Raw genomic sequence first — 57671 nt, 5'->3', positions numbered from 1 at the left:
GCGATGCTGACTTCAGCGGTCAGGAGCGGCCGCACCTCGTCCTCGGTGGCCTGCACGGCGACCATCGCACCGCCGGCCTCCAGCCGCTGCATGAACCGCCCCCGGGCGGAGACCAGAACGGCGGCGTTCTCCAGCGACAACACGCCGGCGACGTGCGCCGCCGTGAGCTCACCGACGGAGTGTCCCATCACGAAATCGGGCCGCACGCCCCAGGATTCCAGCAGCCGGAACAGCGCAACTTCGACCGCGAACAACGCTGGCTGAGCGAATTCGGTTGTGTTGAGCACACTTTCGTCGTGGCCCCACATCACTTCGCGCAGCGGTCGCAGCAGGTGATGGTCCAGTTCGCCGACAACGGTGTTGAACGCCTCGGCGAACACCGGGTAGGTCGCGTGCAGACCCATGCCCATGCCCAGCAGTTGGGAACCCTGGCCGGGGAAGACGAAGACGGTCTTACCGGGTTGCGTCACACCGCGGATGACGGCACCGAGATCGTCGTCGGCCAGCTCGGACAAACCGTTCAGCAACTCGGCCCGGTCGGCGCCGACGACGACGGCCCGGTGCTCGAACGACGATCGGCCTGCCAGAGTCCAGCCGACGTCGGCCGGCTCGAGTTCGTCGCGGCGGCCCAGGTATTCGGCGAGCCGGCCGGCCTGGGCGCGCAAGGCCGGGGCGGACTTGGCGGAGACCACCCACGGCAGCACCGCCGGTTTCGGGCCGGTGGTTTCGACGGCCGGTGCGGCGGGACCGGATTCGATGATCACGTGCGCGTTAGTGCCGCTGATCCCGAATGACGAGACCCCGGCCCGCCGGGCGTGTTCCGCCGGCCATGGCTGCGGCTCGGTCAGCAGCGCAACCGATCCCGTCGACCAGTCGACGTGCGGGCTGGGCGCGTCGACGTGCAGAGTGGCCGGCAACACCTGGTGGCGCATCGCCTGCACCATCTTGATCACCCCGGCCACCCCCGCCGCGGCCTGCGTGTGACCCATATTCGATTTGATCGACCCGAGCCACAGCGGCTCGCTGCGGCCCTGCCCGTAAGTGGCGAGCAACGCCTGCGCCTCGATCGGGTCGCCCAGCATGGTGCCAGTGCCGTGACCCTCGACGGCATCCACCTCGGTTGCCGACAGGCCCGCGGCGGCCAGCGCGGCCCGCACCACCCGTTGCTGGGAGGGACCGTTGGGCGCGGTCAAGCCGTTGGACGCGCCGTCCTGGTTGATGGCCGACCCGCGCACCAAGGCCAAGACCGGATGCCCCAGCCGCTGGGCGTCGGAAAGCCGTTCCACCACCAGCATTCCGCCGCCCTCGGAGAATCCGGTGCCATCGGCAGCGCCGGCGAATGCCTTGCACCTGCCGTCGGCCGACAGTCCCCGCATGCGGCTGAACTCGATGAAGATGTCGGGCGTCGCGTTGATCGTGACACCGCCGGCCAGCGCCAGGTCGCACTCCCCCGACCGCAGCGACTGCACCGCCATGTGCAACGCCACCAGCGAGGACGAGCACGCGGTGTCGACCGACACCGCCGGCCCTTCCAGGCCGAGCACGTAGGCCACCCGGCCCGAGGCGACACTGGAAGACTGCCCGGTCAACCGGAAGCCCTCCGCCGCCTGGGCGGCGCCGATGCCGTAGCCCTGGGTGTAAACGCCGGCGAACACTCCGGTCGCGCTGCCCCGCAGCGAGCCCGGCTCAATGCCCGCGCGTTCCAGTGCTTCCCAGGACAGCTCGAGGTACAGGCGTTGCTGCGGATCCATTGCCAGGGCCTCGCTGGGTGCGATCCCGAAGAAGGCGGGGTCGAAGTTGGCGACGCCGTCGACGAATCCGCCGGTGCGGGTATAGCAGGTGCCGGCGACGTCGGGATCGGAGTTGTACAGACCGGCCAGATCCCAGCCCCGGTCGGTCGGGAAATCCGAGAGCACGTCGCGGCCCTGAATCACCATGTCCCACAGGTCTTCCGGCGAATACACGCCACCGGGATAGCGGCACGACATGCCGACGATCGCGATCTGGTCCGCACCGGTCACGCGTACGGCCGGGGTTTGGGTGATCTCCTGGGGCACTCCGGCGAGTTCGGTACGGATGTAGGTGGCCAGGCCACTGGGGGTCGGGTAGTCGAAGATCAGCGTGGGCGACAGCGAGAGCCCGGTGGCCGATTTCAGCCGGTTACGCATTTCCACTGCGGTCAACGAGTCAAAACCCAAGTCCTGAAAGGCCTTATCGGGATCGATGGCTTCGGGCGCCACGTTGCCCAGCACCGTGGCGATGTGAGAGCGCACCAGGTCCAGCAGCAGGGCGTGCTGCTCGGCTTCCGGCAGGCCGTGCAACCGGTGCGCGAGCGCCGATTTCGACTTCGCCGCGGCCAGCGACTCGTCGACCTGACGACGGGTCGGTGCGTTGACCAGGTCCCGGAACATCGGCGGCACCGCGACCGCGTGGGCGCGCAACGCGGACAGGTCGATTCGGGCAGGCGCCAGGAACGGCTCGTCGACGATGAGCGCGGTGTCGAACAGTTCCAGCGCCTCCTGCGAGGACAACGCCAGGACGCCTTCGCGACCCAACCGGGCCCGGTCGGCTTCATTCAGCCCGCCGGTCATGGCGCTGGCCTGATCCCACAGGCCCCAACCCAGCGATATCGCCGGCAATCCGTGGGCACGGCGATGTGCCGCCAGCCCGTCGAGGAAACAGTTCGCTGCCGAATAGTTCGCCTGTCCGGACGAACCGACCAAGCCGGCCATCGACGAAAACATCACGAAGGCAGACACATTCAGGTCGCGGGTGAGCTCGTGCAGGTTCCAGGCGGCGTCGACCTTGGCCCGCAGCACCGTGTCCACCCGGTCCGGTGTCAGGGATGTCACCACCGTGTCGTCGAGCACCCCGGCGGCATGGATCACCGCCGAAAGTGGCCGCTGCACGGGAATGTCGGCGATCACCTTGGCCAGAGCCGGCCGGTCGGATGCGTCGCAGGCCACCACCTGCACCTGCGCGCCGGCCGCCTCGAGTTCGGCCACCAACTCCGCGGCGCCCGGTGCGTCCGGGCCGCGCCTGCTGAGTAGCACCAGATGACGCACCCCGTGTTGGGTCACGGCATGGCGCGCCAACGCCGAACCCGCCATGCCGGTGCCGCCGGTGATCAGCACGGTGTCCCGGGACCACAGGCCCGGCAGCGTCATCACGACCTTGCCTACGTGGCGCGCCTGGCTGAGGTAGCGCAGCGCAGCCGGGGCGCGCCGGATGTCGAACGTGGTGACCGGCAGCGGACGCAGCACACCCGCGTCGAACAGTTCGGCGAGATCCAGCATGTACTGGTGCATCCGCGGACGGCCGGGCTCGAACAGGTCGAAGGCGCGGTAGCGCACGCCCGGGTACTGCTGCGCGATCACCCCGGGATCACGGATGTCGGTCTTACCCATTTCCAGGAACACGCCGCCGGGGGCCACCAAACGCAGGGAGGCATCGACGAACTCGCCCGCCAGCGAGTCCAGGACCACATCCATTCCAGCCCCGCCGGTAACCGTGCGGAACTTCTCCTCGAAGTCGAGGCTGCGCGAGTCGGAGATGTGGTCGTCGTCAAAGCCCATGGCGCGCAGGGTGTCCCACTTGCCCTTGCTGGCGGTGCCGAACACCTCCAACCCGAGATGCCGAGCCAACTGGGTGGCGGCCATGCCCACACCACCGGCGGCGGCGTGAATCAACACTCGCTGCCCCGGCCTGACCGGCGCCAGATCCATGAACGCGAACCACGCGGTGGTGAACACCGCGGAGATGGCCGCCGCTTCGGCATACGACCAGTCCGACGGCATGGGCAGCAGCAACCGGACGTCACCGGGAACCAGGGTGCCGCTGGTGTCGGGGAAGAAGCCGTACACCGAATCGCCGACGGCGAATTCGGTGACCCCGGGCCCGACCTCGACGACGACGCCGGCGCCCTCGCCGCCCAGCAGTGCCTCGTGGGTGAACATGCCCAGCGTGATCATGATGTCGCGGAAGTTGGCCGCGATGGCGTGCAGGGCGACGCGGACGTAGCCGGGCTCCAGCGGCGCGCCGGCATTGGGTACCGGCTCCAGGCGCAGGTTCTCGAAGGTCCCCGCGCTGCTCAGACCCAGCCGCCACGGCCCCTCGCCCGGCGGTTCCAGGATCTGGTCGACCGCGCGGCTGCCACGAACCCGGGGAGTGTAGAGCTGGCCCGCGCGCAGCAGCAGCTGAGGCTCACCGACCGCGAGCGCGGCTGACAGCACTGAATCATCCAGTGGCGCATCCGAATCGATCAACAGCAGGCGCCCGGGATTCTCGGTCTGCGCCGACCGCACCAAGCCCCAGACCGCCGCACCCGCCAGATCGGTGACGTCCTCTCCCGGGAGCGCCATGGCGCCGCGGGTCGCGACCACGAGCACACCAGTCTCGTGGTCGGACAGCCAGGACTGCACCGCGGCCAGTGCGCTGTGGGTCCGTTCGTAGCTTGCCGTGACCGGATCTTCCTCACTGACAACGGATTCGAAGACCTCATAAGACATCTCAGAGGGCGTCGTCGCGGTACCGCCGGCGGATGTCGCCGGCGTCCAGACGAGTTCGAACAGCCGGTCCGGACCGGAGCCGGAAAGCGCCGCCCGCAACCGTTTTTCGTTCACGGGGCGGGCCACCATGGCAGCGACCGAAAGCACCGGCAAACCCAAACCATCGGCGAGCTCCACCGAGACCGCGGACTCGCCGACGGGCGCGATCCGGGCCCGTACCGCCGAAGCGCCCGCAGCGTGCAGCGTCACGCCCTGCCAGAAGAACGGCAACACGAGTTCGGCTGCCGGGTTGGCCAATACCGCGGCGTGTAGGGCCGCATCGAGCAACGCGGGATGCACCCCGTATGCCGCCGAGCCTCCTGCCGGGTCAGGCAATGTCACTTCGGCGAACAACTCCGGCCCACGCGACCACAACGCGGTCAGCCCACGAAATGCCGGACCGTACCCGTAGCCGTGCTCGGCCAGCCGCTCGTAGCCGCCGGTCAGATCGACGGCAACGGCGCCCTGCGGCGGCCACACCGACAGGTCCGCGCCGGGCTCGACCGTTGCGGAACGCAACGTTCCCTCCGCGTGGCACACCCACACCGATCCACCGTCGACGTCGGTGTGCGAGTAGATCGACACACCGCGCTGCCCGGTCTCCTCGGCGGCGGCGCCCACGATGACCTGTACCGCAACGGATCCCGACGCCGGGATCACCAGCGGAGAGCGCAGGGTCAGCTCGTCGACCACCGAACAACCGACTTCGTCGCCGGCGCGGATCGCCAATTCCACAAAGCCGGTGCCGGGGAACACCACCATGCCGGAGACGGCGTGATCGGCCAACCAACCCTGCACACTCGGAGCAAGCCGACCGGTCAGGACGACGCCGCCCGAATCCGGCAACTCCACCACCGCGCGCAGCAGCGGGTGCTCGCTGGCAGTCAGGCCCAGGCCGGAGGCGTCGGCGCCGGTGCCCTCGCCGGACAGCCAGAACCGTCGCTTGTCGAAGGCGTACGTCGGCAACTCGACGAACCCGGCGCCGTCCAGCAGACCACGCCAGTTCACGGGTACCCCCGCGACGAATGCGGTGCCTGCCGAGGACAGGAAGCGTTGCAGTCCACCGTCTTCGCGACCCAGGGTGGGCACCACCACGGGTTCGGTATCGCAGGCGCTGGCGGTGCCCTCGATGCCGGCGATCAGAGCCGGGTGTGGACTCGATTCGATGAACACCCGGTAGCCGTGCTCACAGGCACTACGGACCGCCTGGTCGAGCTGCACGGTCTGACGAATGTTGCGATACCAATATTCGGCATTCAAACCGGCGGTATCCAACCGACTTCCGGTGACGGTGGAGAAGAAGGCGATGCGCGATGACGACGGCTCGAGGCCGGCCAGCGCCTCGCTCAATGCGCCGCGGATCGCCTCCACCTCGACCGAGTGAGAGGCGTAGTCGACGTCGATCCGGCGCACGCGGAGCTCGCGGTCGACACAGGCGGCAGCGAGCTCGTCGAGCGCGGCCACCTCGCCGGACACCACGACCGCCGCAGGGCCGTTGACGGCGGCGATGTCCAGGCGATCACCAAACGGCGCCAACAACTCTCGTGCCTGCTCGGCGCCGCAGGCGATCGACAGCATCCCACCCGGCCCGGCCAGCCCGGTCAAGAGCTTGCTGCGCAGCGTGACCACTCTGGCCGCGTCGCGCAACGACAGCGCTCCGGCTACGTAGGCAGCGGCGATCTCGCCTTGGGAGTGGCCGATGACGGCGTCGGGGCGCACACCGATCGAGCGCCACAGCTCGGTCAGCGACACCATCACCGCGAACAGCACGGGCTGCACCACGTCGACGCGGTCCAGACCCGGAGCCCCGGGTGCGCCGCGCAGCACATCGATCAGCGACCAGTCGACGAACTCGGCGAACGCTTCGGCGCACACCTGGACCTGCTGCGCGAATACCGGTGCGGTGTCCAGCAATTCGACGGCCATACCGACCCACTGCGAGCCCTGGCCGGGGAAGACGAAGACGGTCTTTCCGGTGGGCTGGGCCGCGCCGCGGATATACTCCCCCGGCTCATCGGCGGCAAGCTCGGCCAATCCCGCCAGCAACCGGTCACGGTCTGCCCCGACAATGACGGCCCGGTGCTCGAACGCGGTACGCCCCGCCAGCGACCAGGCGACGTCGGCGATGTCCAGATCCTCACGCGCGCCGATGTATTCGGCCAACCGGGCGGCCTGGGCCGTCAGTGCCGAGGCGGATTTGGCGGAGATCGTCCACGGCACTGCCGGTCCCTGCGGCGCGGCCTCGCGGGGCTGTTCGGCCGGCGCGGACTCGATGATCACGTGCGCATTGGTGCCGCTGATGCCGAATGACGACACCGCTGCACGGCGGGCGCGGGCGGGCTCGGCCTTCCACGGCTGGGCCTGGGCCAGCAACTCCACCGACCCCGCCGACCAGTCCACGTGCGGGGACGGCACATCCACGTGCAAGGTCGCCGGCAACATCTCGTGGCGCATGGCCTGGACCATCTTGATCACACCGGCCACACCGGCCGCGGCTTGCGTGTGCCCCATGTTCGACTTGATAGATCCCAGCCACAGGGGTTGCCGTCCCGCATCCGCGCGCCCCTGACCGTAGGTGGCCAGCAAGGCCTGGGCCTCGATCGGGTCGCCGAGCGTGGTGCCGGTGCCGTGGCCCTCGACCACATCGACATCGGTCACCGACAGCCCGGCGTTAGCCAGCGCCGCGCGCACCACGCGCTGTTGGGAGGGACCGTTCGGCGCCGTCAATCCGTTGGACGCACCGTCCTGGTTCACCGCGGTACCCCGCACGACGGCGAGCACCGGGTGCCCCAACCGCTGTGCGTCCGAAAGTCGTTCCACCACAACGATGGCGCCACCCTCGGACCAGCCCACGCCGTCGGCGGCGCCCGCGTAGGCCTTGCAGCGGCCGTCGGGAGCCAGGCCTCGGTGGCGGCTGAATTCGACGAACACCGTCGGGGTGGCGTTGACCGTCGCACCACCGGCCAGTGCCAGGTCGCACTCTCCCGACCGCAGCGACTGTACCGCCATGTGCAGTGCCACCAGGGACGACGAGCAGGCGGTGTCCACTGACACCGCTGGGCCTTCCAGACCCAGCACGTAGGACACCCGGCCGGAGGCGACACTGGACGTCATACCGGTGAGCCGGTAGCCCTCTATCTCCTCAGCAAACATTCCGTAGCCCTGGGCAATGATCCCGGCAAACACACCGGTGGCGCTGCCGCGCAGTCCGCCGGGATCGATCCCGGCGCGCTCGAGCGCCTCCCAGGAGAGTTCCAGCAGCATCCGGTGCTGGGGGTCCATCGCCAGCGCCTCACTGGGCGCGATGCCGAAGAAGGCGGCGTCGAAGTCGGCCACACCGTCGACGAAGCCGCCGGTGTTGGCGTAGGTCTTGTGCGCCGCGTCCGGGTCGGGGTCGAAAAGTTGACCGACATCCCAGCCGCGATCGGTGGGGAACTCGGCGATGACGTCGCGGCCCTCGGCGACCATCCGCCACAGGCTGTCCGGGGAGTCGACGCCGCCGGGGAACCGGCAGGACATTCCGACGATGGCGATCGGCTCGCTGTTCCGCTCCAGCAGCGCCCGGTTGGTCTTCTTCAGGCGTTCGACCTGGACCAGCGCTTTCCGCAATGCTTCGGTCGCATGCTGGAGCTGATCACTCATTACTAACCCCTCGCCTAATTTGGTCGTCTCTGACCCGCCGGATGCGGCTCTCGCCGAGTCATAGAAGCCGCCGCACGAAGCTGCCGCTTGGTGCAGCATTCCGACCCAAGAATCTCGCTGGTGAGTATCGCCAACTTCGGCAGGATTTCAAAAACGTCGAATACTCCCAGCAGCTAGCGAAAGAACGGCCGGGCACCCCGCGTACCGTGAGCCTTCTGTACTCCCTTGTACACCCGGCCCGCCGTCCATTGCGCGACTGTACCGGTCCGGGCGGGACGCGCGTTCCGCGCGCGCCTCAGACTCCCACGCGACGCCAGCCGTCGGCAGCCCGGGCCGCGCGCAGCAACTCGTCGCACAGTTCGCGCAGTTCCCTGGCGGCGGCGCCTTCATCCAGCGCGGTGACGACGTCCTCGGCAGCGCATCTGACCTGGTAGACGCGATCGGAGAGGTCGGCCGCCTCCTCCGCCGACAGCACCACCGCATCGACGGGCAGGGCGGAAGCTTCGCCGCGGGAGATCATGGCCCGCTGTTCGTAGGCCCGCTGCCGGCACGACTGCCGGCAGTACTGGCGGCGGCGACCCATTCCGACATCGGTCACATCACGACCACACCAGCGACACGGCTGAGGCCGAACGCGACGACTCACGCCTGACGACTTTAGTCCGATAACGGTTGTGATCCCGGTATCATGGACAGTCGCGTCGCGCACCGCGCGGAAACGTGCCTAACCGGGAACTTGTGCAGACGGTCTTAACGTTTGCTTAGACAGACCTAGAATTACGGCAGCACCACAAGCTCGCCGCACCCAAAGGAGCAGCGCCAATGGCTGATCGTGTCCTACGAGGTAGTCGCCTCGGAGCCGTGAGCTATGAGACCGACCGCAACCACGACCTGGCACCGCGCCAGATCGCTCGGTACCGCACCGAGAACGGCGAGGAGTTCGAGGTCCCGTTCGCCGATGACGCCGAGATTCCCGGCACCTGGCTGTGCCGCAACGGCATGGAAGGCACCTTGATCGAAGGCGACCTGCCAGAGCCGAAGAAGGTCAAGCCGCCCCGTACGCACTGGGACATGTTGCTGGAACGCCGCTCGGTCGAAGAGCTGGAAGAGCTGCTCAAGGAGCGCTTGGAGCTGATCCGGTCGAAGCGCCGCGGCTAGCCCGTCACGTGGCGATCGCAAGCGCGGCGTAGCCGGGCGCAGCGGGTCGCCACCATCGGGTCACGTGGCGATCGCAAGCGCGGCGTAGCCGGGCGCAGCGGGTCGCCACAATGGCGTCACGTGGCGATCGCAAGCGCGGCGTAGCCGGGCGCAGCGGGTCGCCACCATCGGGTCACGTGTGCGCGCGACTGGACCGGGTGCGGTTGCGCCGGCCCTCGATACCCCACTGAGCGACTTTGACCAGCGCCTCGCGGATGTTGGAGCCGCTCATCTTCGACACACCGATCTCACGTTCGGTGAAGGTGATCGGCACCTCGACGACTACGAATCCGGTGTTGACCGTCCGCCACGTCATCTCGATCTGGAAGCAGTAGCCCTTGGAGTCGACGCTGGCCAGGTCGATCGTCTCGAGCACTTCGCGGCGGTAGGCCCGGTAACCGGCGGTGATGTCGTGCACCCCGACGCCCAGCGCCAGCCGCGAATAGGTGTTGGCAGTCCAGGACAGGGCCCACCGGCGCCACGGCCAGTTCCGCACCGTGCCGCCGTGCACGTAGCGTGAGCCGATCGCAAGATCAGCCCCGGCGTCAACAGCCTCCAGCAGCCGGTAGAGCTGCTCAGGCGCATGGCTGCCGTCGGCGTCCATTTCGACCAGCACCGAGTAGCCCCTGCCGAGTCCCCAGGCGAAGCCTTCCAGGTAAGCCGCGCCGAGGCCGTTCTTGACGGTCCGGTGCAGCACGTGGATGCGCTCGGGATCGGCGGCCGCCAGCTCGTCCGCGAGTTGGCCGGTGCCGTCGGGACTGTTGTCGTCGACGATGAGGACGTGCACGCCGGGGCAAGCCTGCGTGACGCGCCCATGTATGAGCGGCAGGTTCTCCCGCTCGTTGTAGGTGGGAATGATCACCAGGACGCGCTGGCTGGGGCTGTGGCCCGCAGCTTCGGGCGCAGGCTGGCCGGTGGTCATGTAGCTCCTTCATTTCGCCCGATACGGGTCCGCTCACCCTCGTCGGACGGGGTGTCGTTCGCAGTCTCAACGAGTGCGGTCGTTGATTCGTTCGCCACTTTCCCGTCATCCGTTTCAGCTGACGGCGTATCGGAATCGTCAGGTTCCTCCGCCGGGCCCGACCGCCTTCGCAATCGAGGGCGCCCAGGGCGTGGGAACCAGCCGGAGGAAGAACTATTGTGCCGTATCGCGAAGAGAACCACCGCGCCAGCCGCCCCGACCAGCGCCCACTGCAGGATCGGAGCCCAACGCGTCGCCGGCGTCACACTGGTTTTCAGGCGAACCTGAGTGTCGATGTAGTCGGGCACGAAGAAATCAGTGCGCTTCAACTCCGCGCCGTCCGGTGCGATGACGGCGCTGATCCCGGTGGTGCCGGCCACCAGTACGTAACGGTCGTGCTCGACGGCGCGCACCTTCGCGAACGCCAGCTGCTGCTCGCTCATCGCCTTGGTGAAGGTGGCGTTGTTGCTCGGCACGGTCAGTAGTTGCGCGCCATTCAGGACGGAGTTGCGCGGCGCGCGGTCGAAGACCACTTCCCAGCAGGTGGCCACCCCGACCGGTACGCCGGCAATACGGACTGTCCCGGTCCCGGGAACCGGGACGAAGTAGCCGGCGCGGTCGGCGTAGCCGGAGAGATGGCGGAAAAACCACCGCATGGGCAGATACTCACCGAACGGTTGCACGATCGCCTTGTCGTGCCGGTCGGCGGGACCGGTGCGCGGGTTCCAGACGATCATCGTGTTGGTGTATTCGGGGTTGTCGGCCGGGCGGCCCGGCTTGGCGAGCAGCGTGCCGATCAGGATGGGAGCGCCGATCGCGTCGGCGGCCTTGGAGATCTCCTGGCCGGCGTCGGGGTTGGCGAACGGATCGATGTCCGAGGAGTTCTCCGGCCAGATGACGAAACGGGGCTGCGGCGCCAGACCGGCACGCACGTCCTCGGCGAGTCGCAGGGTCTGGCTGACGTGGTTGTCCAGCACCGCGCGGCGCTGCGCGTTGAATTCGAGCCCGAGCCGGGGCACGTTGCCCTGCACGATGGCCACGGTGACGGTGGGTTCGCCGCCGGAGCCCGCGCCGGCGTGGCGCACCTGCGGCCAGATGAGGATGGCGGTCAACAGCACCAGGCAGATGCTGATGCCGGGCAGGAGGACGGCCGGGGGTTTGGCGTCGTCTGTCTGCCCGGTCGAGCTTCCGGTTCGAAGCGACTTGCCGATCTCCAGTGCGATCGCCGTCACACTCGCGCCCACGAGCACCACGGCCGTCGACAACAGCGGAACACCGCCGAGTTGGGCCAACGGCAACAACGGGCCCTCAGCTTGGCCGAAGGCGATAGATCCCCACGGAAATCCGCCGAAGGGAAATATCGATTTGAACCACTCCTGCGCGCCCCAGAGCACCGCGAACCAGATCGGCCAGCCCGGCAGTCGCCGTACCACCACCGCGCACAGCCCGAACAGCCCCGGGAAGCAGGCCGAGCCCGTCGCCAGCACCAGCCAGGGCATGTCGCCGACGAGCGCGCCGATCCAGGGCAACAGCGGCACGTAGAACGTCAGACCGAACAGGAAGCCGTAGCCCAGTCCCCCGGCAGCTGTGGTGGCGGGATGCGTCAGCACCCAGCTCAACAACGCGATGGCGAGGACGGCGGCCCACCACCAGCTCAGCGGCGGAAAACTGGCGTACATCAGCAGGCCGGCAACCAGCGTGACGGCCAGCCGGCTCAGCCTCGGGCGTAGCCGGGCCCAGACGGCCGGTGTTCGCGAGATCGCGCGGCGGGCCAACCGACCCAGCCGCGCCGGTACGCCGGGCGCAGCTGCTGGCAACTCTTCGGGGTTCGCCTCCAGCGAATCACTTGTTGTTTGCTCGGGGTCTGCAGCGCCGTCAGCCATGAATGAGCGCACCCCGGTGCACGGTTTGCAGGCACTGCGGCAATGTGTCGCTCTCGTCCAGCCGTGGCAGCGCGGGGACCCGTGACCGCGGGTCGGTGGACCAGCGCTGGACGGCGTCGCGGGGTGCGCTGACGTCCAGTGCACCGGCGTCCCATATCGCGTAGGAGGCGAGGGCGCCCGGGACCAGGGTGCCGGTCAGGCCGTCGTGGATACCGCTGGCCCGCCAGCCGCCGCGGGTTGCGGCCGCGAACGCCGCCCGCGCCGACACCGCGCTTCCAGGGGTGCGGTGGTGGATCGCGGCGCGCACACTGGCCCACGGCGCAAAGCCGGTGACAGGCGCGTCAGAACCGAAGGCTAGGGGCACGCCTTGCGATGCTAACAGCGCCAGCGGGTTGAGCCGGCACCCTCGGCGCGGACCAAGTCGCTGGGCGTACATGCCATCCTGGCCACCCCAGAGCGCGTCGAAATTGGGCTGCACACTGGCGATGACTCCCCATGCTCCCAGCTTGGCGGCCTGTTCGGCGGTGACCATTTCCAGGTGCTCCAACCGGTGGCCGCAGCGGGCGACGGCGGCCACCCCGAGGTCGTCCACGACCCGTTCGATCGCGTCCACGACCGCCGAGACGGCCGCATCACCGATGACGTGGAAGCCGGCGGTCACCTCGGCCTCACTGCAGGCGCGCAGGTGAGCTTCGATCGTCTCCGGGTCGAGATGGCAGGTGCCCGTACAGCGGGGCGCATCGGCGTACGGTTCCTGCAGCCAGGCGGTGCGCGATCCCAGCGCTCCGTCGATGAACAGATCACCGGCCAGCCCGCGGGCGCCGGTCTCGGCGATCAGCGTTCGGGCGCGCTCAGCGGTGCTCACGGGTTCTCCCCAGTAGCCGATCACCTCGACGCCGTGGTCGAGGCTGCGCAGCGCGAGCCAGTCGTCGAGGCCGCCGATCTGCGGCCCGGCGCACTCATGGACCGCGACGATGCCCGACGCGGCTAAGGCCTGCAGGGCCGCGACGCGGGCTTCTGCCAGTTGCTCGTCGGTCAGCAGCCCGCGGGCAACCGCGCGCACCCGGTGATGCGCATCAGCGGTCAACGGCTGGTCGGCGGCGAACCCGGCTGCCGCGGACAGCTCGGGGACCAGCCGCCGCAAACCCGAGGACGCCAATGCCGAGTGCACGTCCACCCGGGTCAGATAAGCGGGCCGGTCACCCAGCACCCGGTCCAGGTCTTCGGTGGTGGGCGTGGTGTTCTCCGGCCAGCCCGACTCGTCCCAACCATGGCCCCACACCGGCCGCCCCGGGTGGGCCGCCGCGTGGTCGGCAATCATTTGTAAGCACTGCGCCCGGGAACCCGCGGCACGCAGATCAAGCCCGCTGATGGCCAAACCGGTTGCGGTCACATGGATGTGGCTGTCCACGAATCCGGGCGACACGAAGGCTCCGGCCAGGTCCTGCACGACCGCGTCGGGGAATTGGCTACGCCCCACCTCATCGCTGCCCAGCCAGACGACGACATCACCGCGCACCGCCATGGCGGTGGCGTCGGGATGACTGGGACTGTGCACCCGGCCGTTGACGAGCAGCGTGGTAGACGTCACGGCAAAACCCTAATGGCGGGTGGCGAGCGTGGACCGCTACCTGGGCGGCTCGGTGGCGCCCGGAGCGCGGGTCAGGGTCGGCGGTTCGCCGTCGATGACGTCGATCACCTCGCCGTCGATGTAGTCCTGGCGCGGCACGCCGGCCGGCGCGGTGGCGATCAGCGGAACCCGGCGCAGAAAACCACGCATTGCGACCGCCGTGAGCCCAGGACGTGCGACCGCCCGGATCGGCGGCACCAGCAGCAACAGCCCCAGCACGGTGGTGGCCAATCCGGGAATGACGACCAGCCCGGTGGCCAGCGCGGTCAGCGCGCCGTCGCTCAGCGCGCTGCGCGGCTCCTGCACACCGGATCGCAATTGCATGAACTGCCGGGTGAGCTGCAACCCGCCCATCGGGGCACCGAGGCCCAGTCCCAGAACGAGGGTGCCCGCCAGGACCGCAACGGTCCAGCCGACGCCGATTGCCGCCGCCAGCCCGATCGTCACCATGAGCTCGACGACGGCGTAGATGAGAAACAGCCGTCCAAACATGAAAGGCCAACGTCCGCGGCGCACGCGGGAGTTCCTCGAACGGTCGCGACGCGGCTGCAGTTAGATGACGCTATGACGACGATTGAGCTGAAGACACCCGCGGGACCGATCGATGCGCTGTTGAATGTTCCCTCCGGCCAGGGTCCGTGGCCCGGAGTGGTGATAGTCCACGACGCGATCGGGTACGGGCCGGATAACGAAGCGGTGTCCGAACGTGTGGCTCGAGCGGGCTACGTCGCGATCACGCCAAACCTATATGCGCGGGGCGGCCGGGCGCGATGCATCACCAGGGTGATGCGCGACGTGCTGACCAAACACGGCCCGGCCATCGACGACGTCATGGCCGCCCGTGAGCACCTGCTGGGCATGCCCGAATGCTCCGGGCGGGTTGGTATCGCCGGCTTCTGCATGGGGGGTCAGTTCGCACTCGTGCTGTCGCCCAAAGGTTTCGGTGCCTCAGCGCCGTTCTACGGCACCCCGCTGCCCCGCAAGCTCAGTGAGACCCTGGACGGCGCATGCCCGATCGTGGCGAGCTTCGGCAGCCGCGACCCGCTGGGCATCGGCGCGGAAAAGCGCCTGCGCAAGGTCACCACGGCCAAGAACATCACCGCCGACATCAAGTCCTACCCGGGCGCCGGACACAGCTTCGCCAACCATTTGCCCGGCCAACCGCTGTTGCGGGTCACCGGTTTCGGCTACGACGACGCCGCCACCGAAGACGCCTGGCGCCGGGTGTTCGCGTTCTTCGGGGAGCATCTGGGATAACCCCGGTGCGCGGGGCCGCCTGGGCGGCTGGCAGTGCCCGCTACGCCACGCGCAGTTCCAGTCCGACGTTGTTCTCCATGCCGCCGCGCAGCCTGCTGAACAGGTTGAATACCTTGCCGATGATGCCGTAGCGCTTGCCGATCGCGTCGTAAACGATCTTGGTCTGCGACTTGTCGAGGATGGCCGCAGTGCCGTCGATGGAATCGCTCTTCGGGCGACCGCGCATGTCGCAGATGGCCAGCTGCACGTGCGGCGTGTTGCGAATCCGCTTGACCTTCCATGACTTTCCCTCGGTGATCACCAGCAGGCGGTCGCCGTCGACCGCGGCCCAGACGGGGACGGGCTTGGGCCGGCCGTCCTTGGTGAACGTGGTGAGCAGGATGTATTGCGCTTTTGCCAGGTCGGCGAAGGTGGGGGTCACGCTGTTAACCTAGCGCCGAGACGCGCCGTTGACATTCGCACGGGCCGCGAGCGTCGAACCCGCGTCAAGTGAGGATCACAATTCGTTTGAGTGGCGGGCCGTGGCCTGTCTCTTAACGTCGCCGCCAAGGACGAACTGGTGGCTGCGTTGTTCGTCGCATCGGCGCGGTCTGAGGCCAGGCGGCTACGTCGCCAAATGAGCATTGCTCGAACGCAAGTCGGTGCGGTGATGGCGTGGATTGGCAGGCGCCGGTGGCGCTGGTGGTCAGGGTGGCCACGGCATGGTGTCGGCGGGTATCGACCGTCATTGGACCTCGGGTGACTGCGAGCATGGAACCTGCGCGATCGCCTTGTCCGGTTCTGTCCGCGGCTTGGGTGCGGCTAGTGAGCAAAGGAGTTCATCGATGGATCTGGGCTTTGCGGGATCGACCGCGGTGGTCACGGGTGGCAGTAAAGGGATGGGGTTGGCGATCGCCGAGACGCTGGCGGCCGAGGGAGCCAGCGTGGCTGTGATGGCCCGAGGCCAGCAGGCACTCGACGCCGCCGTGGAATCGCTGCGCGCAGCGGGCGCGCCGGACGCGGTGGGCATCAGTGTGGACATGGCCGATGCCGACTCGATCGCCGCCGGCTTCGCCACCGTCGCCGAGCGCTGGGGACGGCTGAACTGCCTGGTGCACACGATCGGACCGGGTGACGGCTATTTCGAGCAGATGGATGACGCCGATTGGGACGCTGCGTTTGCGCTCGGAACGATGTCGGCGGTTAGATCGGTCCGCGTCGCGCTGCCGCTGTTGCGCAATGCGGACTGGGCCCGCATCGTCACCCTGGCGGCGCACTCCATTCAACGCCAAAGCCCACGCCTGGTGGCCTACACCGCATCGAAGGCCGCACTGGCCAGCATCACCAAGAACTTATCCAAAAGCCTTGCCAAGGACGGTATTCTGGCCAACTGTGTCTGTCCCGGCACCATCGTGACCGCCAGTTTCACCGAGAACCTCAGAGACATCCTCGCCGCCGACGGTCTGGATGCGACCAATCCGTGGGACGTGATGTTTTGGATCGACAAGAACTTTCACCACCCGTGCGATCTCGGACGCGCGGGGCTGCCCGAAGAGATCGCGTCGATCACGGCGTATCTGGCGTCTCGGCGCAACGGCTACGTCACCGGTGCGACGGTCAACGTCGACGGCGGTTCTGATTTCGTGTGAGTTCGTTACGCGAGCAGACACAAAAGCGCCTCATTTCGGCACGAAATGGGTGCTTTTGTGTCTGCTCGCGGGCTAACCCTCCAGGTCGCCCTCGGTCTCCAGCAGCGCCTGACGCAATCCGTCGAGCGTGTCCGCTGACGGCTCAGCCCACATGCCGCGACCCGCGGCCTCCAGCAGCCGCTCCGCCATACCGTGCAGCGCCCAGGGATTGGACTCGTTCATGAACTTGCGGTTTTCCGGGTCCAGCACGTAACGCTCGCTGAGCTGCTCGTACATCCAGTCGGCCATTACCCCGGCCGTCGCGTCGTAGCCGAACAGATAGTCGACGGTCGCGGCCATTTCGAACGCGCCTTTGTAGCCGTGCCGGCGCATCGCCGACATCCAGCGGGGGTTGACCACGCGGGCCCGGAATACGCGGGTGGTCTCCTCCGAGAGGGTGCGGGTTCGGATGGCGTCGGGCCGGGTGTTGTCGCCGATGTAGGCCGCCGGCGCCTGGCCCGTCAAAGCCCTTACGGTGGCCACCATGCCGCCGTGGTACTGGAAGTAGTCGTCGGAGTCGGCGATGTCGTGTTCGCGGGTGTCGGTGTTCTTGGCCGCCACGGCGATTCGTCGGTATTGCCTATTCATGTCGTCGACGGCTTCGCGACCGTCCAGATCACGACCGTAGGCGAATCCGCCCCAGGCCGTGTACACCTGCGCGAGGTCGGCGTCGTCGCGCCAGTTCCGGCTGTCGATCAGCTGGAGCAGCCCGGCGCCGTAGGTGCCCGGTTTGGAGCCGAAGATCCTTGTGGTGGAGCGTCGTCGGTCACCGTGCTGCGCGAGGTCGGCCTGCGCGTGGGCGCGCACATAGTTGTCCTCGGCCGGCTCGTCGAGGGTGGCGACGAGTTGGACCGCGTCGTCGAGCATGGTGACGACGTGCGGGAAGGCGTCCCGGAAGAATCCGGAGATCCGCACGGTGACGTCGATGCGCGGGCGCTCCAGTTCGGCCAACGGGATGACAGCCAGATCGACGACCCGCCGCGACGCGTCATCCCAGACCGGCCGCACACCCAGCAGGGCAAGCACTTCGGCGATGTCGTCGCCGGCGGTGCGCATGGCCGAGGTGCCCCACACCGACAGGCCGACCGACTGCGGCCATTGGCCGTGGTCGGCGCGGTAGCGCTGCAGCAGCGAATCGGCAAGCGCCACACCGGCTTCCCAGGCCAGCCGGGAGGGCACCGCTTTGGGGTCGACCGAGTAGAAGTTCCGTCCGGTGGGCAGGACGTTGACCAGCCCGCGCAGCGGGGACCCAGAGGGACCGGACGGGATGAAGCGGCCGTCGAGTGCCCGCAGCACCTGCTCGATCTCCGAAGCCGTGCCGGCCAGGCGGGGCACCACCTCGGTGGCCGCGAAGCGCAGCACCGCCGCGACGTCGGCGTTGTCGGTGATGCGGTCGGCGGCCGCGGGGTCCCAGCCAGCGGCCTGCATCGCGGCGACCAGTTCCCGGGCAGCGGCCTCGGTCTGATCGACGCAGACGCGTTCGTCGGTGCCGTCCTCGGCCAGACCCAGCGCCTGGCGCAGGCCCGGCAACGCGTGGGTGCCGCCGAACAGCTGACGGGCGCGCAGGATGGCCAGCACCAGGTCGAGTTCACCTTCATCCCTTGGCTTTTGGCCGAGAATGTGCAATCCGTCGCGGATCTGCACGTCTTTGATCTCGCACAACCATCCGTCGACATGCAGCAGCATGTCGTCGAAGGTGTCTTCTTGCGGTCGTTCGGTCAGCCCGAGGTCGTGGTCCATCTTGGCCGCCCGGATCAGTGTCCAGATCTGCTGACGGATGGCGGGCAGCTTGGCGGGGTCCAGCGCAGCGACGTTAGCGTGCTCGTCGAGCAGCTGTTCGAGACGCGCGATGTCGCCGTAGGTTTCGGCGCGGGCCATCGGCGGGATGAGATGGTCGACGAGCACGGCGTGTGCCCGACGCTTGGCCTGGGTGCCCTCGCCGGGGTCGTTGACCAGGAATGGGTAGATCAGTGGCAAGTTGCCGAGCGCGGCGTCGGATCCGCAGGCCGCCGACATGCCCAACGTCTTGCCGGGCAGCCACTCCAGGTTGCCGTGCTTGCCCAGGTGCACGATGGCGTGCGAGCCAAAGCCCGCATCCAACCAGCGGTACGCGGCCAGGTAGTGGTGGCTGGGCGGCAAGTCGGGGTCGTGGTAGATGGCGACGGGGTTCTCGCCGAACCCGCGGGGCGGCTGCACCATGAGGACGACGTTGCCCGATTGCATTGCGGCAATGACGATTTCGCCGTCGGGGTGGTTGCTGCGGTCGACGAACAACTCCCCGGGAGGCGGCCCCCAGTGCCGGGTCACCGCGTCGGTCAGTTCGGCGGGCAGGGTGGCGAACCACTCGCGGTAGTCGGCGGCGGACACCCGGATGGGATTGCCGGACAGCTGCGCCTCGGTGAGCCAGTCGGGGTCTTGTCCGCCGCGTTCGATGAGGGCGTGGATCAGCGCGTCACCGTCACCGGATTCCACCCCGGGCAGATCTCCAACCTGATATCCGGCTTCGCCCATCGCCCGCAGGAGGGCGACGGCACTGGCCGGGGTGTCGAGACCGACGGCGTTGCCGATGCGCGCATGCTTGGTGGGATAGGCCGAGAACACCACGGCCACCCGTTTGTCGGCGGGGGCGATGCTCCGCAATGACGCGTGCCGGACCGCCAAGCCGGCCACCCGGTCGCAGCGCTCCGGGTCGGCAACATAGGAGATCAAGCCGTCGTCGTCGATTTCCTTGAACGAGAACGGGACTGTGATGATGCGGCCGTCGAACTCGGGTACCGCGACCTGGGTGGCGACGTCGAGCGGGCTCAGTCCGTCGTCGTTGTCGCTCCATTGCCGCCGGGAGCTGGTGAGGCACAATCCCTGCAGGATCGGAATATCCAGCGCCGCAAGATGTTCGACGTTCCAACTGTCGTCGTCACCGCCAGCCGACGCCGTCGCCGGCTTGACTCCCCCGGCGGCCAGCACGGTGACCACCATGGCGTCGGCCGCCCCGAGCGTGTCCAGCAGTTCGGGCTCGGCGGTGCGCAGTGAGGCGCAGTACACCGGCAGCGCACGTCCGCCGGCCCGTTCGATCGCCTGGCACAGAGCCTCGACGTAGGCGGTGTTGCCGGCCAGCTGCTGGGCACGGTAATACAGCACCGCGATGGTCGGACCGGCCGTGGTGGAAGCCTGCGCACGTTCCAGCACTCCCCAGGTCGGGGTCGCGACGGGCGGCGCGAAGCCGAACCCGGTCATCAGCACGGTGTCGGACAGGAATGCGTGCAACTGGCGGATGTTGTCGACGCCCCCGTGCGCAAGGTAGATGTGCGTCTGCACCGCGATGCCCGCCGCGACGGTGGAACGTCCGGTCAGGTCGGCGTCGGCGGCCTGCTCACCGCTGACCAGCACCGTCGGCACCCCGCTGGTCAGCACCGTTTCGATGCCATCCTCCCAGGCGCGATATCCGCCCAGGATCCGAACCACCACAATCGAGGCTTCGGCCAGCAGGTCGGGCAACTCGACCTCGGACAGCCGCGCCGGGTTGGCCCACCGGTAGTTCTTACCGCTGGAACGGGCACTGATCAGGTCGGTGTCGGACGTCGACAGCAACAGGACGGTCGGCTCAGCCACTCACTATTCGTACCGCAGCGGGGTCAACCGGCCGAATCGGCACGTAGGGTTGCCGGTATGAGCAGGGGTTACGTTGTCACCTTCGCGATCGGGTTGATCGTTGCGTTATTCGGGGTGATCTGGGCGCTGCAGGGTTTCGGAGTCCTTGGCGGCAGCCCGATGAGCAACACCACCACCTGGTCTGTCATCGGTCCGATTACGGCGCTGATCGGGGTGGTCGTTGCGGTATTCAGTTGGCGGAAAATGTCGTCGAGCTGACCTCAGGCCGTCACGACGGTGAAGTTCACCGAGTGCCAGCCGGTAGCACCGTCGGGAACTGGGTCAGCGCGCTGCTCCGTCTGGACAGCTCCCGTGTTGTCGATCGCCCGCACCGTAATGGTCTGCTTGCCAGGGCTTTTCGCCTGCCATGGGAAGCTCCATAATCGCCAGGTCTGGTTGGAATAGCTGGCGCCGAGTTCAGCGGGCTGCCACTCCGCGTCCCCGATGCGGACCTCAACCGCCCGCACGCCCCGATTCTGCGCCCAGGCGACCCCGCCGAACACGACCGGCCCCAGCGGCACCTTCTGGCCGCCTCTTGGCACGTCGATCCGGGACTCGGTCTTGACCGGCGCCTGCGCCGCCCAGCCCTGTCGCGTCCAATAGGCCTGTGCCCTGTCGAACCGGGTCAGCTCCAGATCGACGACCCACTTGGTGGCAGAGACGTAGCCATACAGGCCAGGCACCACCAGGCGGGCCGGGTAACCGTGCTCGACGGGCAGGGGCTGGCCGTTGAGGCCGACGGCCAGCAGCGCTTCGCGGCCATCGGTGAGGGCCTGCACCGGCGTGCCGGCGGTGAACCCGTCGATCGACGTAGAGAGCACCATGTCGGCGTCCTTGTGCACCCCGGCGGCCGCCAGCAGATCCGCCACCCGGTAACCCGTCCAGACTCCCGTCGAAATTAGTTTTCCGCCAACGGGATTCGATACGCAGGTCAGTGTTGCCACCGATTCGACGAGGTCGAAGCGGGCGAGGTCGTCGAAGCTGAACGTGATTTCGTGGTCAACCATGCCGTGGATGCGCAACCGCCACTCGCCGTGACTGAGTTGAGGAACACTGAGCGCGGTATCGATCCGGTAGAACTCGGTGCTCGGCGTGATGAAGCGCGGAAGCGCAACACCTTGCGGTTGCACCTCCGCGGGAATGGGGGGTGCCAGCGATCGCGGTTTGGGCAGGACGAATGTTCTGCGGTCGGCAGCCACTGAATGAGCCAGGCGCGCGATCACGGCACCGGCCACTCCGCTGAGGACTCCGAACCCGAGCACCCCCATGACGAGCAAGTTGCGCCTGCCGGCATCCGTCCCGTTGCTGCTGTCGTCCGCGTCCTGCGGGCCGGATTCGAATCGACGAGTGAGCATGCGCAGCGCCAGCACGCCGCAGGCGGCGCCCACGATGGTGGGGATGGTGTCCAATGGTGTCGCACCTTGCCGCGACAGCACCGCCACACATCCGAGAACACCGCCGGCGGCGATCACCGCGCTGCCGAGCGGCCGGCGCCGAGTCTCGAGCGTGCCCGCGATCGCTGCCAGCGTGGCGATCACCACGAGCACCACGACGGCCAGGAACGGCTTGTCCAGCGTGCCGAGGGTCTGGATCGCCCACTCTTTGACGGGCCCCGGTGTCAGGTCGACGACCGCTGAGCCGACGGCGGTGCGCGCGTCCGCCCGGGGACCGAATGGGATGCTGACGAGCTGGGCCACACCGAGGGCGACGGATGCCGCGGCGACCCCGGCGAGCATCCGCTCGTTCGACCGGGCGGCAACCATCGCCGCAACTTTACCCGCGCTTTGCCCCGGATATGTAAGGTGTTGGGATGCAACGGGATTAGCGAGACGGCCGCCCACTGACGGCCTACCGGCTGAAGGTAGGCGAGCCAATTGCAGCCAACATCCAGACAGCGGGCCGGACCCGGCGTACTCTGCACACCGATTCACCGATACGTCACTGACGACGTGGCAGGAGGACGGCGATGTCACACCTGTGGGCGGTTCCGGAGTTGCTGGCTTCAACGGCAACCGATCTATCCGATATCGGCTCGGCGTTGATGACCGCAAATGCGGCGACGGTGGCGCCCACCGCTGGACTGCTGCCCCCAGCCGCTGACGAGATATCGGCGGCCATCACATCGGTGTTCGCCGACCACGCGCGGGTCTACCAGGTACTCAGCCGCCAGGCCGCGGCGTTTCACGACCAGTTCGTCCAAACGTTGAGCGCCGCCGCGGGCTCGTACGCGGCCGCCGAGGCGGCCAACGCCTCGCCGCTGCAGGCCGTGGTCGACAACGTGCTGGGTGTGATCAACACGCCCACCAACGCGCTGCTGGGACGTCCTTTGATCGGCAACGGCGCCGACGGCACAGCGGCCAGCCCGAGTGGCGGTGCCGGCGGACTGCTGGTCGGCAATGGCGGCAACGGCTTCTCGGCGACCACCGCCGAGGTGGCCGGCGGGGCCGGTGGCGCCGGTGGGTTGTTCGGCAACGGTGGCGCCGGCGGGGCGGGCGGTGTGGCGGCTCCGGCATCAGGAGCCAGCACAGCTGGGGTGAACGGTGGCGCCGGCGGCGCCGGCGGTGCCGCCGGGTTGTGGGACGCCGGTGGTGCGGGTGGACGGGGCGGTAGCGGCGGGGGGGGGTACATCCCGCCCCTCCTCGGACAAACTATCCGCCTGTCCGACCTGGCGCTGGCCGGCGGTGACGGCGGCGACGGCGGACGCGGCGGCTTGCTGTACGGCGCGGGCGGAGCTGCCGGCCAGGGCGGAGCCGGCAGCCCGGGAGCGGCCCTGGTCAAAATCCCCGGCGGTGGCGCCGCCGCCTTCACGTTCGCCATCAACAACAACATCGCCACCACGGCTAACGTGAATCTGCTTGGCGTTGGGGCTTTTTCGTATACGCCTACCGTCGTGGCGCCGCTACAGCCAGGGACCAGCGCTTCGGTGTCAGTAGCAATCCCGATGGGCTCGACCGGTGGCACTTTGAACGTGATCTCCAGTGTCGCCGGCCAGTCCGGGCGTGCCGGCAACGCCGGCGCCAGCGGGTTGCTCGGCTAGATCCAGCGATGGGTAGCGTGAAGCGATGACATCCTCAGTTGCCGGAAAAGTCGTCGCTATCACCGGGGGCGCGCGCGGGATCGGCCTGGCCATTGCCACCGCGCTGCACCGCTCCGGCGCCAAAGTCGCCATCGGCGACATCGACGAAGCCGGCGCCGCCGCGGCGGGCGATCGGCTGGGCCTGCCCCTTGCCGTGAAGTTGGACGTCACAGACCGGCCATCGTTCACCGAGTTCCTCGACTCGGTGGAGAGCCGACTCGGGCCGCTCGACGTTGTGGTGAACAACGCCGGCCTCATCACAGTGGGCAGCGCGGTCGAGGAAGCCGATGACGCCACCAGGCGCCTGTTCGACGTCAACGTCCACGGCGTCATTTTGGGCACGAAGTTGGCCGCGCAGCGGATGCTGCCGCGGCGCCGCGGCCACGTCATCAACATCGGATCGCTGGGTAGCGTGTTGCCCACCGAGGGCATCGCAACCTATTGCGCTACAAAGCATGCCGTGCTCGGCTATACCGACGCGGTCCGCATGGAGAACCGCGGGAAGGGTGTCCACTTCACGGTGATCATGCCGACGCTGACCAATACCGACATGGTCGCGGGGGTCGGGCACGCCAAGGGCTTCAAGAACGCCGAACCAGAAGACGTGGCGCGGGCGGTCGTCGGCGTCATCGAGAAGCCGCAACCTCACGTAGCCATACCCCGCTCGTTGGGTCTTACGGTGTGGGCTCAGCGCCTTATGCCGCTCGGTGTCGCCGAGGCTCTTGGCCGTGCACTGGGCAGCGGACGGGTGTTCACCACTGACCTGAAACGCGATCAGCACGACGTATACACCCGGCGCACCGGCCTTTCGTGAGCCGGGCGTGAGCACACGCATCGACCTGGGCCCGCAGTCGCTGTTGTGGCGCTGGGCGGGCGATATGCGGATCGCCTTCGAGGGCGGTACTGCCGGGCTCATGCAGACGATGCATCCCGCCATCGGTCAGGGGCTCATCGACCACTCGAACTTCTTCGACGACCCCGTCGACCGGGTGTTCCGTTCGCTGCCAGGCATACTCGGCACCATCTACGACGGGCCCGAGGCGGATGAGACCGGGCTGAAAGTGCGCGATTTCCACCGCGACATCAAGGGGCAGATGCCCGACGGGCAGCGGTACCACGCCCTCAATCCGCAGACGTACTGGTGGGCGCACGCCACCTTCCAGGTCATGGTGCACCGACTCGCCGAGTACTGGGACGTGCACCGGCTCACCGATCGTGAGCGCGAGCAGCTCTACCAGGAGGGCTGCGAATGGTATCGGCGGTACGGCATGTCGGAATCGGTGCTGCCTCCGACGTTGACCGAGTTCAACCGTGAGTACGAGCGCTACTGCGCCGAAGTGCTGCAGCCCAACGCGGCTTCGGACTTTCTGATCGAGTTCATCCAGCGCACGGCGATTCCCGACATGAGCGCCTCACCGGATTATCCGAGCACTCCCCTACTGAAACCGATCATGGACGCTTTGCTGCCCACCATGCCTGTGCGCACGGCGCTTGCGCCTCCAATGCGCCTGGTGATCTTCGGTGGCCTGCCGCCAATTGTGCGCGAGCGGTTCGCAATTGGCTGGTCCGGTGTGGACGAGACCAGCTACCGCGCGGTGCGCGCGACCATCAGACAGGGTTGGCGCGCCATACCCGCCGCGCTGAAGTGGCACGATGCCGCCCGGAAGGGCTGGCTGCGGGAGCTGGGCAGCGTTCCCCGCCGCGTGTAGTCGGGGTCAGGCGGTCCGCACGTCGAAGTCGGCGAGCTCGGGATGCCGCAGCAGTTCATGATGGGTCTCCGGCGTCCACGGGAACAGTTCCGGTAAGCCGTCTTTGCCCAGGTACCAACTGCTGCAACCGGTGACCCAGATGGTCTGTGGCATGGCGGCTTTCATGTCTTCGTTGTATTGCTTGGTGGCGGCCTCGGTAGGCGCGGCAGCGAGGACGCGGCCGGCGCGCAACTGTTCGATCCACCACATGACGTAGTTGGCCTGATCTTCGGCGATCGGCACCAGAGACTGATTGCCGATCGGCGAGTGCGGGCCGACCATCATGAACAGGTTGGGAAACCCTGGCACCGCAACCGAGCGATAGGCCATTGGGCCATCGGCCCATACCTCATCGAGGGTGCGCCCGCCTTCACCGATGATCTCCATCGGTCGCACGTATGCGCGGGCGTCGAATCCGGTGGCGAAAACCAGCAGGTCCACTTCGTGCAGTACTCCGTCGGCCGTCACGATGCCCGATGGCTCGATGTGGTCGATCGCCTCGGTGATCACCTCGACCCCGGGCTGACGCACCGAGCGGTAGAAGTGCCCGGCCATCACCTGCCGCTTGCACATGGGCTGATCCTTGGGGGTGAGTTTCGCCCGCAGTTCCGGGTCACGGACCGAAATCCGCAGGTTCCAGCGGCACATGGCTTGGAGTACGCGCCGTTGCCACCCCGGCCGAACGGGCGCGATACCGAAGAACTTCCTGAAAAGCAGACCCCAGAAAAGGTAGGGCATCCGGTTCAACGACGGTCGCCGCGTCAGCGCCGCCCGTGTGAGCGCTGAGTAGCGCCCGTTCGGCATCGGGTAGACCCACTGCGCGGTGCGCTGAAAGATCTTGAGACCGCGCACCTTTCCGCCCAACTCCGCGGTGATCTGCACGCCCGTCGATCCGGTGCCGATCAAGCCGATCCTCTTGTCCGCCAGCGAGACAGAGTGATCCCAGCGTGCGGAATGGAATGCGGGGCCGGCGAACGTGTCTCGTCCAGGGATCTCGGGGTAGCGCGGCACCCGCAGGAATCCGGTTGCGGTGACGACTACATCGAACGTCTCGTCGCCGTCTGCGGTGGTGAGGTGCCACTTACCGCCGTCGTATCTGGCCCGAGTCACGTCGCGACCGAACCGGATGTGCGGACGGATGCCGCGCTCGTCGGCGACCTGCTGAAAATAGGCGTGTATTTCGGGGCCCGGAGAAAGCAGGTGTGACCACTTGGGGTTCGGACGGAACGAATAGGAGTAGAAGCGCGACGGCACGTCGCAATGGAGACCGGGATAGGTATTATCGCGCCAGGTGCCACCGACGTCGTGGGCCTTCTCGAAAATGGTGAACGAGTCGATGTCCGCGTCCTGCAGCTTGGCTGCCATACAGATGCCGGACATGCCGGCACCGATGATTGCGACCTTCGGTGCACGCTGCGCCATAACAACCTCCGGGTGTTTGGCTTAGGTTGAGGTGCACGTTACGCCGATCGCACCGGCGTACCCAGAGATTCGCGGGTGACCACATTTCCGCCGGACCCCTCGTGGACGTAGCGCTTGCCCGTCCGGCGGTGTTGTGCCCGCGCGACCCGCAGCAGCATGGCAGGCCGCAGCAATCGAGCCGGAGGATCGATCATCGCGGTGACGCGCATGAATTGCGCGGCGACAACCGGATCGGATTCGGCCGCTGTCATCACCGGTTCCAGGCAGGCGTTGCTGATACGGATCCCCAGCGGCCGCGGTCCCGGCACCTCCGGAAGCGAAAGGTCCGAGGCGACGGCGGTCTGCCAGGCCACGCGCACCTTCTTGGCGGCGGCGCCGGTGAACCGGCGCGTCAGTCCGCGGCCCCCGCGCCGCAGGCTGTCCCGCAACACAATGGCTTCGATCGCGGCGACCGTCATACCCTGCCCGTAGATCGGGTTGAAGCTGCACACCGCGTCTCCGAGGACCAGCAGACCGTCGGGAATCCGGCGCATTTTGTCGTAGCGCCGCCAGCGGTTCGACGGCACCCGATAGTGGACGACGTCGCCGACCGGCTCGGCCTGGCGTAGCGCCGTGACCACAGCAGGTGCCAGTTCCGTTGCGTAGGAGAGGATCTCGGAATATTCTCGGGGGGGCTCCAGTCCGGCCATGGTGCCGGCAGCGATCATCCAGAAGTTGTTCTCGTAACCGAGCATTGCGAACATCCGCGGCCGTCCCGCCCGCGGGAAGTGCGCAATCATGTGCTCGTTGATGACCCCGGGCGGTATGCGAACCTGTTGACTGGCGTAGGCCAGTTGCACCTTCACCTCGTCCTCCGGCGGGCGCCGGTAGCCAAGTTGCTCGAGGAATACCGGCGTGCGCGATCCACGACCCGTTGCGTCGATGACCAGATCGGCGGAGAGCGTCTTCTCATGGTCGCTCGACCGATCGATCACCCGGGCACCGTTGACGCGCCGCCGATCCGGTGTCGCCGTCAGGCCGACGACATCATGGTTCTCACAGAATGTCACCTTCGGAATCGCCCGAACACGTTGCCGGACATTCCATTCCAACAGGGGCCGGCTCGGTGACACGATTTGGGGCGCAGCAGCCGACCTGCCCGAGCGCACCATCGAATGCCCGCCGAACGACCAGTCCAGCTTGGCGAAATCTCCGTCATCCCAACGGGTGGCCCCCTGGGCGACCAGATCGTCCCGCATCCCCGGGAAGAGTTCGTCGAGCACCTGGGTGAGCCGCGCCAGGCAGGCGTGAATCAGCCGGCCCTGCGGCACGCCGCGACGGTTGACCGGATCGTCGGGCAGCAGGTCACGTTCGATGACCGTCACCCGGTCGTAGTAGTCGGCCAATACCCGGGCCGCCAACAGGCCGCCCATGCTCGCACCCAGGACAACCGCATGACCACCGCGTCGCACCATCGCAGACTCCTTCGTCGGACTGCCTAGAAGTCTGCTGCGGAGCGGGGCGGGCGCTTAGAGTAGTCGACTACTGAATTTCCGGGCGGGCCAGCACTGCAATGCGCGCCGCGACCTCCCCGGCCACTAGTCGGGCCTCGTCACCGTCACCCGGTACGTAACGATCGGCGGCGGCGTCATACTCGGCACCGGCGATGGTTCCGTGATCGGCTGCCAGTCCCACCAAGTCCACCGGCCAGCTCACATTCTCCAGCGCCGCGGCGAACCTCCTACTGGCACTGATCGGGACCACGTCATCAGCCAGCCCGTGCAACAAGGTGAACGGCGCGCCGACGCGGGCCGCCGACAGCAGTTCCGTCAGGGGTCGTCCGGAAATTGGGTCGTCGGCCATGAAAGCTCCGGCGAGGCACACGGTATGCGCCATCTTCACTTTGTGGCGCTGCGCATCCAGGGTCAGGCCCGCCGCGGCGGCGCCGCCCAGTGACCATCCAGCGAGCACGATCGCGCCGGATGCCCGTTCGCGGGTGAAGTCGACCGATCGCAGCAGGTCGGCGCGCCCGCCGTCGTGAGCATGGGAATCCCAGTCCGGCACGACCACAGCGGCGCCGTAACCGGACAGCATCGCGGCCAGCGGCCGGACGGCGGCGCGGGCGTTGCTTTGCATGCCATGCCACAGCAGGATGGTCGGTTGCGCTGGATCGCCGAAGACATCGGCCAGCCGACCTGGGGCGTACTCCACCGTTTGCACAGGCACCGGTGTGCCCGCGGGGCGTGTCGTCAAACCCTCGGGCGTTCATGCCGGCGGCCCCGAGGCCGCTTCCGAGTCAGTAACCTGGGCAGGTGGCCAGAATCCGCGACACCGACGCCTGTCCCGGCGCGTTGCAGGTGCATGAGGCCGCCGATGGCCCGCTGGTACGGGTTCGGGTGCCGGGCGGCATGCTCACCGCCGCCCAGTTGGTTACGTTGGCGAGCATCTCAAGCGAGTTCGCGTCGGCGACGTTGGAGCTCACCGGCCGGGGCAACGTGCAGTTGCGAGCGGTCACCGATGTGGTGCGCGTCGCCGAGACCGTCGCCGCGGCCGGACTGCTGCCGTCGGTCACCCACGAACGCGTCCGCAACATCGTTGCGTCGCCGCTGTCGGGGCGCGTGGGAGGCAACGTCGACGTGCGACCCTGGGTCGCCGAACTGGACGCGGCGATCTGTGCCGAACCCCGGCTGGCCGAGCTGGGTGGTCGGTTCTGGTTCAGCCTTGACGACGGCCGCGGTGACGTCTCGGGTCTGCACGCCGATGTCGGGGTGCACATGTTCGCCGACGGCCCGGCGTTGCTGTTGGCCGGGCACAGCACCGGCATTCGGGTCACCGATGTCTGTCAGAGCCTGGTCGGTGTGGCACTGCGCTTCCTTGACGTCCGGGGAAAAGCCTGGCGGGTAGGTGAATTGAGCAACTTCGACGATTTGGTGCCGGGCGCCCTTCGCGGTGCCGCCCTGCCCCCGGCCGGGCGGGCACCAGTGGGCTGGATACCGCAGGACGACGGCCGGGTCACCCTGGGGGCGGCCGTGCCGCTCGGAATCCTGCCCGCCCGTGTCGCCGAATTCCTGGCCGCGATCGAGGTACCGCTGGTCATCACGCCATGGCGGTCGGTGCTGGTGTGCGATCTCAGTGAGGAAGTAGCCGACACCGCGCTGCGGGTGCTGGCGCCACTGGGTCTGATCTTCGACGACAACTCCCCCTGGCTGGCCGTCAGCGCGTGCACCGGTAGCCCCGGCTGCGCCCACTCCGCCGCCGACGTGCGGGCAGATGCCGCGCAGGCACTGGACGGCGGTCACCCGGTGCACCGGCACTTCGTCGGGTGCGAGCGGGCATGCGGCAGCCCGGTGGACGGTGAGGTACTGGTCGCGACCGGCACGGGTTACCGGCTGCTGAGGTCTTAAGGTGAGCGGGTGCTCGACTACATCCGCGATGCGGCGGAGATCTACCGGCAGTCGTTCGCGACCATCCGCGCCGAAGCCGACCTCAGCCGATTTCCCGCCGACATCGAACGTGTGGTGGTCCGCCTGATCCACACCTGCGGTCAAGTCGACGTCGCGGACCACGTGGCCTACACCGACGACGTCGTCACCCGGGCCCGAGCCGCGCTGTGCGCGGGTGCGCCGGTGTTATGCGACTCGTCGATGGTGGCGGCCGGCATCACCAAGGCGCGGCTGCCGGTCGGCAACGAAGTGGTGTCGCTGGTCGCCGATCCGCGCGCGGCCAGGTTGGCGAGCGAGCAGGGGACCACCCGATCGGCCGCCGCCATCGATGTATGGGCCGATGAATTGGATGGCGCCGTCGTCGCCATCGGCAACGCTCCGACGGCGCTGTTCCGCCTGCTGGAGCTTGTCGACGATGGCGTTGCGCCGCCCGCCGCCGTGCTGGGTGGGCCGGTCGGTTTCGTGGGCTCCGCGCAGTCCAAGCAGGAACTCATCGCGCGCCCGCGCGGGATGGCCTATCTGCTCGTGCAGGGCCGGCGCGGAGGCAGCGCCATGGCCGCCGCGGCCGTCAACGCGATAGCGACCGAACGCGAATGACGGGGACGTTATGGGGGGTCGGGTTGGGTCCCGGCGATCCGGAGCTGGTGACCGTCAAGGCCGCCCGGCTCATCGGCGAAGCGGACGTGGTGGCTTACCACAGCGCCCGCCACGGTCGCAGCATCGCGCGCGGTATCGCCGAACCGTACCTGCGGCCCGGTCAGATCGAGGAGCACCTGGTGTATCCGGTGACCACCGAGACGACCGACCATCCCGGCGGTTATGCCGGCGCGCTGGAGGACTTCTACGTCGCGGCCACCGAACGGATCGCCGCACACCTGGCCGCCGGTCGCAACGTGGCACTGCTGGCCGAGGGCGACCCGCTGTTCTACAGCTCCTACATGCATCTGCACACCCGTTTGACGGAACGGTTCAATGCCGTGATCGTGCCGGGCGTGACGTCGGTGAGCGCCGCCTCAGCTGCCGTCGCCACTCCCCTGGTGGCCGGCGACGAGGTGCTCTCGGTGTTGCCGGGCACGCTGCCGGTAGCCGAACTGACCCGCCGGCTCGCCGATGCCGACGCCGCGGTGATCCTCAAACTTGGCCGCTCCTATCGCAATGTGCGGGAAGCGCTTTCGGCTTCGGGGCAGCTCGATGAGACGTTCTATGTGGAGCGCGCGAGCACCCCTGGCCAACGCGTACTGCCCGCCGCTGACGTCGACGAGACCGGTGTGCCTTACTTCTCCCTGGCGATGCTGCCGGGTGGCAGGCGCCGATCGGGGGTCGCCGGGACGGTCGCCGTGGTTGGCCTGGGGCCCGGCGCCACCGAGTGGATGACACCGCAGAGCCGGCGTGAGCTGGCCGCGGCCACCGACCTCATCGGCTACGACGGGTATTTGAGCCGGGTTCCCGTGCGCGAAGGACAGCGCCGTCACGCCAGCGACAACACCGACGAACCGGCCCGTGCCCGGCTGGCCTGTTCGCTGGCCGAGCAGGGGCACGCGGTGGCAGTGGTGTCATCGGGTGACCCGGGCGTGTTCGCGATGGCCACCGCGGTGCTGGAGGAAGCCAAACAGTGGCCGGATGTGCGGGTCCGGGTGATTCCGGCGATGACCGCCGCCCAGGCGGTGGCCAGTCGGGTGGGCGCGCCGCTGGGACATGACTATGCGGTGATTTCCCTGTCAGACCGGCTCAAGCCCTGGGACGTCATCGCTGCGCGTCTGGCGGCCGCGGCGGCCGCCGATCTGGTGCTGGCCATTTACAACCCGGCCTCGAAGTCACGGACCTGGCAGGTGGGCGCCATGCGTGATCTGCTGCTGGCCCATCGCGAACCGGGCACACCGGTGGTGATCGGCCGCAATGTGTCCGCTCCGGATGAGCAGGTGCGGGTGGTGCGGTTGGCCGACCTGGACCCCGCCGACGTTGACATGCGTTGCTTGCTGATCATCGGTTCGTCCCAAACACAATGGCACACAACCGATTCCGGTGATCGGGTGTTCACGCCGCGACGCTATCCGGGTTGAGGTTTGACAAGGTTTGGCAGCGGCGCCAGTCGCCCGTTACCGCTGGCCGGCGACCCAACGCGCTGCGGCTGCGACCGAGTCGGCCGTCCTGACGCCCTCCGGTAGCGGCGGACGCGACACCATGATCACGGGAATATCAAGTGCTGCGGCAGCATCCACCTTGCCGCGGGTCATCTCTCCGCCGCTGTTCTTGGTCACCAGCGCGTCGACGCGGTGTTCGGCGAGAAGCCTCAGTTCGTCGTCGTAGCGATATGGCCCGCGCGAGAGCAGCAGTCGATGGTGACGGGGCAGCAGAGCGTCGTCGGGCGCCGTGACGGCGCGGATCAAAAACCACGCGTCGCTGCCGAGGAACGCGGCGACACCGGACCGGCCAGTCGTGAGGAAAACACGGGAATATCGTTGCTCTGCGACCTCTTGCGCTGCTTCGTCGTCCGATGTGACGATGGTGGCCGAGCCGGGATCCCAAGCCGGGCGGGCCAGCACCAGATGCGGAATCTGCAGCTCGGCGCAGACCTGCGCGGCGTGCGCGGTCATGGTGGCCGCGAACGGATGGGTGGCGTCGACGACGGCGTCGATGTGTTCGTCGCGCAACCACCGGCGCAAACCGTCGACGCCACCGAATCCACCGATCCGTACCGGCCCCACCGGCAGTGCGGGGTCGGGCACCCGGCCGGCCAGCGAGCTGACAATGTCGACTTGCGGGTGCAGCTCTTTCGCCAATGCCCGCCCCTCTGCGGTACCGCCGAGCAGCAGCACCCTCATCAGTGTGCGCCTCCCCGGCGCCGAGCCATCGAGTACAGATAACTGTCGGTGAAGCCTTCGGCGCCCAGCACGTCGCCGACGATGATGACGGCCGTCTTGGTGACACCGGCTTCGTGCATCTGCCCGGCGATGTCGGCCAATGTGCCGCGCAGCACGATCTCTTGCGGCCAGCTAGCGAAAGCGACTACCGCCGTGGGCGTTTCGGGCTGGTAGCCGCCGGTGAGCAACTGCGGAACGATGTGGTCGATCTGTGCCGCGGCGAGGTGTAGAACGAGGGTGGCGCCGGACTGGGCGAGCGCGGTGAGCTCTTCGCCGGGCGGCATGGCGGTGGACAGCGTCGACACCCTGGTCAGGGTGACGGTCTGTGCCACCCCGGGGACGGTGAGTTCCCGCTTGAGCGCGGCGGCGGCCGCGGCGAAAGCCGGTACCCCCGGCACGATCTCGTAGCCGATCCCCGCTGCGTCGAGGCGCCGGCACTGTTCCGCGAGTGCGCTGTAGAGCGACGGGTCACCGGAGTGTAACCGCGCCACGTCGTGGCCGGCCGCATCGGCCTCCGTAATCTCGCCGATGATCTGATCGAGCGTCAGGGGGCCGGTATCGACGATTTTCGCATCAGCAGGGCATTGCCCCAGAAGATCTTTGGGCATGATGGAGCCCGCGTACAGACACACCGGACATTGCTGCAGGAGCCGTTGGCCACGCACCGTGATCAGGTCGGCGGCGCCGGGGCCGGCGCCGATGAAGTAGACCGTCACTGCTTGGTCACCGACCACTGCGTCACAGGGTACTGCGGGCGCCAGCCGGTAAAGCCGCCCAGCGGTTCGCCCTGGTAATGCTGCAGACGCCGGAGCTCGCCTCCGCGTAGCGAATAATGATGCGCCAGCACCGCTTCGGATTCGGCCGTGACCGCGTTGGTTACCAGGCGGCCACCTGCGGGCAGGTGATCCAGGCAAGCATCCAGCAGTCCGGGGTGGGTCACACCGCCGCCGACGAAGATCGCCGACGGGTGCGCCGCTCCGGTGAACTGCTCGGGCGCTGCGCCGCGCACGTCGACGCTGACACCGCTGGCGGCGGCATTGAATCCGATGTTGAGCCGGCGCCGCTCGTCGAGTTCAAACGCCACTGCGGTGCAGCCGGGCGCGCTGCGGCACCACTCGACGGCGATGCTGCCTGACCCCGCGCCGACATCCCACAATCGCTGTCCCGGCCGCGGATTCAGCACGGCCAGCGTCACGGCCCGGACGCCGTGCTTGGTGATCTGCCCGTCGTGAACAAACGAGTCATCCGGCAACGATGCCGCACGGTCGTCGGGCAGGTAGCGGATTGCCATGACGTTGAGGTCATCGACGTCCGCGGGCGCCGTGTGCGCCCAGCGCCGTGCGGTGCCATCGCGGCGGCGCTCGTTCGCAGCGCCGAGCAGTTCGAGCACGGTGAACTCCGAGTCACCGCGTCCGTAAGCGTCCAGCGCCGCCGCCAGCGTTTTGGGTGTGTTCTTGTCGCGGGCCAGCACGATCGCCTGGCCACCGCGGCGGATCGCGGCGTGCGGCTCAGCCGTGACCAGACTGATGACCTCAGTCTCGTGAACGTTCCAGCCCATCCGGGCGCAGGCCAGGGTGACCGACGAAACATGTGGCAGGATACGGACCTTCGCTGCGCCGAACAGCCGGACCAGCGTGCCGCCGATGCCATGCAGCAAGGGGTCGCCGCTGGCCACGATGTGGATGTCCGGGCCGTCGGCCGGCAGCGCCTGTAGTGCGGGCAGCATCGGCGACGGCCACTGCCGTCGCGGCGCTGCAACGGTGTCGCCGACGAGGTCGAGTTGCCGCTTCGATCCGTATATGACTGTGGCGCTTTGTAGTTCGTTTCTTGATGCCGCGGAGAGCCCTGGGACGCCGTCGGCGCCGATGCCGACCACGATGATCATCGAGGCATCCTGCGCCAGATGGGCTGCGGCAGCAGTCGCAGTGTGAAGAACATCGGCCGCAGCGCCCACGGTATCCAAACACTGCGTCGACCTTTGGCGAGTGCTCGCGCGGTGGCGGCGGCGACCTGTTCGGGGGTGCTGGACAACGGCGCCGGCGTCATACCTTCCGTCATGCGCCCGATGACGAATCCCGGTCGCGCGATCAACAACTGGACTCCGCTGCCGTGCAGCGCGTCGGCCAACCCGTTGGCGAAACCGTCCAGACCGGCCTTGGCCGAACCGTAGACGTAATTGGCTCGTCGCACGCGCACCCCGGCCACCGAGGAGAAGACCACCAGGGACCCTTGTCCGGCCGTGCGCATCGCCGAAGCCAGATGTGTGAGCAGACTGACCTGAGCCACGTAATCGGTGTGCACGATGGCCACGGCATGCTCGGCGTCGTGCTCGGCGCGGCTCTGGTCGCCAAGGATCCCGAACGCCAGCACAGCGGTGCCGATGGGACCGTGCTCGGCGATCAGCGCGTCGACCAGTGGTCCGTGCGAGGCGACGTCGTCGGCGTCGAATTCCCGGGCGTGCACCGCTTTGGCGCCCGCGGCGAGCAACACGGATTTCTGGTGCTCGAGTTGTCCGGAGTTGCGCGCCGCCAGCACCACGATCGCTCCTGGCGCCAGGCGTCGCGCGAGTTCAATACCGATCTCGCTGCGACCGCCGAAAATTACCAGCGGACCAACGCGGGTGTCGTCCACGGCTGTGATTATGACCTGCGCTAGCGTGAAGGGCGATGGCCAAGACCACGACCCGTCTCACCGACGATGCGCTGGCGTTCCTCTCCGAACGCCATTTGGCCATGTTGACCACGCTGCGCACTGACAATTCCCCGCACGTGGTGGCGGTCGGTTTCACATTTGATCCAAAGACTCACATCGCGCGGGTGATCACCACCGGCGGTTCCCAAAAGGCCCTCAACGCCGAGCGTGCCGGAGTGGCCGTGCTCAGCCAGGTCGACGGAGCACGGTGGCTTTCCCTCGAAGGCCGCGCGGCGGTGAACAAAGAGCTGGACGCCGTACGTGACGCCGAGCTGCGCTATGCCCAGCGCTACCGGACACCACGCGCCAACCCTCGACGAGTGGTGATCGAGGTCCAGATCGAGCGGGTTCTGGGCTCGTCAGATCTGCTGGACCGCGGCTAAGAGCTCGCTACGCCGGTTCACGGGATGGTGTAGTTCACCCAGGCTCCCCCGGCGGGTCCGGCCGCGGTATGCAGGTTCGAGTTCTGCACACCGGTTCGGGGCAGTCCGAAAGTGAAGCCAGCCATAGTGCACTCGGCCGGGGCATTGGCGAACGTTACGGCCGCGGTCACATGCCAGTTGCCGGACCCGTCCTGGCAGCCCGCAGCATGCGTCGCCGCGCACGGCGCTGCCACCCAGCGCCCGTCCGCGCCTTGCAGCGTGCAGTTGCCGACGCTGGTGCGCGGTTCGTCGGGCGCCCAGCTCCACAGCGTTCCCTGGATGCGACCGTCTTCGGGCAGGAGCTGGTCGAAGCCGAACAGATTGACGCCGCAGTTCGTCATCGACTGCGCTTTCGGCGGTGTGAGAGCTGCCGGGTTGGTGGGGGGTCGGCTGGGGTTGATCAGGGCCGAGATGAAGGTGGAGTCCTCGTAGTAGCGCACAATTTTCGTCGCGTAGACGGCCTGACTGTAGGTGGCATCGCATTTCGGGTAGGGCTGGTAGTCGAAGGTGGAGCCGCTCTGCACTTCCTGCCCGTCCCAGTTGAATACGGTGGTCCCCCAACTCGGCACGCAGTCGCCGACGAGCACAACTTGCGCGCCGGCGGTGCGGACGTCATCGCGCGAGATGGTTCGCGGGAAGTTGGCGCAACCGTTGGGGAGGATTTCGGCGGGCGTGGGATGGTAGATCAGGCTGGAGCCGTCGGGTCGGCGCAACTGGCGCTCGAAAGTGTCGAGCGCTGAGGCGTAGGCCTTCGCGTCCTTGAGTTGGTCCTCGATCAGCATCAGCACGACTTCATTTGGATTCGCGTTCAGCCAATCCGTAATGGCGGGAAGCACTTTGGTCAGCACCGGTTCGGTGGTGCAGCCGAGGTTCGCCTGATCGGGCCCACGCCCGTGACACACGGTCACCGCGCGATTGCCGAGCTGGTCGATTTGCGGGATGTAGTGGAGGTCCAACTCGATACTGCGGGCGTCGATTTGCATCTGCTGGGGCATCGACAGCTGCTGGTTGGAGTCGGCATGCGACGGGGTGAACTGGCTGACGAGACTGTTGAACGAATTGTGGGTGCCGATCCACTGGGCATCCTTGAACGGAACGGAATTTCCGAGTGCGTACTGGAATTGCGCGGTGCGGTGCACCCACGACTGCAGGTAGGCCGCCGTTGCTGCTTGAGTCACCTTTGCGGCCAATGGAACCAGGCAGAGGTTGTCGGTCACTCCGACACGGCGACATTCCGCGGCGACCGCGTCGGCGAACTTTCCGGTCCCTACGCAGGGAAATGCGAAGGGGCTGATGGCATTACAGGGTGCGGTGGGAGAGGGCGGCGTCGGCGCGTCGTTGACGTCAGCGGTCCCGGGCGGCGCCGACGCCAGGGCCAGCACGAACGCACAGATCACGACGGCGGATTTCAACCACCGGGCGGATGGGGCGCTTGGCATGCGCGAAAGATTGACACGGCTTCGTGCTGTGGACGAGAAATGTTGTCGAACCGTGCGAGTGTTGAAATCACTCTGTTAACTTTGGTCACTCTGCCTTACTGGTTTCTCATAGGTCTCTTCTGTTTCTCTAGTCTCTGGTTGGGGCGGCACTCTGGTTGCCCACGTTCGAGCGACAACGTGTGTGGGACTGAATTGCCGACCGAAAAGCGTCGAACTAGCCTCGCCAGCATCCGACGACCAGGAAGGGGCGATCGTGCTCGTCGACCCTGCTCTTCTGCACTCCGGCGGCAGTGAATCGCAACGGGCCGGTGACCACGCACACCGAGCGGCGCAACGCCTTTCGGCGACAGAGTTGGTGCCACAGATGTTCGGCGACTTTGCCACCGCCGAAACGTTCCACGAGGCTGCCGGGTCGGCCTGGACACATCACACACGACTACTGTTGGAACACAGAAGCTTTTTCGGACTGGTCGGCCGGGGGGCGTCGATGGCCGCCGCCGGGTTCGCCGACATGGAGGAGGATAACTCCGCAAGCGTCCGGGCGGTGTGGTGCAACTCCGCTACATAAGCTTGCCGAGTCTGGTCAATGAGACCGGCGGCAACCCATGGGCCGTCAACAGGAGCCTTCAGCGAGGTCAACCTGCGCATATCTCGCTCCTGGGTAAGGCTTTTCACGATGCGGGGCAGCTGACGGGCGAGGCCGAAACCGCGTTCAGCGAGGCACTGCGCCGTTTCGAGGCGGCATGGAACCACGAGGCCGGTGGTCATCCGATCAACGACGCGGCCGAGGTGCAGCGCGCGACGGGTGCACTGGGTGTGCAGGCAGCCCAACTGCCGCAGATCGCGATCGACCTGGAACGCGTTGCCGCGGTCTTGGCCGAGGCCCAGCGAGCGGCCGCAGGCCAGATCCAGGTGTTGGAGCGTCAGTTGGAGGCCGTCGACAGCGATCTCGGCCAAGCCCATACGCTTTTGGACTCGCACCAGCTGTCGATGGCATATGAAACGGCCCTGGATGACATCCTCGGTGATCTCGAGCAGGACGCGATCAACAAGACCGCCGCCGCCCTGCGTCAGGTCGAGCAGATACGGGAGATGTATTCAGAACTATTGAATCGACTGATGACTCGTATGCGGGTGCAGGGCGGCTATGACGGGGCCGGGATAGCGCTGGACGGGTTGTGGAGCAACTCTCCCGCATCGTCTAGGCAGGCCGAACGCGACGTGCACTCAGCACTGGCCGGCGATAAGTCGGCAGCGTCGCGAGTGAACTCCGTGCTGAACTCGATCACTGCCGACCAACGTGCCGGCAAGGCACCGCTGACGCCGGATCAAGCATCGGTGTTGAGTCAATTGCAGGCGCAACAGCACGGGATGTCGATCGAAGAACTGTCGACCGCTGAGCAACGCCTCGGTGACCAACGAGACATGGTCGCCAACTCCTGGCAGCTGATGAGCAACCCTGCGCTTACGTTCCCGCGGACCGACCTTGAACCCGGCGCCCTGCAAGGGATTTACATGGTGAACGGTAGTGAGGCGCAGCTGCCGGAATCAGTAATGCAGGCTCTGACGGCACCATGGTCGCAGTATTACGACCTGGTGGTGGGGCAACTACTGGCCGCCGGCGACCCGATGAAGGCCGTCACTGACATCGTCAGACACGGCAGGCCGTCATTCCAGACCAATACGGGATTGGATCGGCAGATGCTCGCCAGAGCGTCAGCCATGATGGACGCGACATTCGGCGAATCCGTGACCCCCGCGCAAGCCCGCTTGGGCGCTCTGGCTTTCGATCCGCTTGTCGCGAACATCTTTGCCGCGGTGTCGCCGGATCATCAGGTTGTCCATGACCGCCTGACTGGCGAGTCGGGCCCGGTCTTCCTAGACCACGTCGCCCGACACTTCTGGGGCGACCACGGGAAAGGTGCTGCAACGCTGTTCGACTGGACCGAACACGCGGCCCGGGGCCCCGAAGCTGGGATCGCTGGGCAAGCCGCCCGGGCGCTGAGCATGTACATCGGGGCGAATGAAGCACCGCTGCTGCACCTTCCCGGCGATCACACTGTGGGTGAAGTCAATCCGGACTTGGTCCGGGGCATGGCACACGGATTGGCTCCGTACGTCAACAACATCGCCGGCACAGGTGGTTTGGCCGAGTTCGGCGAAGCCCCCGACGGCTCCCGCGAAGGCGGAGTGATGCCGCTAGCCAAAGGGATCTTCTCAGTGCTGAGCACTGACGAGGCCTCGGCCCAATACTTCGACGGTGCCGCTGACCGGGAAGCAATCATCGCCGAGGGCGCCTACGCCCAGGAAGTGGCCAAGCACGAACCCGGCACCGGCATGCACAATGCGAACCTGCACCACGCAATGACGTTGCGCGGCTTGGTCAATTCCGGCCTCCATAATGCGCTGCAAGCGGATACCGAGAACAAGCACCTCACTGACGAAGCAGCCGCAACCGCCGAATACACCCGAAGAAAGCTTGCCTACGAATTGGCCGCGAAAGCGCTCAGTTCAGCGGCAGGATTCGTCCCGACTGTCGGCTCCGTGTCCAGTGCCGTACTCGGGTTCCTCGGCACAGCCATCGAGAACGACTACATAGGACCTGCACCGTCGGGTGTGACACTGACCGACCACGCGCTACCGAATATGTCTATCGGCCAAGCAGATCGCGAGATCCTCAACGCGGTCATTGCTTCCGGACAGCGTGTCGAGGGCATCCCGCCGCAGTACATGGTCGAAGGACGGATCGGAACCCCCGACGAATTGGCGCGCGGACACGTGCAAGTCGACCTGGGCGAATACGAGCAAACGCTGAATCGACTCTTGACCGCTGAACTGCGTCAGGGTCAGGGCGCGGTGCCTGCACAACCGTTTGTCCCTGATCTCTACATGGTCGACCGCTACAACGCGGTCGTGAAGGACCCGAACCCACAGAAGAGGTAGCCAGGTGGCCAGGTGCCCACCCCAGCGAAGCTGAATAACGGCGATGGCTGATCGGCGCTAGCATCACCCGATACGGGAGGCGCACACCCCTGCCTGCGCGTGACTCCGATCGGGCATTTGAGACTTGGAAGGACGCCATGAGCGGTGGGGACGACCAACTAAGAATCGTTCTTGATCAGCTCTCGCAGCTGTTGGGTATACCGCCGCCGCCGATGATCACGCCAGATCAGTTGGCGACCGGAGCTTCGAGCATCAGTCAGCTGCTACGCGCTCTCGGTGCCGCGGCCAACGCGGGTGACCCCGACGACTACGGCGAGGCACTCGCTGGACACGACGAGCGCGAAGCCAAGACCTCGGATGCACTGGCGAAGTTTCCGGCCAACGAGGAGCGGGCCGCCGCGCAGCTGGCCGGTGTCGGCGGCTCCGGCGATATGAGCCAGATGCTGCAACAAATGCCGCAAATGGCCTCCGGGATCGCGGGAGGCATCGCCGGCGCCCTCGGTGGTGTGCTCCAACCACTGAGTCAGATCCCCCAGCAGCTTGCTCAGGCCGGTCAGCAGGCCATGCAGGCTGGGATGGGCATGATGCAGCAGGGCGCCGGCGCGGCCCGGGAGGCACCCGAAGAGCTTGCCGGCGCCGAAGGCGAGCTGGGCGGTGGAGGTGGCGACTTCTCCGCGGCCGGCGGCGGTGGGGGCGGAGCCAGCGGCGGTGGAGGTGTCGAGGGGACCACACCGACGGCGATGCTGGGACCACCGCCGACGCCCTCGGCCGGTACTGTGCCTGCCTCGTCGCAGGCAGTGACGCCGGTCCCTGCTGCTGCACCTGAGTCAGCACCGGCCCAGCGGGGTGCGATGGGCGCGATGCCGATGATGCCGCCGGCAGGGATGCACGGGGCGGGCGCTGCGAGCGGTGAGAGCAAGCCTGACACCAAGCGCATCGTGGGGCCGACGGTGAAGAACGGGGCGCCCGTGCAGGGTCGGATCACTGCCCCGCCGCCCTTGCCGACAGTGACGAAAAAGGTTGACGGCAAGCCGGTTGCGACTCGCAGGATTGCGCTGCCGGAGGTCAAACGCGACGACGAGGGCCGCTGACCGTAGGTTCAGCAACGTCTACTAGACGGGTTAGTCCCTGCTTGAGCAGCTTTGTTTGAGCGCAAGGCAAAGTCTGACTGGCGAATTCCCGCAGGAACGTTACGATCCTCGCGTGTCGAACATGCCTCCCCTGCAGCCTCCGCCACCGCAGTGGCAACCAGCACCGAGTCGACCGCCGCGCGGCCTGTCTATGGTGTCGCTGGGAATTGCCCTAGTCGCGGCCGGCATTGCCATCGGTGCGTGGTTTCGGCCGCTGCCGAAGAATGATCCGCCTCCGGCGCCGACATACTCAAGCCAGCAGGTCGCGGATGCGAAGTCGAAGGTGTGCGCGGCTTACCGACTAGTTCGCAAGGCTCTAAGCGCAACAGGTAGCCGAGATGGCGGAACGGACCCCACCGCGACGCTCGCGGTTGCGACGAGTTCCCGACAAGCGCTCGAAGTAGGCAGCCGATACTTGCTTTCCGAGCTCGAGGAAGCGCCGGCCACTACGGTCGATTTAGCGTTGGCGCTTCGTAAGCTGGCAGGCCTTTATCAAGCGATCGCCATCAGCTACCTGGCTGAGGTCGATGAGGCGGAGATAGAGCCGTTACGACGTGCAGCAGAACAGCCCTCTATGGATATTGACAGGTTCTGCAAATGAACGGATTTCCCGAGGGAAGGTGGTCCTTACTGTTAGTGGGTGAACACTGGCCTACGGAGAACGATCTCTCGGTGCTTCAACTTGGCAGGCTCAATCGCGACAAAATTCACACCGGATATCAACATTTTGCGGAATCACTGCGGACCGCGCAATTTTCTTCCCTCACCGATCAACATGGGATAACGATCGGTGATCTCCGTCAGGTGTTTGAGAGCGGTGAAAGTCAGTCGTTCCGAGTAGCGGAAAAGAATAACGTAAAAGAAAGGGCCTATGCTACTGCTTACGACAGCACCCTTCATCTCCGTCATGATTTGACGGTCTTAGCTGACGAAGGAAATCGCGCGATAGAAGAGATCGTCAACTCTCAGAGTTCGGAACTATCGAAGATGACTCAGATCTCGTCTCTGATTCAAAATTACAGAGCGCTGGCAAGTCTCGCTGCCGCCAAGTGCGGCAGCAATGTTATTGACGCAATGCAAGCAATACTAGATGCCGAAGGCACAGGTCAATCCGCCCGTGGGTTCGCCAGCGGCGAGGGAGTGGAAGTTGCCGAATTATTTCGGCAAGGGAACACTCCGCAGGAGTTAGAGTCTGAAGTTCGCACGACGCTGCATGAGCCGGTAGATTCCGCCGGAATTCCAAACAATCAATCGACTAAGCCGATCCTCACTGCCCCCACACCAGTAGCTGAAGGCCCAAGCAGGGGCACAGTTCAGTCGAACCTCAGCGCTGGACAAGGCTCTGTTCAGACGGGAGTCTTTTCGCACGACCCCAACGCAGGTTCACAGATTCCTCGCAACGTGTCGACACGACCGCAGATAGGAGTTGCAGCAGGGCAATCGCTTCCACAGTCGCCTATAGTGAGCCCTCAAGGCGCAGGGCCTAGCATGCCGTTATCGGCTTCTGGTCGTCCCAGGATTCCCTTCACCGTGGCCCCTTCTGTAGAAACGCCAGCATCGCTGCTTCCATCCGGCGGTGCTCCAAGCTCACTTGTGCCAGGCACCGCCCCCATCACAACTCCTACCCCCACCGAACTCGCTCAAAGCTTCAACAAGGGCATGCAATCAGGCGCGCCAATATCCGCCGCCGCGCACGCGGTGCCGTCGGCTCCGATCACGTCGACGGAGCCGCAGATTTCCCATGCCACGCAGACGATTCCATCCGCAGCCGTCAACCCGCAGGTGCACGTGGCAGATACCCCGACGCCGGTCCATCACACACCGCCTCCCGACGCCCCACCTCCGACCCCGATACTTGCTGCGCCGCAACCTATTTCCCCACCCACACCGCCGCAGCCGGTGGGCCCACTGCCAACCTACGGCTCCGATCTACGCCCACCGGTCTCGACAGCGATCACACCACCCGCGCCACCAAGCACACCGCTACCGCCGTCGGGCACGCCCACTTCCGCGCCGGTCACGCCGTCCGCCGGCCAATCCGCGCCGCACCAGCCAGCGGTTGTGCGCCAAAACACCCCGCCCACTCCCCCACACCCACCATCGACGCTGGGCGCGCAAGCCGTCGCAGCCACCGCGACCGGAGCCGCAATGGGAACGGCCTCGGCCGACGCCACCGCGCGAAAACGACTGCAGCGCTTGGTCACGGCCGTCGCCCGGCAGCAGCCTCGCCTGGCCTGGGCGGCCGGAGACCACGCCGACAACACCACTCTGCTCGTCACTGATTTGGCCAGCGGCTGGATCCCACCCGACATCCGATTACCTTCAGCCATAAGCCTTTTACCGCCCGCGCGGCGCCGTGGCAACTTGGAAGCCCTACTCGGCGACGCCAGCGTCACCGCAAGCTACACCCCCATCCACCATCTGCCTGACGACGGTGAGCCAATCCCGACATCACCGCGAGCCCGATCGGCCCCTGACGTCAAGGAACTCGGCTGGGAGCTCAACCAGGCCACCCAATGGCGCGACGGCTTGCCCCGGCTGGCCCACACCCTGGCCAAAGCTGCTTCGGCCGGCACGGGCGTGCTCGACTCCGAGCTCGACCTACTGCACACCCACCTCACGGAAACCAGCAAGCGGGTGCTGGACAGCTATCCCGACAACGTCGACGCCCACGAGGTCGGCAACTGGCAACTGCTCGCCGCAATCGACGCTCTGGTCGCCGGCGACAAGGCGGGCGCCAACTACCACATCGCTTGGTTTCTGGCCGCGAAGACGGCGTAGTGATAGCGCATGCGATATCACGTTTCAGGCGGCATTGTGCCCTGGAAACTGGTACAGCTGTGACAGCTGAGACTTACGAAACCGGCACGACTAAGAGCTCATGCGGCCGGTTGTTGACCGACAACGCACCATCCGAAGTCACCACCACGATGTCCTCGATCCGAGCCCCCCACTGGCCCGGAAAGTAGATACCCGGCTCGATCGAGAACGCCATACCCGCAGCTAACGGCAAATCATTACCATCAACGATGTATGGCTCCTCATGCACGCTCAACCCGATGCCATGCCCGGTGCGGTGCACGAAATACCCGGCAAGGCCAGCCGACGCCAGCACATCGCGGGCCGCGGCATCCACCTGCGAAGCTGTCACCCCCGGGCGGACGGCCTCGAACGCCGCGCGCTGAGCGCGCTGCAATACCGAATACTGCTGCGCCACTTCTGAACTTGGCTCACCAATGCTGTAGGTGCGCGTCGAATCCGAGTGGTACCCGGGTGCATACATACCGCCGATGTCGACGACGACGATGTCTCCCGCCGTCAACGGCCGGTCCGAGTATCCATGGTGCGGGTCTGCGCCGTGCGGACCTGACCCGACGATGACGAACGCCACCTCCGAATGCCCCTCTGCCACAATCGCTTCCGAGATATCCGCGGCAACATCGGCCTCAGTCCGGCCCGGCACCAGTAGCTCGGGCACCCGTGCGTGGACCCGGTCGATCGCGGCACCGGCGGCAACCAACGCGTCAATCTCGGCTGCCTCCTTGACCATCCGTAGCGAACGCAGCACGTCGGTTGCCAATACGGGCTGCACCCCCAACTCCGCAGCCAACGGCAACACGTGCAGGGCGGGCATGGAATCGCTCACCCCAAAACCGCCGCTCCCCAAGGCGGCACCCACCATGGCGTAGGGGTTCTCCCCGTCCACCCAGTCCCGCACCTCCAGTCCCAGTTCCAGCGCCGCGGATCCCTTTAATGAGGCCAGTTCCAGCCGAGGCAGCACCACCGTCGCCGAGCCGGCAGCCGGCACCACCAGTGCCGTCAACCGCTCGAAAGTCTCCGCACGTGATCCGAGCAGATAGCGCATGTCATAGCCCGGCGTTATCACCAAGCCGGCCAGCCCGGCCTCGGCTGCCAGCGAGGCAGCAGCCCTCAGCCGTCGGCCATACACCGCCGACTCGAATCGGTGAGCATCCATGGCAGCCAGGCTAACCGGAGGGCCTGGCAGGATTGTCGGCATGCCCGCACCCCTGTTGTTGCTGGACGGCGCCAGCATGTGGTTCCGCTCGTACTTCGGCGTGCCGTCATCGATCAAGGCTCCCGACGGTCGGCCGGTGAACGCGGTGCGCGGATTCATCGACTCGACGGCAGTGGTCATCACTCAGCACAAACCCAGCAGGCTGGCGGTGTGCCTGGACCTGGACTGGCGCCCACAGTTCCGGGTCGACCTCATCCCCTCCTACAAGGCGCACCGCGTGGCAGAGGAGGAACCCGCCGGCGAGCCCGATGTGGAAGTGGTGCCCGACGACCTGAGCCCACAGGTCGACATGATCATGGAGATACTGGACGCCTTCGGAATCCCGACGGCCGGCGCACCCGGGTTCGAAGCAGACGATGTGCTGGGAACGCTGGCAGCGCAGGAGCGTAACGACCCCGTGGTGGTCGTCAGCGGTGACCGCGATCTGTTGCAGGTGGTCGCCGACGAACCGGTTCAAGTGAAAGTGCTCTACCTCGGCCGGGGACTATCCAAAGCCACCTTGTTCGGGCCAGCCCAGGTCGCCGAACAGTACGGGGTACCGCTCGACCGGGCCGGCGCGGCGTATGCCGAACTCGCCTTGCTGCGAGGCGACCCGTCCGATGGCCTGCCGGGGGTGCCGGGGGTCGGCGAAAAGACCGCGGCCACGCTGCTCGCCCAGCACGGCTCGCTGGAGCAGATAATGGCAGCCGCCGAAGACCCGAAGTCGAAGATGGCCAAGGGAATCCGCACCAAGCTGAAGTCCGCGAGGGACTACATCGAAGCCGCGCACACGGTGGTACGCGTGGCCACCGACGCACCCGTCACGTTGTCCACGTCCACCGACGACCTACCCCTGCACGCCGCCAACCCCAAGCGCACCGCCGAACTGGCTACCCGCTATGGCGTCGGATCCTCGATCTCACGCCTGCAGAAAGCGCTCGACGCGCTGTGACTACTGTGGCCGACCGACCTCGTACGTACCCTTGTCGTCCTGGAACGTCACGGTCACGTGCTTGTTTGCGCCGTCGATGCTCACGGTGCACTCGAAGGTGCCGCCCTTCTTCACCACCGGGTCCGAACCGCCGTTGCACTTGACGTCTTTGACGTTCTTGGCCCCGTAGCCGTTGGTCTCGTCGGTCAGGATCGACTGCACATCGGTGTTGGCCTTGTTGACGTTCAGTTTGGTGGTGACGAAGAACCCGGGGACCACGAAGCCGAGCACCAGGATGACGATCACGAACAGCAGCGCGATCCCACCGATCACCGCCCCAAGGAACGCTTTGGAACGCTTGGGCCCTTGAGGCGCCTGAGTGTACGGCTGCTGCGGGTACTGACCCGGCTGACCCGGCTGGCCCGGCTGCCCGTATTGCGGGGGCTGGCCGTACTGGGGCGGCTGGCCGTACTGAGGAGGCTGACCGTACTGCGGCGTGGCGCCGTACTGCGTGGCTTGCGAGCCGAAGTCGGAGCCGTACCCGGGTGACGACTGCGGATATTGCTGCGGGTATGCGGGCTCAGCCGGCTGCTGGTAGCCGGGGTACTCTGCGGCCGGGTACGACTGCGCATGCCAGGTCGCATCCTGACCACCGGGTTGCTGCTGCCATGGCGAGCCCGCCACGGTCGGGTCCGAGGAACCCCCTGGCGGCTGCCATGACTGGTTCGGCCCCTGCGGTCCACTCATCGTTGCTCCTCAGTCTGATTCGTCCTCGCCACCGTCGCCCCCGGCGGCCCCTATACAAATTCCGGATGTAACCGTAGCTCCGGCCTAGCCTACCCGGCGTCAACTGCGACGACGCCGCGCCGAATGTCATTGATAGCGCGCTTGGCAGTCGACCGCACATCGGGGTCAGGCGCCGCATTGCGAACCTGGTCCAGCAGGTCAAGCACCTGGCGGCACCAGCGCACGAAATCCCCTGCTGACATCGGAGATCCGGATCCGTAAGCCTCGGCGGCGGCCAGTGCCGCGGCCAGGTCGCCGGTGCGCGCCCATCGGTAGATCACCTGGACGAAGCCGTCGTCGGGTTCACGACTCTGCCCGATACGGTGGGTCTGTTCGTCCGCGCGCAACTCCGTGGACAGCCGCGCGGTCTGCCCGAGCGCCTGTCGCAACCGCGGCGTGGGGACGTCGGTGCCGAACGGGGCACCCGGGCCGTCACCGCCGCGGGCTTCGTACAGCACCGCCGACACCACCGCCGCCAGCTCGGCCGGTTTCAGCCCGGCCCATGCACCGGTGCGCAGGCACTCGGCAACCAAAAGGTCGCTCTCGCTGTAGATCCGTGCCAACAACCGCCCGTCGTCGGTGACGTGCGGATCCGACGACGGTCCCTGGATGAACTCGCGCTCGGTGAGCAGACCTACGATCCGGTCGAAGGTGCGGGCGAGAGAATTGGTGGCAGCGGCCACTTTGCGCTGCAATTGCGCATTGTCGCGTTCGATACGCAGGTAGCGCTCGGCCTGCCGGACCTGCGCCTCCACATCGGGCGCCTTGTGCGACGGGTGCCGACGCAACTCATCGCGCACTGACGACAATTCCGGGTCGTAATGCGTGTCGTCCTTGGAGCGGCGGCCCGCCGGAATGGCCAGACCTTCGGCCGCCGAGCGCAAGGCGGAGGCCAGATCGCGCCGCACCCGCGGCTGGCGGTGTTCGACCCGCTTCGGCAACGTCATCGACCCGACCGGCGGCGTCGCGCCCGAGTAGTCGGCCGATGAGATCCGGCCCGCCCAGCGATGTTCCGTCAGCACCAGGGGTCGCGGGTCGTCGGTGTCCCGTGCCGATTCCAGGACGACGGCCAGCCCGCCGCGTCGCCCGTGGTTGATGTTGATGATGTCACCGCGCTTCAGGGCGGCCAGGGCGTCGCTGGCGGCTTGCCGGCGGTGCAGCCGGGACGCTCGGGCCTGAGACCGTTCCAGCTCGCTGATCCGCGCCCGCAACCGGGCATATTCCAGAACGGGAGCCTCGTGCCCGCCCAACTCGGCGGCGATTTCGTCGAGCATCGTCTTGCCGCGTTCGATGCCGCGCACCAGACCGACGACGGACCGGTCGGCTTGATACTGGGCGAAGGATTGCTCGAGCAGCTGGTGCGCCTGTTCGGGGCCGAGCTGGTGCACCAGGTTGATCGTCATGTTGTACGACGGGGCGAAGGAGCTGCGCAGCGGGAACGTGCGGGTCGATGCCAGACCGGCTATCTCGGACGGCTCGGCGGTGCTGTCGGAGGGATGCCACAGCACGACGGCATGGCCCTCGATGTCGATCCCCCGGCGGCCGGCACGGCCGGTCAGCTGCGTGTACTCCCCCGGGGTCAGCGGCACATGCTGCTCGCCGTTGAACTTGACCAGCTTCTCCAGCACGACGGTGCGGGCCGGCATGTTGATGCCCAGGGCCAGCGTCTCGGTGGCGAACACGGCCCGGATCAGCCCGGCGGTGAAGAGTTCCTCGACGGTGTGACGGAACGCCGGCAGCATTCCGGCATGGTGGGCCGCAATGCCGCGCAGCAGCCCTTCGCGCCACTCGTAATAGCCCAGCACAGCCAGGTCATCGTCGGCCAGGTCGCCGCACCTGTGCTCGATGACCTCGGCGATCTGCGCCCGCTCCTGTTCAGTGGTCAGCTTCAGCGGCGAGCGCAGGCACTGCTGCACAGCGGCGTCGCAGCCGGCCCGGGAGAACACGAACGTGATGGCCGGCAGCAGCCCCGCCGAGTCCAGCGACGCGATGACGTCCGGCCTGGCCGGCGGCCGGTAGAAGCGTGGCCGCGCGGGCCGTCCGGGGTTGCGCCGGCGCGGCTGCCAGTCCGACATCCGGTCGGCTTCGCGGCGGTGGGCGATGTGGCGCAGCAGCTCGGGGTTGACGTGCGGCTTGTCCTTGGCCGAGCCGTCGGAACGGTAGTCGAACAGGTCGAACAGTCGCTTGCCGACCAGAACGTGTTGCCACAACGGCACCGGACGATGCTCGTCGACCACCACGGTGGTGTCACCGCGCACTGTCTGGATCCAGCCGCCGAACTCCTCGGCGTTGCTCACCGTTGCCGACAGGCTTACCAGCCGCACTTCGTCGGGCAGGTGCAGGATGACTTCCTCCCACACCGGACCGCGCATCCGGTCGGCCAGGAAATGCACCTCGTCCATAACTACGTGCGAAAGGCCTTGCAGCGCAGCCGAATCCGCATAGAGCATGTTGCGCAACACCTCGGTGGTCATGACCACTACCGGGGCGTCGGCGTTGACGGACAGATCACCGGTCAGCAGCCCGATCCTGTCCTTGCCATAGCGCAACGTCAGGTCGGTGTGCTTCTGATTGCTCAACGCCTTCAGCGGCGTGGTGTAGAAGCATTTGCCGCCACCCGCCAGCGCCAGATGAACGGCGAATTCACCGACGACCGTCTTGCCCGCACCGGTGGGCGCACACACCAGCACACCGTGACCGCCTTCCAGAGCAGCACACGCCCGGCGCTGGAAATCGTCGAGAGGGAATGGCAGCTCGGCCGCGAACTGGGCCAACTCGGGCAGTTCAGTCACGCCCGGCCTCGCCAGGGTGCGCCAACCGCCGGTCGCAACGGCGTGTCGAGGTACCGACACGCACGCTCGCGCCCGCGCGGATCAGGTGACGTCGTCATGAGTTCCGCCGATCACCGACGGCGCCGGTATCGGCGAAGGTGGCTCGATGACCGATGCCTCGTCATCGGGTATCGCGGCGGCCTCCCGCTTGGCCTTCCGCTTGTCATGTATCCGAGCAATTTGGATCGCAAATTCCAGCAGCACCGTCAGCGCCAAACCGAGCGCGGTCATGGAGAACGGATCGGAGCCCGGTGTGAACACCGCGGCGAACAGGAACATCGCGAAGATCAGTCCGCGGCGCCAGTTCTTGAGCCGCTCGTAGGTCAGCATGCCCGCGACGTTGAGCATCACGATCAGCAGCGGGAACTCGAAGCTGACGCCGAACACCACCAGCAGGTTGATCAGGAAGCCGAAGTACCGGTCACCCGACAGCGCGGTCACCTGCACGTCGCTGCCCACTGTCAGCAGAAAACCCAGGGCTTTGGCCAGTACCAGGTACGCGAGGACGGCGCCGGCGACGAACAGTATTACGGCCGGAATGACGAAGGCCACCGCGAAGCGGCGCTCCTTCTTGTAGAGCCCAGGCGTGATGAAGGCCCACAGCTCGTAGAACCACACCGGGCAGGCCAAGACGATTCCGGCGGTCATCCCGACCTTGAGGCGCAGCATGAACTGGTCGAACGGCGCGGTGGCCAGCAACCGGCATTGCCCGTCAGCGCTGATGCTGGCCCGCGCCGACTGAGGCAGCGCGCAATAGGGGTGCCGCAACCACTCGCCGAGGCTTTCCAGGCCGAAGACGGCGTGCGAGTACCAGACGAAACCGAACGCCGTGGTGACCAGGATCGCGGCGATCGATATCAATAACCGCGTGCGCAGTTCGGTCAGGTGATCGACCAGCGACATCGTCCCGTCAGGGTTGACCCGGCTGCGCCGATTACGCGGGTTGAGGCGTTTGAGGGGACCAAAAGCGCGCGCTGAAACCCTGGGACCTTTCACGACATTCGGTCAGGAGTGCGGACGGGCTACGCCGGCCGCGCTTCGGTGTGGCCCTGCTCGGCAGGGGCCGGCGGCTCGACACGCTCCGCCTGCACCGGGGTCGGTGCTGCGGCAGGGGCCTGAATCGACGAGTCGGCCTTGTTCTCGCTCTGCAGCTCACGGACCTCGGACTTGAAGATGCGCAGCGACTTGCCCAACGAGCGCGCCGCATCGGGAAGCCGCTTGGCACCGAACAGCACGATCACCACTACAGCGAGGATCAGCCAGTGCCACGGTTGAAGACTGCCCACTTTGATTACCTCCAGACGTCCACCCGATGCTACCGCAGCACGGGGACGTGTCCGGGACGAGCGAACGGTCGGAGCGCCGCCTAGCGCAAATCACGGGGTGTCAGGGCTGCTCAGAGCTACTTTGCGCCGCCTCATACGCCGCGAGGCCCGCTATCGCGGCCGCTCGCACCCGGTGGGCGAGTGAATCCGGTGCCAGCACCCGCACGGCCGACCCCAAACCGAGCACCAGCCGGGTCATCCAATCCTCCGAGGCGTAAGTCATGGTCACATCGCAGGACCCGTCGGGCAGCTCCCGGGGATCGCGCAAGGGGTAGTACTCGAACATCCAGGACGCCGAAGGGTCCAGCCGCAACGTCGCCGACGGCAGCGCGGGGTCGCCGTCGAACAACGACGTGTCGGGCGGGGACTGCAATACCGGCTCGGGGGGCGCAGCCGGCTCGTTGAGCTCGGCGGCGTCGACAATGCGGTCGAAGCGGAACAGCCGCACTCCCTCGGCCTCGCGTGACCAGGCTTCCAGGTAGCTGTGGTCGCCGACCAGCAGGACGCGGATGGGGTCGACGACGCGAGTGCTGAGCGTGTCATGCGAGGCCGCGTAGTAATCGATGGTCAACGCCCGCTTGTCGCGAACAGCGGCGCGCACCGTGGCGGCGGCGCGACTTTCCGCGGGGGCCGGTTCGTCGACGGCGGTCGCGGCGTCGTGGTGTCCGGCGGCACCGGCCGCCGCGGCGATCTTGGCGATGGCGCTGCGCGCCGCTTCCGGGTCGACGACGCCGGGAATGTCAGCCAGCGCTCGCAGCGCCACGAGCAGTCCGGTGGCCTCCGGCGAGGTCAACTTCAGCGGGCGGTCGATGCCCGCGGAGAACGTCACCTTGACGGTGTCGCCGGAGAACTCGAAATCGATGAGATCACCGGGGTCGTAACCGGGCAGGCCGCACATCCACAGCTGTTCGAGGTCCTTTTGCAGCTGATCCTCGGAGACGCCGAGCTCCGCGGCCGCCTCGGCCTTGGTGATGCGTGGGTTGGCCTGCAGGTACGGCACCATGTTCAGCAACCGGACCAACCGGTCGGATACGGGAGTCACTGAGGCCGCCCCCCTGCCGCCGCCCGCAGTCTGGTCAACACGTCCTCGCGCAGGGAAGCCGGCTCCAGCACGATCGCATCAGCCCCATAGGCGGCGATCTCGCGGGCCAGCCGGTCGTTGAAACCGATGTCCAGCTCGAGCACGTCGCCGACGCGGCCCGCCAATTGCCGCGCGCCGACGAAGCGTCCGGCGCGGCGCAGTGCCGTGGCACGCCCGTCGGCAACCCACACCGTGGCCAGCGCTCCGGTCGGGCCTTCGGCGACCGCGTCGGCCACAATCCGCTTCAGGTCGACATCGTCAGGCACCGTGACAGCGCCGGGCTGCCCGACCGTGGTCACGTCGGCGCCGATCCGGGAGAGCCGGAAGGTGCGGGTCGCGTCGCGGTCGCGGTCATGACCCACCAGATACCAGCGGCCCTTGTCGGTAATCACGCCCCACGGTTCGACGGTGCGAGTGGCGTAGGGCGCTGAGCGCGACGATCGGTGCGGGAACTGCACCGCCTGCCGAGAATTGATGGCAGACAACAGGATTCCGAGTACTTCTTCCGATTGCCGCAGGCTCGGCACACCGGCCGGGGACGCGATGGAGACGGACCCGACGGAGTCGACGGAGTCGACATCGATGCCGGCCGCGCGCAGTTTCAGCAGCGCGCCCTGAGTCGCGGTGATCAACTCGGGTGACTTCCAGAGCTGGGTGGCGACCGCCACCGCGGCCGCCTCCTCCCGCGTGAGGTCGACGGGAGGCAAAGCGTAGGCGTCGCGGTTGATGCGGTAACCCTCGGCCGGGTTCAGGTTGGAGACCTTGCCGACCTCCAGGGGGATACCGAGGTCACGCAACTCGTTCTTGTCGCGTTCGAACATCCGGGAGAACGCCTCCGCGGACGGACTGTCGGCATATCCCGCGACGCTGGACCTGATCTTTTCGGCGGTGATATAGCCACGGGTGGACAGCAGGGCGATGACCAGGTTGACCAGTCGCTCGACTTTGTTGATGGGCATCTGGTTCAGATTAAGTGCTACATACTCGCGATCAGTCGCTTGACCCGCTCGTCGACGGCCCGGAACGGGTCCTTGCACAGGACCGTGCGCTGAGCCTGGTCGTTGAGCTTGAGGTGCACCCAGTCGACGGTGAAATCGCGGCCGGCGGCCTGGGCGGCGCTGATGAACTCGCCGCGCAGCCTGGCACGCGTCGTTTGCGGCGGGCGGTCGACGGCGTCGGCGATCTCCTCGTCGGTAGTCACCCGAGCCGCCAGACCCTTGCGCTGCAGCAGGTCGAACACGCCGCGGCCGCGCTTGATGTCGTGGTAGGCGAGGTCCAGTTGAGCGATCTTCGCGTCGGACAGCTCCATGTTGTAGCGGTCCTGGTAACGCTGGAACAGCTTGCGCTTGATCACCCAGTCGATCTCGGTGTCGACCTTCGCAAAATCTTGGCTCTCGACGGCGTCGAGCTGGCGGCCCCACAGGTCCACCACCTGCTCGATCTGCGCGTTGGGTTCACGGGTCTGCAGGTGCTCGACGGCCCGGCTGTAGTACTCGCGCTGGATGTCCAGCGCACTGGCCTGACGGCCGCCGGCCAGGCGCACGGGCCGGCGACCGGTGGTGTCGTGGCTGACCTCGCGGATGGCGCGGATGGGATTGTCCAGCGAAAAGTCCCGGAACGCGACCCCCGCCTCGATCATCTCCAGCACCAGCGCGGCGGTGCCCACCTTGAGCATGGTGGTGGTTTCGCACATGTTCGAGTCGCCCACGATGACGTGCAGCCGTCGGTACTTCTCGGCGTCGGCGTGCGGCTCGTCGCGGGTGTTGATGATCGGCCGGCTGCGGGTGGTGGCGCTCGAGACGCCTTCCCAGATGTGTTCGGCGCGCTGCGACAGACAGAAGGTGGCGGCCTTCGGGGTCTGCAAGACCTTGCCGGCCCCGCAGATGAGCTGACGGGTAACCAGGAACGGCAACAACACGTCGGAGATCCGGGAGAACTCGCCGGCCCGCACGATCAGATAGTTCTCGTGGCAACCGTATGAGTTGCCCGCCGAGTCGGTGTTGTTCTTGAACAGATAGATATCGCCGCCGATGCCCTCGTCGGCGAGCCGCTGCTCGGCGTCGATCAGCAGGTCTTCGAGCACCCATTCACCGGCGCGGTCATGGGTGACCAGCTGAACGAGGCTGTCGCATTCTGCCGTCGCGTACTCGGGGTGGCTGCCCACATCGAGATACAAGCGCGCGCCATTCCGCAGGAAAACATTTGAGCTGCGACCCCACGACACCACCCGCCGGAAAAGGTAGCGGGCCACCTCGTCCGGAGACAGTCGGCGATGCCCGTGAAAGGTGCAGGTGACACCAAACTCCGTCTCGATGCCCATAATTCGTCGCTGCACGTAATCGAGGGTACTTGTTGTCCAATTGCGGTGGTGACGAAGCCACGCCAGGAGATGGGGATAGGTGATCGCGACCGCCCGCTTGCGGCCTGAGCATTGGATATGATGAGCACGCCCCCGCTCGGGCCCCGGGGCGTCAGATGACCCTCCGGCGCGGAATGTGGCGAACCATTTCAGAAAATCTGCGCATCCAAGCCCTCGAGCGCTACCGCGTGCTCGACATGCCGCCAGACCGGCTGGTGGCACGGATACCCCGGTTAGCGGCTCAATCCCTCGGAATGCCGATGGCGACGGTGTCGATTGTCGGCGAGGACGACATTTACTTGATGGCCACCCACGGCCTACCGGATTTGGCGCGCCTGCCACGGGACGAGGGACTGTGCGGGTCGGCTGTCATGAACAGCGGCCTATACGTCGTGAACGATGCGCCATCCGACCCCCGCACGGCCCACAACCGCTTCGTGCACACGCACCGCGTCAAGTTCTATGCGTGCGCTCCCATCGTGACCTTCGACGGATTCAGCCTGGGCGCGGTCGCCGTGATGGACACCGAAGTGCGCACGATGTCGGACGTACAACTCTCAGTACTGCAGGACCTGGCGGCGATCGTGATGGAGCAGCTCGACTTGCGCCTGGCCTCACTGGACGCGCTCGGGGTGGAACGCGGTCTGCGCAGCGCCGCCGAAGACGCCCGCGACGACGCCCGCGTCCAGCGCCACCACGCCCAGCAGGCGCGGGACACCGCACAACGTGAGCGCGACGACGCGCGTGAGGATCGAGACGTCGCGATTCGCGACCGCAACATCGCAGAGTACGACCGCGATCTCACCGAGGAATACGCAGCGGTCCTGCAGCGAACCTTGCTACCGCCGATGCTGCCCGCCATCGAGGGCGCCTCCCTGGCAGCCCACTACCACCCAGCCTCCCCGCGCCGTGTCGGCGGCGATTTCTACGACGTGTTCGCCCTTGGTAACGACCGTTGGGCCTTCTTCATCGGTGATGTCGAAGGGCATGGCGCGGAAGCGGCTGTGGTCACGTCGCTGATCCGGTACACCCTGCGGTCTGCCGCCCTGCATTACAGCGACCCGATCGACGGGCTTGCCGAACTCAATGCGGTGTTGCTCCGGGAGTTGTATCCACGGCGCTTCTGCACTGTGCTGTTCGGCACCCTGCAGCGACGATCCGACCACGACGGATTCATGATCACCATCGCCACCGGCGGGCACCCCCCTGCTCTGCTGCTCGACCCCAGGAGCAGGACCGCGACCGAAGTCCGCTCCGACGAAGGAATGCTGGTCGGATTGCGCGCCGATGCAAAGTTCCACGCCTGCGAGATGGTCCTGCGGCCGGGGCAGACCCTGCTGGTCTACACCGACGGCATCGTCGAAGCCCGCCGCGGCGCAAATCCGTTCAACGAGGACAGCCTGGCCGCCTTCGCCGCCGAGCACGCCGGACCGGACGCCGCAGGGCTGATCGAGGAACTGGCAACGCTGATCCCCAAACTAGGGCCGGCCGACGACATCGCCGTACTGGCGATCAGCGCCACCTAGAGGGCTAATCGACCCCTGGTGTCGAGGCAGCGAATATAAAAGTTAGGCTGTCCGAAACTTCGCTTGAATTGAGTCTTCGGAGGGCTGGGCACAATGACGGCGGCTGTGTGGATGGCAGTTCCGCCGGAGGTTCACTCCGCGCTCCTGAGTCAAGGCCCGGGGCCGGGGCCACTGATGGCGGCGGCGTCGGCGTGGCAGGCCCTCGCCGTCGAATATGCCGCCGCGGCGGACGAAATCAGGGCATTGATGGCCGCGACGCGGGCGTCGTGGGAAGGTTCCGGCGTGCAAGCGTGGGCTGCCGCGCACGAGCCGTATCTGGCGTGGTTATCACAGAGCAGCTCGGACAGCCTGGTGGCGGCGGCTCAACACGAGGTTGCCGCGATCGCGTACTCCGCCGCTCTGGCGGCCATGCCGACCCTGCCCGAATTGGCCGCCAACCACGCCATCCACGCTGCACTGGTCGCTACCAACTTCCTCGGGATCAATGCCATCCCGATCGCACTCAACGAAGCCGACTATGTCCGGATGTGGGTCCAGGCCGCGACCACAATGACCGCTTATGAAGCCAGTTCAGCGGCGGCGGTCACCTCGACGCCGCCGTCATCCCCGGCTCCGCAGATTCTGCGCGCGACGGCACAAGCCCCGGCAGCCTCGCTCGATCCGGTGCGGATGGCGCTGAACGCGCTCGAACCGATCCTGAACAGCTTCGGCGTCAACCCGCTCATCCGCAATCCGCTGGTTTCCAACGTCGTGACGTCCTTCATCGCGGATGTATTGGAGAATTTCGGCATCTACTGGGACCCCGCCGCCGGGATGCTCAACGGACTCGATTACGAGTACTACGCGGATGCCACGCAACCCATGTGGTATCTCGCCCGAGGCCTCGAACTGATCGGGGACTCCATGCAGATGACGCAGAATCCGACGCAAGCGATTCAGTACATGCTGGCCCTGGCCATCTTCGATTGGCCCACCCACATAGCCCAGTTCGGCACCGCTATCAGCCAGTCCCCACTGCTGCTGGCCGCGGCCGGCGGCGCGCTGATGTTGCCAGCGGCGTCGGCCGGCGGGCTTGCCGGGCTCGCCGGGCTGGCGACGGCGCCTCAACCGGCTGCCGCACCTGCACCGCAGACCGGGCCGGCCGCCACCGGCTCCTCGCCGACGGCGGCCATGACTGCTCACCCGCCAGGTTTGGCTACGGCCCCCGCGTCCGCCCCAGCCCCCACCGCAC

Annotated in this window: 42 protein-coding genes and 3 pseudogenes (1 of these 45 running past the window's edge); 19 read left to right on the top strand and 26 right to left on the bottom strand. The window is 66.9% G+C overall.

Going from position 1 to position 57671, the window contains the following annotated elements:
- Together AWC08_RS07540 and AWC08_RS37460 are read right to left on the bottom strand one after the other, a co-directional pair.
- Positions 1 to 8189: the 5' portion of a type I polyketide synthase gene (locus AWC08_RS07540; protein WP_069432705.1), read on the bottom strand. It extends 4228 nt beyond the left edge of the window; 8189 of the gene's 12417 nt are visible here — the first part of the coding sequence; its start codon is at positions 8187 to 8189; the stop codon falls past the left edge of the window.
- 295 nt (positions 8190 to 8484) lie between these two features.
- The gene (locus AWC08_RS37460; protein WP_082986493.1) at positions 8485 to 8835 is read right to left on the bottom strand and encodes a hypothetical protein; all 351 of its coding nucleotides are present in this window, start codon (positions 8833 to 8835) and stop codon (positions 8485 to 8487) included.
- 176 nt (positions 8836 to 9011) lie between these two features.
- Between AWC08_RS37460 and rbpA the strand changes: the two genes are divergently transcribed.
- Complete coding sequence (gene rbpA / locus AWC08_RS07530) at positions 9012 to 9347, top strand: RNA polymerase-binding protein RbpA (RefSeq protein ID WP_055579709.1); 336 nt, start codon at positions 9012 to 9014, stop codon at positions 9345 to 9347.
- A 172-nt stretch (positions 9348 to 9519) separates the two neighbouring features.
- Here the strand turns inward: rbpA and AWC08_RS39530 are convergent.
- The 4 genes and pseudogenes from AWC08_RS39530 to AWC08_RS07505 all read right to left on the bottom strand — a co-directional run.
- Positions 9520 to 10317: pseudogene (locus AWC08_RS39530) on the bottom strand (polyprenol monophosphomannose synthase); the annotation flags it as partial.
- Between the two features lie 113 nt (positions 10318 to 10430).
- A pseudogene (lnt, locus tag AWC08_RS07515) lies at positions 10431 to 12230 on the bottom strand (apolipoprotein N-acyltransferase); the annotation flags it as partial.
- The gene (locus AWC08_RS07510) at positions 12223 to 13755 is read right to left on the bottom strand and encodes an amidohydrolase (protein WP_085087585.1); all 1533 of its coding nucleotides are present in this window, start codon (positions 13753 to 13755) and stop codon (positions 12223 to 12225) included. The pseudogene lnt and the gene AWC08_RS07510, both read right to left, overlap by 8 nt.
- 102 nt (positions 13756 to 13857) lie before the next feature.
- Positions 13858 to 14352, bottom strand: coding sequence for an FxsA family protein (locus tag AWC08_RS07505; protein WP_065134700.1), 495 nt, complete (start codon positions 14350 to 14352; stop codon positions 13858 to 13860).
- A gap of 72 nt (positions 14353 to 14424) precedes the next feature.
- Between AWC08_RS07505 and AWC08_RS07500 the strand changes: the two genes are divergently transcribed.
- Entirely contained in the window at positions 14425 to 15117 is a 693-nt protein-coding gene (locus AWC08_RS07500) for a dienelactone hydrolase family protein (protein WP_069433006.1), read from the top strand.
- Positions 15118 to 15157: 40 nt separating this feature from the next.
- Here the strand turns inward: AWC08_RS07500 and AWC08_RS07495 are convergent, their stop codons facing one another.
- On the bottom strand, positions 15158 to 15538 hold the full coding sequence (locus tag AWC08_RS07495; RefSeq protein WP_065134698.1) for a PPOX class F420-dependent oxidoreductase: 381 nt from the start codon (positions 15536 to 15538) through the stop codon (positions 15158 to 15160).
- A 403-nt stretch (positions 15539 to 15941) separates the two neighbouring features.
- On the opposite strand from AWC08_RS07495, the gene AWC08_RS07490 reads away from it, so the two are divergent.
- On the top strand, positions 15942 to 16745 hold the full coding sequence (locus AWC08_RS07490; protein WP_069433005.1) for an SDR family NAD(P)-dependent oxidoreductase: 804 nt from the start codon (positions 15942 to 15944) through the stop codon (positions 16743 to 16745).
- A gap of 72 nt (positions 16746 to 16817) precedes the next feature.
- Here AWC08_RS07490 and cobN read toward each other — a convergent pair whose 3' ends face one another.
- Positions 16818 to 20393, bottom strand: a complete 3576-nt coding sequence (gene cobN / locus AWC08_RS07485) for a cobaltochelatase subunit CobN (protein ID WP_069433004.1) — start codon at positions 20391 to 20393, stop codon at positions 16818 to 16820.
- Between the two features lie 57 nt (positions 20394 to 20450).
- Here cobN and AWC08_RS07480 point away from each other — a divergent pair, with 57 nt between their 5' ends.
- Entirely contained in the window at positions 20451 to 20651 is a 201-nt protein-coding gene (locus tag AWC08_RS07480) for a hypothetical protein (RefSeq protein WP_069433003.1), read from the top strand.
- 2 nt (positions 20652 to 20653) lie between these two features.
- Here the strand turns inward: AWC08_RS07480 and AWC08_RS07475 are convergent, their stop codons facing one another.
- Positions 20654 to 22195, bottom strand: coding sequence for a molybdopterin-dependent oxidoreductase (locus AWC08_RS07475; RefSeq protein WP_065134694.1), 1542 nt, complete (start codon positions 22193 to 22195; stop codon positions 20654 to 20656).
- Between the two features lie 203 nt (positions 22196 to 22398).
- On the opposite strand from AWC08_RS07475, the pseudogene AWC08_RS38975 reads away from it, so the two are divergent.
- The 3 genes and pseudogenes from AWC08_RS38975 to AWC08_RS07460 form a co-directional block, all read left to right on the top strand.
- Positions 22399 to 23202 (top strand): annotated as a pseudogene (locus tag AWC08_RS38975) (PE family protein); the annotation flags it as partial.
- Positions 23203 to 23494: 292 nt separating this feature from the next.
- Positions 23495 to 24322 (top strand): SDR family oxidoreductase, encoded by an 828-nt coding sequence (locus AWC08_RS07465; RefSeq protein ID WP_065134691.1) that lies wholly within the window; start codon positions 23495 to 23497, stop codon positions 24320 to 24322.
- 7 nt (positions 24323 to 24329) lie between these two features.
- Complete coding sequence (locus tag AWC08_RS07460) at positions 24330 to 25217, top strand: oxygenase MpaB family protein (RefSeq protein ID WP_069433001.1); 888 nt, start codon at positions 24330 to 24332, stop codon at positions 25215 to 25217.
- Between the two features lie 6 nt (positions 25218 to 25223).
- Here the strand turns inward: AWC08_RS07460 and AWC08_RS07455 are convergent, their stop codons facing one another.
- The 3 genes from AWC08_RS07455 to AWC08_RS07445 form a co-directional block, all read right to left on the bottom strand.
- Positions 25224 to 26678: a flavin-containing monooxygenase gene (locus tag AWC08_RS07455; RefSeq protein WP_069433000.1), complete on the bottom strand. Its 1455-nt coding sequence runs from the start codon at positions 26676 to 26678 to the stop codon at positions 25224 to 25226.
- Between the two features lie 38 nt (positions 26679 to 26716).
- Positions 26717 to 28132 (bottom strand): FAD-dependent oxidoreductase, encoded by a 1416-nt coding sequence (locus AWC08_RS07450; RefSeq protein ID WP_069432999.1) that lies wholly within the window; start codon positions 28130 to 28132, stop codon positions 26717 to 26719.
- 67 nt (positions 28133 to 28199) lie between these two features.
- Positions 28200 to 28877, bottom strand: coding sequence for an alpha/beta hydrolase (locus tag AWC08_RS07445; RefSeq protein WP_069432998.1), 678 nt, complete (start codon positions 28875 to 28877; stop codon positions 28200 to 28202).
- A 92-nt stretch (positions 28878 to 28969) separates the two neighbouring features.
- Between AWC08_RS07445 and cobG the strand changes: the two genes are divergently transcribed.
- Genes cobG through AWC08_RS07430 form a run of 3 tightly spaced genes read left to right on the top strand, consistent with a single transcriptional unit; the run spans position 28970 to position 32160 of the window.
- Complete coding sequence (gene cobG / locus AWC08_RS07440; RefSeq protein WP_069432997.1) at positions 28970 to 30061, top strand: precorrin-3B synthase; 1092 nt, start codon at positions 28970 to 28972, stop codon at positions 30059 to 30061.
- Between the two features lie 9 nt (positions 30062 to 30070).
- A complete protein-coding gene (locus tag AWC08_RS07435; protein WP_069432996.1) occupies positions 30071 to 30697 on the top strand; it encodes a precorrin-8X methylmutase in 627 nt (208 codons plus the stop codon).
- Positions 30694 to 32160: a precorrin-2 C(20)-methyltransferase gene (locus AWC08_RS07430; RefSeq protein ID WP_069432995.1), complete on the top strand. Its 1467-nt coding sequence runs from the start codon at positions 30694 to 30696 to the stop codon at positions 32158 to 32160. Before AWC08_RS07435 ends, AWC08_RS07430 begins: the two co-directional genes overlap by 4 nt.
- 36 nt (positions 32161 to 32196) lie before the next feature.
- Here the strand turns inward: AWC08_RS07430 and AWC08_RS07425 are convergent, their stop codons facing one another.
- Genes AWC08_RS07425 through AWC08_RS07410 form a run of 4 tightly spaced genes read right to left on the bottom strand, consistent with a single transcriptional unit; the run spans position 32197 to position 35592 of the window.
- Complete coding sequence (locus tag AWC08_RS07425) at positions 32197 to 32925, bottom strand: cobalt-precorrin-6A reductase (RefSeq protein ID WP_142283455.1); 729 nt, start codon at positions 32923 to 32925, stop codon at positions 32197 to 32199.
- Positions 32922 to 33677 (bottom strand): precorrin-4 C(11)-methyltransferase, encoded by a 756-nt coding sequence (gene cobM / locus AWC08_RS07420; protein WP_069433013.1) that lies wholly within the window; start codon positions 33675 to 33677, stop codon positions 32922 to 32924. Before cobM ends, AWC08_RS07425 begins: the two co-directional genes overlap by 4 nt.
- On the bottom strand, positions 33674 to 34846 hold the full coding sequence (locus AWC08_RS07415; RefSeq protein WP_069432993.1) for a bifunctional cobalt-precorrin-7 (C(5))-methyltransferase/cobalt-precorrin-6B (C(15))-methyltransferase: 1173 nt from the start codon (positions 34844 to 34846) through the stop codon (positions 33674 to 33676). Before AWC08_RS07415 ends, cobM begins: the two co-directional genes overlap by 4 nt.
- On the bottom strand, positions 34843 to 35592 hold the full coding sequence (locus AWC08_RS07410) for a decaprenylphospho-beta-D-erythro-pentofuranosid-2-ulose 2-reductase (RefSeq protein WP_065131884.1): 750 nt from the start codon (positions 35590 to 35592) through the stop codon (positions 34843 to 34845). The genes AWC08_RS07415 and AWC08_RS07410 overlap by 4 nt, the downstream gene beginning before the upstream one ends.
- A 35-nt stretch (positions 35593 to 35627) precedes the next feature.
- Here AWC08_RS07410 and AWC08_RS07405 point away from each other — a divergent pair, with 35 nt between their 5' ends.
- Positions 35628 to 36035 carry a F420-dependent biliverdin reductase gene (locus AWC08_RS07405; protein ID WP_065131883.1) on the top strand — a complete coding sequence of 136 codons (408 nt, stop codon included), beginning with the start codon at positions 35628 to 35630 and terminating at the stop codon, positions 36033 to 36035.
- 17 nt (positions 36036 to 36052) lie between these two features.
- Here the strand turns inward: AWC08_RS07405 and AWC08_RS07400 are convergent, their stop codons facing one another.
- On the bottom strand, positions 36053 to 37513 hold the full coding sequence (locus AWC08_RS07400) for a phosphoinositide-specific phospholipase C-related protein (RefSeq protein WP_069432992.1): 1461 nt from the start codon (positions 37511 to 37513) through the stop codon (positions 36053 to 36055).
- A 253-nt stretch (positions 37514 to 37766) separates the two neighbouring features.
- On the opposite strand from AWC08_RS07400, the gene AWC08_RS07395 reads away from it, so the two are divergent.
- From AWC08_RS07395 to AWC08_RS07380, 4 genes are all read left to right on the top strand, one after another.
- Positions 37767 to 38081, top strand: coding sequence for a DUF2563 family protein (locus AWC08_RS07395; protein ID WP_065131894.1), 315 nt, complete (start codon positions 37767 to 37769; stop codon positions 38079 to 38081).
- A gap of 2 nt (positions 38082 to 38083) precedes the next feature.
- Positions 38084 to 40456, top strand: a complete 2373-nt coding sequence (locus AWC08_RS07390; RefSeq protein ID WP_232007763.1) for a putative alpha/beta hydrolase — start codon at positions 38084 to 38086, stop codon at positions 40454 to 40456.
- A gap of 137 nt (positions 40457 to 40593) precedes the next feature.
- A complete protein-coding gene (locus AWC08_RS07385) occupies positions 40594 to 41547 on the top strand; it encodes a hypothetical protein (RefSeq protein ID WP_069432991.1) in 954 nt (317 codons plus the stop codon).
- Positions 41548 to 41740: 193 nt separating this feature from the next.
- On the top strand, positions 41741 to 42187 hold the full coding sequence (locus AWC08_RS07380) for a hypothetical protein (protein ID WP_142283454.1): 447 nt from the start codon (positions 41741 to 41743) through the stop codon (positions 42185 to 42187).
- Between the two features lie 134 nt (positions 42188 to 42321).
- Here the strand turns inward: AWC08_RS07380 and AWC08_RS36335 are convergent, their stop codons facing one another.
- Entirely contained in the window at positions 42322 to 42495 is a 174-nt protein-coding gene (locus tag AWC08_RS36335; protein WP_156803053.1) for a hypothetical protein, read from the bottom strand.
- Positions 42496 to 43734: 1239 nt separating this feature from the next.
- Between AWC08_RS36335 and AWC08_RS07375 the strand changes: the two genes are divergently transcribed.
- A complete protein-coding gene (locus AWC08_RS07375) occupies positions 43735 to 44367 on the top strand; it encodes a DUF5631 domain-containing protein (RefSeq protein ID WP_083271037.1) in 633 nt (210 codons plus the stop codon).
- Between the two features lie 73 nt (positions 44368 to 44440).
- Here AWC08_RS07375 and AWC08_RS07370 read toward each other — a convergent pair whose 3' ends face one another.
- The gene (locus tag AWC08_RS07370) at positions 44441 to 45562 is read right to left on the bottom strand and encodes a M24 family metallopeptidase (protein WP_069433010.1); all 1122 of its coding nucleotides are present in this window, start codon (positions 45560 to 45562) and stop codon (positions 44441 to 44443) included.
- Positions 45563 to 45602: 40 nt separating this feature from the next.
- Between AWC08_RS07370 and AWC08_RS07365 the strand changes: the two genes are divergently transcribed.
- Positions 45603 to 46553 (top strand): 5'-3' exonuclease, encoded by a 951-nt coding sequence (locus AWC08_RS07365; RefSeq protein WP_069432989.1) that lies wholly within the window; start codon positions 45603 to 45605, stop codon positions 46551 to 46553.
- Here the strand turns inward: AWC08_RS07365 and AWC08_RS07360 are convergent, their stop codons facing one another.
- The 7 genes from AWC08_RS07360 to pafA all read right to left on the bottom strand — a co-directional run bounded on the left by AWC08_RS07360 (position 46554) and on the right by pafA (position 54890).
- On the bottom strand, positions 46554 to 47279 hold the full coding sequence (locus tag AWC08_RS07360) for a DUF4333 domain-containing protein (protein WP_065131878.1): 726 nt from the start codon (positions 47277 to 47279) through the stop codon (positions 46554 to 46556). It abuts the gene before it with no gap.
- Positions 47280 to 47368: 89 nt separating this feature from the next.
- Positions 47369 to 50110, bottom strand: coding sequence for a DEAD/DEAH box helicase (locus tag AWC08_RS07355; protein WP_069432988.1), 2742 nt, complete (start codon positions 50108 to 50110; stop codon positions 47369 to 47371).
- An 81-nt stretch (positions 50111 to 50191) separates the two neighbouring features.
- A complete protein-coding gene (gene tatC, locus AWC08_RS07350; protein ID WP_142283453.1) occupies positions 50192 to 51145 on the bottom strand; it encodes a twin-arginine translocase subunit TatC in 954 nt (317 codons plus the stop codon).
- Positions 51146 to 51171: 26 nt separating this feature from the next.
- Positions 51172 to 51435, bottom strand: coding sequence for a Sec-independent protein translocase subunit TatA (gene tatA / locus AWC08_RS07345; RefSeq protein WP_065132809.1), 264 nt, complete (start codon positions 51433 to 51435; stop codon positions 51172 to 51174).
- A 100-nt stretch (positions 51436 to 51535) separates the two neighbouring features.
- Positions 51536 to 52516 (bottom strand): helix-turn-helix transcriptional regulator, encoded by a 981-nt coding sequence (locus AWC08_RS07340; protein WP_069432986.1) that lies wholly within the window; start codon positions 52514 to 52516, stop codon positions 51536 to 51538.
- On the bottom strand, positions 52513 to 53514 hold the full coding sequence (locus AWC08_RS07335) for a helix-turn-helix transcriptional regulator (protein WP_069432985.1): 1002 nt from the start codon (positions 53512 to 53514) through the stop codon (positions 52513 to 52515). Before AWC08_RS07335 ends, AWC08_RS07340 begins: the two co-directional genes overlap by 4 nt.
- Before the next feature lie 17 nt (positions 53515 to 53531).
- Entirely contained in the window at positions 53532 to 54890 is a 1359-nt protein-coding gene (gene pafA / locus AWC08_RS07330) for a Pup--protein ligase (protein ID WP_120793091.1), read from the bottom strand.
- 140 nt (positions 54891 to 55030) lie between these two features.
- On the opposite strand from pafA, the gene AWC08_RS07325 reads away from it, so the two are divergent.
- Together AWC08_RS07325 and AWC08_RS07320 are read left to right on the top strand one after the other, a co-directional pair.
- Positions 55031 to 56440, top strand: a complete 1410-nt coding sequence (locus AWC08_RS07325) for a GAF domain-containing SpoIIE family protein phosphatase (RefSeq protein ID WP_232007762.1) — start codon at positions 55031 to 55033, stop codon at positions 56438 to 56440.
- A 93-nt stretch (positions 56441 to 56533) separates the two neighbouring features.
- Positions 56534 to 57671: PPE family protein (locus tag AWC08_RS07320; RefSeq protein WP_085087572.1), on the top strand; the 1138-nt coding region annotated here is incomplete at its 3' end.

This window comes from Mycobacterium gordonae, assembly GCF_002101675.1.
GTDB classification, from domain to species: Bacteria; Actinomycetota; Actinomycetes; order Mycobacteriales; family Mycobacteriaceae; genus Mycobacterium; species Mycobacterium gordonae.
The sequence above is the reverse complement of the archived record's forward strand: the minus strand, read 5'-3'. Positions and strand labels throughout refer to the sequence as shown.

What these genes read in the sequence shown, in the direction of transcription:
- rbpA (WP_055579709.1), top strand. Translation starts at nt 9,012, where the DNA reads ATGGCTGATCGTGTCCTACGAGGTAGTCGCCTCGGAGCCGTGAGCTAT.
- AWC08_RS07510 (WP_085087585.1), bottom strand. Translation starts at nt 13,755, where the DNA reads ATGGCGGTGCGCGGTGATGTCGTCGTCTGGCTGGGCAGCGATGAGGTG.
- AWC08_RS07505 (WP_065134700.1), bottom strand. Translation starts at nt 14,352, where the DNA reads ATGTTTGGACGGCTGTTTCTCATCTACGCCGTCGTCGAGCTCATGGTG.
- AWC08_RS07500 (WP_069433006.1), top strand. Translation starts at nt 14,425, where the DNA reads ATGACGACGATTGAGCTGAAGACACCCGCGGGACCGATCGATGCGCTG.
- AWC08_RS07490 (WP_069433005.1), top strand. Translation starts at nt 15,942, where the DNA reads ATGGATCTGGGCTTTGCGGGATCGACCGCGGTGGTCACGGGTGGCAGT.
- AWC08_RS07480 (WP_069433003.1), top strand. Translation starts at nt 20,451, where the DNA reads ATGAGCAGGGGTTACGTTGTCACCTTCGCGATCGGGTTGATCGTTGCG.
- AWC08_RS07475 (WP_065134694.1), bottom strand. Translation starts at nt 22,195, where the DNA reads ATGGTTGCCGCCCGGTCGAACGAGCGGATGCTCGCCGGGGTCGCCGCG.
- AWC08_RS07465 (WP_065134691.1), top strand. Translation starts at nt 23,495, where the DNA reads ATGACATCCTCAGTTGCCGGAAAAGTCGTCGCTATCACCGGGGGCGCG.
- AWC08_RS07455 (WP_069433000.1), bottom strand. Translation starts at nt 26,678, where the DNA reads ATGGCGCAGCGTGCACCGAAGGTCGCAATCATCGGTGCCGGCATGTCC.
- AWC08_RS07450 (WP_069432999.1), bottom strand. Translation starts at nt 28,132, where the DNA reads ATGGTGCGACGCGGTGGTCATGCGGTTGTCCTGGGTGCGAGCATGGGC.
- AWC08_RS07430 (WP_069432995.1), top strand. Translation starts at nt 30,694, where the DNA reads ATGACGGGGACGTTATGGGGGGTCGGGTTGGGTCCCGGCGATCCGGAG.
- AWC08_RS07415 (WP_069432993.1), bottom strand. Translation starts at nt 34,846, where the DNA reads ATGATCATCGTGGTCGGCATCGGCGCCGACGGCGTCCCAGGGCTCTCC.
- AWC08_RS07405 (WP_065131883.1), top strand. Translation starts at nt 35,628, where the DNA reads ATGGCCAAGACCACGACCCGTCTCACCGACGATGCGCTGGCGTTCCTC.
- AWC08_RS07400 (WP_069432992.1), bottom strand. Translation starts at nt 37,513, where the DNA reads ATGCCAAGCGCCCCATCCGCCCGGTGGTTGAAATCCGCCGTCGTGATC.
- AWC08_RS07385 (WP_069432991.1), top strand. Translation starts at nt 40,594, where the DNA reads ATGAGCGGTGGGGACGACCAACTAAGAATCGTTCTTGATCAGCTCTCG.
- AWC08_RS36335 (WP_156803053.1), bottom strand. Translation starts at nt 42,495, where the DNA reads ATGACGGAGATGAAGGGTGCTGTCGTAAGCAGTAGCATAGGCCCTTTC.
- AWC08_RS07375 (WP_083271037.1), top strand. Translation starts at nt 43,735, where the DNA reads ATGGGAACGGCCTCGGCCGACGCCACCGCGCGAAAACGACTGCAGCGC.
- AWC08_RS07370 (WP_069433010.1), bottom strand. Translation starts at nt 45,562, where the DNA reads ATGGATGCTCACCGATTCGAGTCGGCGGTGTATGGCCGACGGCTGAGG.
- AWC08_RS07365 (WP_069432989.1), top strand. Translation starts at nt 45,603, where the DNA reads ATGCCCGCACCCCTGTTGTTGCTGGACGGCGCCAGCATGTGGTTCCGC.
- AWC08_RS07360 (WP_065131878.1), bottom strand. Translation starts at nt 47,279, where the DNA reads ATGAGTGGACCGCAGGGGCCGAACCAGTCATGGCAGCCGCCAGGGGGT.
- AWC08_RS07335 (WP_069432985.1), bottom strand. Translation starts at nt 53,514, where the DNA reads ATGCCCATCAACAAAGTCGAGCGACTGGTCAACCTGGTCATCGCCCTG.
- AWC08_RS07325 (WP_232007762.1), top strand. Translation starts at nt 55,031, where the DNA reads ATGACCCTCCGGCGCGGAATGTGGCGAACCATTTCAGAAAATCTGCGC.